The sequence below is a fragment of the Pseudomonas siliginis genome, assembly GCF_019145195.1.
Taxonomy (GTDB): Bacteria; Pseudomonadota; Gammaproteobacteria; order Pseudomonadales; family Pseudomonadaceae; genus Aquipseudomonas; species Aquipseudomonas siliginis.
In genome coordinates, this window is record NZ_JAHSTW010000002.1 from 1 (window position 1) to 57,671 (window position 57,671).

At 59.8% G+C, this 57,671-nt stretch carries 52 protein-coding genes (1 of these 52 running past the window's edge); 27 read left to right on the top strand and 25 right to left on the bottom strand.

Annotation, left to right across the window (positions count from 1 at the left end):
- Positions 1 to 167 precede the first annotated feature (167 nt).
- Positions 168 to 1,367, bottom strand: a complete 1,200-nt coding sequence (gene tyrS / locus KVG87_RS03860) for a tyrosine--tRNA ligase (RefSeq protein WP_217849404.1) — start codon at positions 1,365 to 1,367, stop codon at positions 168 to 170.
- A 212-nt stretch (positions 1,368 to 1,579) separates the two neighbouring features.
- On the opposite strand from tyrS, the gene KVG87_RS03865 reads away from it, so the two are divergent.
- Positions 1,580 to 3,004, top strand: a complete 1,425-nt coding sequence (locus KVG87_RS03865; protein WP_217849406.1) for a peptidoglycan DD-metalloendopeptidase family protein — start codon at positions 1,580 to 1,582, stop codon at positions 3,002 to 3,004.
- Between the two features lie 3 nt (positions 3,005 to 3,007).
- Positions 3,008 to 4,099 (top strand): anhydro-N-acetylmuramic acid kinase, encoded by a 1,092-nt coding sequence (locus KVG87_RS03870; protein WP_217849408.1) that lies wholly within the window; start codon positions 3,008 to 3,010, stop codon positions 4,097 to 4,099.
- Between the two features lie 69 nt (positions 4,100 to 4,168).
- On the opposite strand, the gene erpA is transcribed toward KVG87_RS03870, so the two are convergent.
- Positions 4,169 to 4,519 (bottom strand): iron-sulfur cluster insertion protein ErpA, encoded by a 351-nt coding sequence (gene erpA, locus KVG87_RS03875; RefSeq protein ID WP_007918905.1) that lies wholly within the window; start codon positions 4,517 to 4,519, stop codon positions 4,169 to 4,171.
- Between the two features lie 147 nt (positions 4,520 to 4,666).
- Positions 4,667 to 5,701 carry an N-acetyl-gamma-glutamyl-phosphate reductase gene (gene argC / locus KVG87_RS03880; protein WP_041476674.1) on the bottom strand — a complete coding sequence of 345 codons (1,035 nt, stop codon included), beginning with the start codon at positions 5,699 to 5,701 and terminating at the stop codon, positions 4,667 to 4,669.
- A gap of 134 nt (positions 5,702 to 5,835) precedes the next feature.
- On the opposite strand from argC, the gene hemJ reads away from it, so the two are divergent.
- The 6 genes from hemJ (at position 5,836) to coq7 (ending at position 10,368) form a co-directional block, all read left to right on the top strand.
- A complete protein-coding gene (gene hemJ, locus KVG87_RS03885; RefSeq protein ID WP_217849410.1) occupies positions 5,836 to 6,264 on the top strand; it encodes a protoporphyrinogen oxidase HemJ in 429 nt (142 codons plus the stop codon).
- A gap of 33 nt (positions 6,265 to 6,297) precedes the next feature.
- A complete protein-coding gene (locus KVG87_RS03890; RefSeq protein ID WP_217849412.1) occupies positions 6,298 to 7,227 on the top strand; it encodes an NAD(P)H-dependent flavin oxidoreductase in 930 nt (309 codons plus the stop codon).
- A 105-nt stretch (positions 7,228 to 7,332) separates the two neighbouring features.
- Positions 7,333 to 8,280: a DUF805 domain-containing protein gene (locus KVG87_RS03895; RefSeq protein ID WP_217849414.1), complete on the top strand. Its 948-nt coding sequence runs from the start codon at positions 7,333 to 7,335 to the stop codon at positions 8,278 to 8,280.
- 61 nt (positions 8,281 to 8,341) lie between these two features.
- Entirely contained in the window at positions 8,342 to 9,130 is a 789-nt protein-coding gene (locus KVG87_RS03900) for an SDR family NAD(P)-dependent oxidoreductase (protein ID WP_041476677.1), read from the top strand.
- Between the two features lie 56 nt (positions 9,131 to 9,186).
- Positions 9,187 to 9,525, top strand: a complete 339-nt coding sequence (locus KVG87_RS03905; RefSeq protein ID WP_017128660.1) for a histidine triad nucleotide-binding protein — start codon at positions 9,187 to 9,189, stop codon at positions 9,523 to 9,525.
- Between the two features lie 195 nt (positions 9,526 to 9,720).
- Positions 9,721 to 10,368 carry a 2-polyprenyl-3-methyl-6-methoxy-1,4-benzoquinone monooxygenase gene (gene coq7 / locus KVG87_RS03910; RefSeq protein ID WP_041476678.1) on the top strand — a complete coding sequence of 216 codons (648 nt, stop codon included), beginning with the start codon at positions 9,721 to 9,723 and terminating at the stop codon, positions 10,366 to 10,368.
- Between the two features lie 111 nt (positions 10,369 to 10,479).
- Here coq7 and speD read toward each other — a convergent pair whose 3' ends face one another.
- Together speD and KVG87_RS03920 are read right to left on the bottom strand one after the other, a co-directional pair.
- Positions 10,480 to 11,274 (bottom strand): adenosylmethionine decarboxylase, encoded by a 795-nt coding sequence (speD, locus tag KVG87_RS03915; RefSeq protein ID WP_024014530.1) that lies wholly within the window; start codon positions 11,272 to 11,274, stop codon positions 10,480 to 10,482.
- Between the two features lie 237 nt (positions 11,275 to 11,511).
- Positions 11,512 to 11,934 carry an OsmC family protein gene (locus KVG87_RS03920; protein WP_016772921.1) on the bottom strand — a complete coding sequence of 141 codons (423 nt, stop codon included), beginning with the start codon at positions 11,932 to 11,934 and terminating at the stop codon, positions 11,512 to 11,514.
- Positions 11,935 to 12,169: 235 nt separating this feature from the next.
- Here KVG87_RS03920 and crp point away from each other — a divergent pair, with 235 nt between their 5' ends.
- On the top strand, positions 12,170 to 12,814 hold the full coding sequence (gene crp, locus KVG87_RS03925) for a cAMP-activated global transcriptional regulator CRP (protein ID WP_016772920.1): 645 nt from the start codon (positions 12,170 to 12,172) through the stop codon (positions 12,812 to 12,814).
- Here crp and KVG87_RS03930 read toward each other — a convergent pair.
- The 4 genes from KVG87_RS03930 to KVG87_RS03945 form a co-directional block, all read right to left on the bottom strand.
- Positions 12,811 to 13,509 (bottom strand): lipoate--protein ligase family protein, encoded by a 699-nt coding sequence (locus KVG87_RS03930; RefSeq protein WP_217849416.1) that lies wholly within the window; start codon positions 13,507 to 13,509, stop codon positions 12,811 to 12,813. The two genes, crp and KVG87_RS03930, sit on opposite strands and share 4 nt — an antisense overlap.
- A gap of 127 nt (positions 13,510 to 13,636) precedes the next feature.
- Positions 13,637 to 14,473, bottom strand: a complete 837-nt coding sequence (gene trpC, locus KVG87_RS03935) for an indole-3-glycerol phosphate synthase TrpC (RefSeq protein ID WP_041476681.1) — start codon at positions 14,471 to 14,473, stop codon at positions 13,637 to 13,639.
- On the bottom strand, positions 14,470 to 15,519 hold the full coding sequence (gene trpD, locus KVG87_RS03940; protein ID WP_041476682.1) for an anthranilate phosphoribosyltransferase: 1,050 nt from the start codon (positions 15,517 to 15,519) through the stop codon (positions 14,470 to 14,472). Before trpD ends, trpC begins: the two co-directional genes overlap by 4 nt.
- Before the next feature lie 9 nt (positions 15,520 to 15,528).
- A complete protein-coding gene (locus tag KVG87_RS03945; RefSeq protein WP_041476683.1) occupies positions 15,529 to 16,122 on the bottom strand; it encodes an aminodeoxychorismate/anthranilate synthase component II in 594 nt (197 codons plus the stop codon).
- Between the two features lie 407 nt (positions 16,123 to 16,529).
- Here KVG87_RS03945 and estP point away from each other — a divergent pair, with 407 nt between their 5' ends.
- On the top strand, positions 16,530 to 18,437 hold the full coding sequence (estP, locus tag KVG87_RS03950) for an esterase EstP (protein WP_217849418.1): 1,908 nt from the start codon (positions 16,530 to 16,532) through the stop codon (positions 18,435 to 18,437).
- A gap of 173 nt (positions 18,438 to 18,610) precedes the next feature.
- Here the strand turns inward: estP and trpE are convergent, their stop codons facing one another.
- From trpE to KVG87_RS04000, 10 genes are all read right to left on the bottom strand, one after another.
- Positions 18,611 to 20,092, bottom strand: coding sequence for an anthranilate synthase component I (gene trpE / locus KVG87_RS03955; protein ID WP_150636785.1), 1,482 nt, complete (start codon positions 20,090 to 20,092; stop codon positions 18,611 to 18,613).
- Positions 20,093 to 20,162: 70 nt separating this feature from the next.
- Complete coding sequence (locus KVG87_RS03960; protein ID WP_122612452.1) at positions 20,163 to 20,981, bottom strand: phosphoglycolate phosphatase; 819 nt, start codon at positions 20,979 to 20,981, stop codon at positions 20,163 to 20,165.
- Entirely contained in the window at positions 20,978 to 21,652 is a 675-nt protein-coding gene (gene rpe / locus KVG87_RS03965) for a ribulose-phosphate 3-epimerase (protein ID WP_007918813.1), read from the bottom strand. Before rpe ends, KVG87_RS03960 begins: the two co-directional genes overlap by 4 nt.
- 114 nt (positions 21,653 to 21,766) lie before the next feature.
- Positions 21,767 to 22,915: an iron-containing alcohol dehydrogenase gene (locus KVG87_RS03970; RefSeq protein ID WP_016772910.1), complete on the bottom strand. Its 1,149-nt coding sequence runs from the start codon at positions 22,913 to 22,915 to the stop codon at positions 21,767 to 21,769.
- 216 nt (positions 22,916 to 23,131) lie between these two features.
- Positions 23,132 to 23,956, bottom strand: coding sequence for an ABC transporter permease (locus tag KVG87_RS03975; RefSeq protein ID WP_016772909.1), 825 nt, complete (start codon positions 23,954 to 23,956; stop codon positions 23,132 to 23,134).
- Between the two features lie 12 nt (positions 23,957 to 23,968).
- Positions 23,969 to 25,216, bottom strand: coding sequence for an ABC transporter permease (locus KVG87_RS03980; RefSeq protein ID WP_076564337.1), 1,248 nt, complete (start codon positions 25,214 to 25,216; stop codon positions 23,969 to 23,971).
- A 276-nt stretch (positions 25,217 to 25,492) separates the two neighbouring features.
- Positions 25,493 to 26,536: an ABC transporter substrate-binding protein gene (locus tag KVG87_RS03985; protein WP_217849420.1), complete on the bottom strand. Its 1,044-nt coding sequence runs from the start codon at positions 26,534 to 26,536 to the stop codon at positions 25,493 to 25,495.
- Between the two features lie 48 nt (positions 26,537 to 26,584).
- Complete coding sequence (locus tag KVG87_RS03990; RefSeq protein ID WP_217849423.1) at positions 26,585 to 27,709, bottom strand: ABC transporter ATP-binding protein; 1,125 nt, start codon at positions 27,707 to 27,709, stop codon at positions 26,585 to 26,587.
- A gap of 246 nt (positions 27,710 to 27,955) precedes the next feature.
- Positions 27,956 to 28,585 carry a response regulator gene (locus tag KVG87_RS03995; protein WP_003228820.1) on the bottom strand — a complete coding sequence of 210 codons (630 nt, stop codon included), beginning with the start codon at positions 28,583 to 28,585 and terminating at the stop codon, positions 27,956 to 27,958.
- An 84-nt stretch (positions 28,586 to 28,669) separates the two neighbouring features.
- Positions 28,670 to 31,066, bottom strand: a complete 2,397-nt coding sequence (locus KVG87_RS04000; RefSeq protein ID WP_217849425.1) for a PAS domain-containing sensor histidine kinase — start codon at positions 31,064 to 31,066, stop codon at positions 28,670 to 28,672.
- 74 nt (positions 31,067 to 31,140) lie between these two features.
- On the opposite strand from KVG87_RS04000, the gene KVG87_RS04005 reads away from it, so the two are divergent.
- On the top strand, positions 31,141 to 32,127 hold the full coding sequence (locus tag KVG87_RS04005; protein WP_217849427.1) for an alpha/beta hydrolase family protein: 987 nt from the start codon (positions 31,141 to 31,143) through the stop codon (positions 32,125 to 32,127).
- 122 nt (positions 32,128 to 32,249) lie between these two features.
- On the opposite strand, the gene KVG87_RS04010 is transcribed toward KVG87_RS04005, so the two are convergent.
- From KVG87_RS04010 to KVG87_RS04020, 3 genes are read right to left on the bottom strand one after another with little or no spacing between them, the layout of a single operon-like run.
- Entirely contained in the window at positions 32,250 to 33,017 is a 768-nt protein-coding gene (locus KVG87_RS04010; RefSeq protein WP_217849429.1) for a TerB family tellurite resistance protein, read from the bottom strand.
- A 1-nt stretch (position 33,018) separates the two neighbouring features.
- Entirely contained in the window at positions 33,019 to 33,690 is a 672-nt protein-coding gene (murU, locus tag KVG87_RS04015; protein ID WP_217849432.1) for an N-acetylmuramate alpha-1-phosphate uridylyltransferase MurU, read from the bottom strand.
- Positions 33,687 to 34,706, bottom strand: coding sequence for an aminoglycoside phosphotransferase family protein (locus KVG87_RS04020; protein WP_217849434.1), 1,020 nt, complete (start codon positions 34,704 to 34,706; stop codon positions 33,687 to 33,689). The genes murU and KVG87_RS04020 overlap by 4 nt, the downstream gene beginning before the upstream one ends.
- A 130-nt stretch (positions 34,707 to 34,836) precedes the next feature.
- Here KVG87_RS04020 and KVG87_RS04025 point away from each other — a divergent pair, with 130 nt between their 5' ends.
- The 11 genes from KVG87_RS04025 (at position 34,837) to KVG87_RS04075 (ending at position 48,933) form a co-directional block, all read left to right on the top strand.
- Positions 34,837 to 37,635 (top strand): LPS-assembly protein LptD, encoded by a 2,799-nt coding sequence (locus KVG87_RS04025; RefSeq protein WP_095181412.1) that lies wholly within the window; start codon positions 34,837 to 34,839, stop codon positions 37,633 to 37,635.
- Entirely contained in the window at positions 37,610 to 38,932 is a 1,323-nt protein-coding gene (surA, locus tag KVG87_RS04030; protein ID WP_217849436.1) for a peptidylprolyl isomerase SurA, read from the top strand. Before KVG87_RS04025 ends, surA begins: the two co-directional genes overlap by 26 nt.
- Positions 38,929 to 39,918, top strand: coding sequence for a 4-hydroxythreonine-4-phosphate dehydrogenase PdxA (gene pdxA, locus KVG87_RS04035; RefSeq protein WP_217849438.1), 990 nt, complete (start codon positions 38,929 to 38,931; stop codon positions 39,916 to 39,918). The genes surA and pdxA overlap by 4 nt, the downstream gene beginning before the upstream one ends.
- On the top strand, positions 39,915 to 40,733 hold the full coding sequence (gene rsmA, locus KVG87_RS04040; RefSeq protein WP_130887897.1) for a 16S rRNA (adenine(1518)-N(6)/adenine(1519)-N(6))-dimethyltransferase RsmA: 819 nt from the start codon (positions 39,915 to 39,917) through the stop codon (positions 40,731 to 40,733). Before pdxA ends, rsmA begins: the two co-directional genes overlap by 4 nt.
- Positions 40,734 to 40,846: 113 nt before the next feature.
- Complete coding sequence (apaG, locus tag KVG87_RS04045) at positions 40,847 to 41,227, top strand: Co2+/Mg2+ efflux facilitator ApaG/CorD (protein WP_041476700.1); 381 nt, start codon at positions 40,847 to 40,849, stop codon at positions 41,225 to 41,227.
- Positions 41,227 to 42,108 (top strand): symmetrical bis(5'-nucleosyl)-tetraphosphatase, encoded by an 882-nt coding sequence (locus KVG87_RS04050; protein WP_056786666.1) that lies wholly within the window; start codon positions 41,227 to 41,229, stop codon positions 42,106 to 42,108. The genes apaG and KVG87_RS04050 overlap by 1 nt, the downstream gene beginning before the upstream one ends.
- A gap of 34 nt (positions 42,109 to 42,142) precedes the next feature.
- Positions 42,143 to 42,472: a thiosulfate sulfurtransferase GlpE gene (gene glpE, locus KVG87_RS04055; protein ID WP_076564349.1), complete on the top strand. Its 330-nt coding sequence runs from the start codon at positions 42,143 to 42,145 to the stop codon at positions 42,470 to 42,472.
- Between the two features lie 295 nt (positions 42,473 to 42,767).
- Positions 42,768 to 44,690 carry a PrkA family serine protein kinase gene (locus tag KVG87_RS04060; RefSeq protein ID WP_016772892.1) on the top strand — a complete coding sequence of 641 codons (1,923 nt, stop codon included), beginning with the start codon at positions 42,768 to 42,770 and terminating at the stop codon, positions 44,688 to 44,690.
- Between the two features lie 119 nt (positions 44,691 to 44,809).
- Positions 44,810 to 46,081 (top strand): YeaH/YhbH family protein, encoded by a 1,272-nt coding sequence (locus tag KVG87_RS04065; RefSeq protein ID WP_056786661.1) that lies wholly within the window; start codon positions 44,810 to 44,812, stop codon positions 46,079 to 46,081.
- A complete protein-coding gene (locus tag KVG87_RS04070) occupies positions 46,078 to 47,640 on the top strand; it encodes a SpoVR family protein (protein WP_024014545.1) in 1,563 nt (520 codons plus the stop codon). Before KVG87_RS04065 ends, KVG87_RS04070 begins: the two co-directional genes overlap by 4 nt.
- A 63-nt stretch (positions 47,641 to 47,703) precedes the next feature.
- A complete protein-coding gene (locus tag KVG87_RS04075; RefSeq protein ID WP_217849440.1) occupies positions 47,704 to 48,933 on the top strand; it encodes a multifunctional CCA addition/repair protein in 1,230 nt (409 codons plus the stop codon).
- Positions 48,934 to 49,018: 85 nt separating this feature from the next.
- On the opposite strand, the gene folK is transcribed toward KVG87_RS04075, so the two are convergent.
- Together folK and folB are read right to left on the bottom strand one after the other, a co-directional pair.
- On the bottom strand, positions 49,019 to 49,537 hold the full coding sequence (gene folK / locus KVG87_RS04080) for a 2-amino-4-hydroxy-6-hydroxymethyldihydropteridine diphosphokinase (protein WP_095181407.1): 519 nt from the start codon (positions 49,535 to 49,537) through the stop codon (positions 49,019 to 49,021).
- On the bottom strand, positions 49,528 to 49,884 hold the full coding sequence (gene folB, locus KVG87_RS04085; protein WP_016772885.1) for a dihydroneopterin aldolase: 357 nt from the start codon (positions 49,882 to 49,884) through the stop codon (positions 49,528 to 49,530). The genes folK and folB overlap by 10 nt, the downstream gene beginning before the upstream one ends.
- 74 nt (positions 49,885 to 49,958) lie before the next feature.
- Between folB and plsY the strand changes: the two genes are divergently transcribed.
- Complete coding sequence (gene plsY / locus KVG87_RS04090) at positions 49,959 to 50,528, top strand: glycerol-3-phosphate 1-O-acyltransferase PlsY (protein ID WP_024014548.1); 570 nt, start codon at positions 49,959 to 49,961, stop codon at positions 50,526 to 50,528.
- A 23-nt stretch (positions 50,529 to 50,551) separates the two neighbouring features.
- Here the strand turns inward: plsY and tsaD are convergent, their stop codons facing one another.
- Positions 50,552 to 51,577, bottom strand: coding sequence for a tRNA (adenosine(37)-N6)-threonylcarbamoyltransferase complex transferase subunit TsaD (gene tsaD, locus KVG87_RS04095; RefSeq protein ID WP_217849443.1), 1,026 nt, complete (start codon positions 51,575 to 51,577; stop codon positions 50,552 to 50,554).
- A 199-nt stretch (positions 51,578 to 51,776) separates the two neighbouring features.
- Between tsaD and rpsU the strand changes: the two genes are divergently transcribed.
- The 4 genes from rpsU to KVG87_RS04115 all read left to right on the top strand — a co-directional run.
- Positions 51,777 to 51,992, top strand: a complete 216-nt coding sequence (gene rpsU / locus KVG87_RS04100; protein WP_002551877.1) for a 30S ribosomal protein S21 — start codon at positions 51,777 to 51,779, stop codon at positions 51,990 to 51,992.
- A gap of 486 nt (positions 51,993 to 52,478) precedes the next feature.
- Positions 52,479 to 54,443, top strand: a complete 1,965-nt coding sequence (gene dnaG / locus KVG87_RS04105) for a DNA primase (protein ID WP_110603575.1) — start codon at positions 52,479 to 52,481, stop codon at positions 54,441 to 54,443.
- Positions 54,444 to 54,510: 67 nt separating this feature from the next.
- Positions 54,511 to 56,358, top strand: a complete 1,848-nt coding sequence (gene rpoD / locus KVG87_RS04110) for an RNA polymerase sigma factor RpoD (protein WP_024014550.1) — start codon at positions 54,511 to 54,513, stop codon at positions 56,356 to 56,358.
- A gap of 125 nt (positions 56,359 to 56,483) precedes the next feature.
- Positions 56,484 to 57,671, top strand: the start of a protein-coding gene (locus KVG87_RS04115) for a bifunctional diguanylate cyclase/phosphodiesterase (protein WP_217849445.1). It continues 2,559 nt past the right edge of the window; the window shows 1,188 of its 3,747 coding nt (coding positions 1–1,188); its start codon is at positions 56,484 to 56,486; its stop codon lies off the right edge, out of view.

Consider the following 57,671-nt stretch of genomic DNA (forward strand, 5'->3'; position numbering starts at 1 on the left):
ACACATCACTGCTCTTTCAACTCCTTCCAGGCTTCGATGATCTGAAGCAAGCCGCTGTCGAAAACTGCGTAACTCTTTGAATCTCAAGGAGTTTTCCGTTTCGACTGCGCCGGAAGTGGGCCGAATTATAGACCTCTGGAATTCGCCGTCAACCCCCAATTTCAACTTTATTCAGATTTCAGCGTAATTCGTGCAAAAGCCTTCTTGCCGGCCTGGCAAATGTGAGTCGCGCCCAGTGCATATATAAAGGAGCGATCAACCAATTCACCATCGACCCGGACTCCGCCCGCCGCCAACAGATCACGCGCCGCTGCCGAGTTCTTCACCAAGCCTGCCTTATTAAGGACGGCAGCGATTGGCATATCCTCAACCGAAGACAGTTCGATCTCAGGCAAGTCATCTGGAAGCTCGCCATCCTTCATGCGGTTGCCAGCGCCTCGGTGAGCGTTCGCTGCAGCATCTTCACCATGGAAACGCGCAACGATCTCTTCAGCGAGTTTGATTTTGATGTCACGCGGATTCGCCCCAGCTTCGACGTCAGCCCGGAATGCATTGATTTCATCCATAGAACGGAAGCTGAGCAACTCGAAGTAACGCCACATCAGCGCATCCGGGATGGAAACCAGCTTGCTGTACATGACGCCTGGCGCTTCCTGGATACCGACATAGTTGCCCAACGACTTGGACATCTTCTTCACGCCATCCAGACCTTCCAGCAATGGCATGGTCAGAATGCACTGGGCTTCCTGACCATAACCACGCTGCAACTCGCGCCCCATCAGCAAATTGAATTTCTGATCGGTACCGCCCAGTTCGACATCCGCGCGCAGCGCGACCGAGTCATAACCCTGAACCAGGGGATAGAGGAACTCGTGAATAGCGATTGGCTGATTAGTGGTGTAGCGCTTGTCGAAGTCATCGCGCTCGAGCATGCGAGCGACGGTGTATTGCGAGGTCAGACGAATGAAATCCGCTGGCCCCATCTTGTCCATCCAGGTGGAGTTGAAGGCAACTTCGGTTTTCGCCGGATCAAGGATTTTGAAAACCTGAGTCTTGTAGGTCTCAGCATTTTCTAGAACCTGCTCACGCGTCAGTGGCGGACGCGTGGCGCTCTTGCCACTCGGATCACCGATCATCCCGGTGAAGTCACCTATAAGGAAGATCACCTGGTGCCCCAGTTCCTGGAACTGGCGCAGCTTATTAATAAGCACCGTATGACCAAGATGCAGATCCGGAGCGGTAGGGTCGAAACCAGCTTTGATACGCAGCGGTTGGCCGCGCTTGAGCTTCTCGACCAGCTCGGACTCGACCAACAGTTCTTCCGCACCACGTTTAATCAGCGCTAGCTGCTCTTCAACCGACTTCATAACAGACCCGCAAGGCTCAGATTCAAAGGGAACCAACCATACAAGAACGCGCACCAATTACAAGTTTTGCCCGGCGCACGGACACCAATCCACAGACCCGAGGTCTGTAGACTTGCTTCAGCGATGATTTGGTTATATTTTATACAGTTATTTCATCTTCATCATGTCATTCATCTTTTCCAATTCATCTATTTCAAAGTCAAAAATTACCTATGACCACAGAACCGTCTAAAGCGCCCCCGCTTTACCCGAAGACCCACCTGCTCGCCGCAAGTGGAATCGCCGCCCTTCTCAGCCTGGCGCTGCTGGTATTTCCCTCCAGCGATGTTGAAGCCAAAAAGACGACTCTGAGTCTTGAACTGGAAAGTCCTGCTGAACAACTGACACAAGATCAAGACGCTGCTGATGCGGTTCAAGCCACAAACGAGCCCGCAGCTTCGCCGTTCGCACAAATCGAAAACAGCGACGAAAACACCGCACAAACCGCTGAAACCGCGCCAACACCTGTGGCGCCTGCTGAGAAACCGAAAGAGCCTGGGCACCGTGAAGTCGTGGTTTCCAAAGGCGATACGCTGTCTACCCTGTTTGAAAAAGTCGGTCTGCCTGCAGCCTCCGTGCACGAAGTACTGGCAAGCGACAAGCAAGCCAAACAGTTCAGCCAGCTCAAGCGCGGCCAGAAACTCGAGTTCGAACTGAGTCCGGAAGGCCAGTTGACCAGCCTGCACAGCAAGGTCAGCGACGTTGAAACCATCACCCTGACCAAGAATGACAAGGGTTATTCGTTCAACCGAGTGACTGCCAAGCCAACTGTTCGCACTGCTTACGTCCACGGTGTCATCAACAGCTCACTGTCGCAGTCCGCAGCCCGCGCCGGCCTTTCTCACAGCATGACCATGGACATGGCCAGTGTCTTTGGCTACGACATCGATTTCGCGCAGGACATTCGTCAGGGTGATGAATTCGATGTGATTTACGAGCAGAAAGTCATCAACGGCAAGGCTGTCGGCACCGGCCCGATCCTGTCGGCGCGCTTCACCAACCGCGGGAAGACTTACACCGCTGTTCGCTACACCAACAAACAAGGCAACAGCAGCTATTACACAGCCGATGGCAACAGCATGCGCAAGGCCTTCATCCGTACGCCGGTTGACTTCGCCCGCATCAGCTCGAAGTTCTCCATGGGCCGCAAGCACCCGATCCTCAACAAGATCCGCGCCCACAAAGGTGTCGACTACGCAGCGCCGCGAGGCACGCCGATCAAGGCTGCCGGTGACGGCAAAGTCCTGCTGGCCGGCCGTCGCGGTGGCTACGGCAACACTGTGATCATTCAGCATGGCAACACTTACCGTACGCTCTATGGCCATATGCAGGGCTTTGCCAAAGGCGTGAAAACCGGTGGCAGCGTCAAGCAAGGTCAAGTCATTGGCTATATCGGTACAACTGGCCTTTCCACCGGCCCGCATTTGCACTATGAATTCCAGGTCAACGGCGTTCACGTCGATCCGCTCGGCCAGAAGCTGCCAATGGCCGATCCGATCGCCAAGTCCGAACGCGCGCGCTTCCTCGCGCAGAGCCAGCCGTTGATGGCGCGCATGGATCAAGAGAAGGCCACCATGCTGGCTTCGAGCAAGCGCTAAGCCATGGCCCTGTATATCGGTGTGATGTCCGGAACCAGTCTCGACGGGCTGGACATCGCCCTGATCGAGCAGACCTCGGCGATCAAACTGATCGCCACCCACTACCTGCCAATGCCTGACTCACTGCGCGCCGAGCTGCTTGGCTTGTGCGCCAGCGGCCCCGACGAGATCGCCCGCTCGGCGATTGCCCAGCAACACTGGGTCGAACTTGCCGCGTCGGGCATTCACACCCTCCTCGCGCAGCAACAACTCAAGCCCGATGCAATCCGCGCTATCGGCAGCCACGGTCAGACCATTCGCCATGAGCCGGCGCGCGGGTTTACCGTGCAGATCGGTAATCCAGCCCTGCTGACTGAGTTGACCGGTATTACCGTCGTCAGTGATTTCCGCAGCCGCGATGTCGCAGCGGGTGGCCAAGGTGCGCCTCTGGTACCAGCCTTTCACGAAGCTTTGTTTGAAGAGCGTACTGGTAACCAGGCAGTCTTGAATGTCGGCGGATTCAGCAATCTCAGCCTGATTGAGCCGAACAAACCTGTAGCCGGTTTCGACTGCGGCCCGGGGAATGTTCTGATGGACGCCTGGATTCACCGGCAACGTGGCGAAAACTATGACCGGGACGGCAAATGGGCTGCGACCGGCAAGGTTGAACCAGCCCTGCTCAAGGCACTGCTCAGCGACCCGTTCTTCGTGACCAAAGGCCCGAAAAGTACCGGCCGGGAAGTCTTCAATCTGCCATGGCTGGAACAGCATCTATCGCGTCTGCCGACTTTCGCTGCCGAAGACGTTCAGGCCACGCTGCTCGAACTTACGGCGCTGACCATCGTCGAGTCGCTACAAAGCGCTCAATCGGACACTCGGGAACTGCTGGTTTGTGGCGGCGGCGCGCACAACGCCACGCTGATGAAGCGTCTGGCGGATCTGCTGCCAAATACCCAAGTGGCCAGCACCGCAACTCACGGGGTTGATCCGGATTGGGTGGAAGCCATGGCCTTCGCCTGGCTCGCCCATTGCTGCCTGGAAGGCATCGCCGCCAATCGGCCAAGCGTCACCGGCGCTCGCGGCCTGCGCGTACTCGGCGCCATCTACCCGGCATAACCTTCAGAAACAAAAACGCCGCAGAACCGAAAGGCTCTGCGGCGTTTTGTTGTGTGCTGTAAAGCGCGATCAGATCGAGAACGACGACCCGCAACCACAAGTCGTTGTCGCGTTCGGGTTCTTGATCACGAAGCGCGAACCTTCCAGACCTTCCTGGTAGTCCACCTCCGCACCGGCCAGGTACTGGAAACTCATCGGATCAACCACCAGACTTACGCCTTCGCGCTCGACAATGGTGTCGTCATCGGCAACATCTTCATCGAAGGTGAAACCGTATTGAAACCCTGAACAACCGCCGCCCGTAACAAATACGCGCAGCTTCAAGCGATCATTCCCCTCTTCATCGACCAGGCTCTTCACCTTGTGCGCAGCACCTTGGGTGAATTGCAAAGCCGTGGGGGTGAAGGATTCGACGCTCATGCTGACTATCTCCCGGCGTTACGCCGCCATAATGCGTGATGACGCGCATTATCCGCTTGTCCTAGAAAATTGGTCAACTATTAGAAAGGCAGCTGCAAGCTTCAAGCGGTGAGCTTCAAGCTTGCGGCGCCTGACCTGTGACGGCCGTTAAGGAAGCATACCGGCGTGGGATAGACCGAAGCGCTCATCCAGTCCGAACAGAATGTTCATGTTCTGCACCGCCTGGCCCGAGGCGCCCTTGACCAGGTTGTCGATCACCGAGAGTACGACCACCAGATCGCCATCCTGTGGACGATGCACGGCGATGCGGCAGACGTTGGCGCCGCGCACGCTACGGGTTTCCGGGTGGCTGCCCGCAGGCATCACATCGACGAACGGTTCGTTGGCATAGCGCTTTTCGAACAGTGCCTGCAGATCCACCGAGCGATCGACCACAGTCGCGTAGAGCGTCGAATGGATACCGCGAATCATCGGCGTCAGGTGCGGGACGAAGGTCAGGCCGACATCCTTGCCCGCCGCGCGACGCAGGCCCTGGCGAATTTCCGGCAGGTGGCGATGACCTTTTACCGCGTAGGCCTTCATGCTTTCCGACGTCTCGGAGTACAAAGAACCTACAGCCGCGCCGCGCCCGGCACCGCTGACACCGGATTTGCAGTCGGCGATCAAACGCGATGCGTCGGCCAGACCTGCTTCCAGCAATGGCAGGAAACCCAATTGCGTCGCGGTCGGATAGCAACCCGGCACCGCGATCAGGCGCGCTTTCTTGATCTGCTCGCGATTGACTTCCGGCAACCCGTATACAGCTTCGTCCAGCAGATCTGGCGCGCCGTGCGGCTGGCCGTACCACTTGGCCCATTCATCAGCGTCTTGCAGACGGAAGTCGGCGGACAGGTCGATGACCTTGGTGCCCGCCGCCAGCAGCTCGCCTGCCAAGGCGTGAGCCACACCGTGCGGCGTGGCGAAAAACACCACATCGCAGGCGCCAAGGGTTTTCACGTCCGGCACGCTGAACGCCAGCCCGTCATAGTGACCGCGCAGGTTCGGGTACATGTCAGCCACGGCCAGGCCGGCCTCGGATCGGGAAGTGATAACCACCACTTCTGCCTGCGGATGCTGTGCCAACAGACGCAGCAGTTCGACACCGGTGTAACCCGTGCCGCCGACGATACCGACCTTGACCATAAACCTGCCCTCAACGAACCCACTGGAAAGCCGTCGATAATAGGGGCCGCGCGCGCCTGCGACAACCGCCAAGGTGACGCGCGGACGCTCAAGCCTCTACTATCTGGCTACCGTGAATGAGGGAATAACCAAAAATGCTCTATCTATGGCTCAAAGCGTTTCACATTGTCAGCGTCGTCTGCTGGTTTGCCGGGCTGTTTTACTTGCCGCGCCTGTTCGTTTACCACGCGCAAAGCACCGACACGATCAGCCAGGAACGCTTCAGCATCATGGAGCGCAAGCTGTATCGCGGCATCATGGGCCCGGCGATGATCGCCACGCTGATCTTCGGTGGCTGGCTGATCTACCTTAATCCATCGATCTTCAGCCAGGGCGGCTGGATTCACGCAAAACTGACTCTGGTCGTATTGCTGATCGGCTACCACCACATGTGCGGCGCGCAGGTAAAACGCTTTGCCCGTGGCGAAAACACCCGCAGCCATGTCTTTTATCGCTGGTTCAATGAAGTGCCGGTTCTGATATTGCTGGCTATCGTAATTCTGGTCGTGGTCAAGCCGTTCTAACTTCAACCAATACAGATCCTCGGGGTGTTCTCAATGTCGCTGCCCGCTCTGCTCGAACAACATCTGCGTCTGCCCGTAGTAGCAGCGCCGATGTTCCTGATCTCCAATCCGGAACTGGTGCTCGCCTGCTGCCGCAACGGCGTGGTCGGCAGCTTTCCGGCGCTGAACCAACGCGAAAGCAGTGGGTTCAAGGCTTGGCTGGAACAGATCGAAGCGGGCCTGGCGGCGCTGGATAATCCGGCCCCTTATGCGGTGAACCTGATTGTTCACCACAGCAACCCGCGCCTTCAGGCGGATCTGGACATCTGCGTGGAGCATAAGGTGCCGATCGTTATCACCAGCCTCGGCGCGGTGAAGGAACTGGTCGACGCGGTGCACAGCTATGGCGGTCTGGTGTTTCACGACGTGACCACGCGACGCCATGCCGAGAAAGCCGCTGAAGCCGGCGTCGACGGGCTCATTGCCGTTGCGGCCGGTGCTGGCGGGCATGCCGGCACCTGGAGCCCGTTTGCGCTGATTGCCGAGATCCGTGAGTTCTTCGACAAGACACTCTTGCTTGCAGGATGTCTGAACCACGGCCATGAGATTCTCGCCGCACAGTTGCTCGGTGCGGATTTGGCCTACTTCGGTACGCGATTTATCGGCACCACAGAAAGTCACGCGCCTGACGCCTACAAAGACATGCTGCTGACAGCCAAGGCTGCCGACATCATTCATACTCCAGCAGTGTCGGGAGTGCCGGCCAGTTTCATGCGCCAGAGCCTGGAGGCGGCCGGTTTCGACATGGCGGCACTGCAAGGCAAGGGCGAGGTGAACTTCGGCGACAAGCTCAAGCCGATCAACGATGAAGCCAAAGCCTGGAAGACCGTGTGGTCGGCGGGCCAGGGTGTTGGCCAGATTGGTGACCTGCCAAGCGTGGATCAGTTGATCGCGCGGCTCGACGCTGAATATCGTCAAGCCTAAACGCGCGCCGCACAGCTGCCGGAACGCTGGCCGCGCTGAAAAACATATCTGGCCAGTCCTGATCAGACTGGCTGCCAAATGAATCGCGACAAGGATGCCTCGGCCATGAGCGACACCCGTTACAAGATCGTCTTCGACGGCGCGCTGCAGCCCGGCGTCGACCTCACCACCGCCAAACTGAATCTGGCGGATCTGTTCAAAAGCGATGTGGCCGCCATCGAGCGCCTGTTCAATGGCCGCACCGTCGCTCTCAAACGTGATTTGTCTCACAGCGATGCGCAGACGTATCTGCAGGCGTTGAACAAAACCGGGATCGATGCGCAGATCGAAGCGGAAACCGCCATCGAGCTGAATCTCGCGGACGTCCACGATAACCCTGCTGCGGTGATGGAACCGGACTCGCCTTACGCCCCTCCGCGCGCCAATGTCGGTGAAGCTCTGCCGCCATTCGCCACGCTCAAGCCATTCAGCGTCGAAGGCCGGATCGGTCGCCTGCGCTTTCTCGCCTGGACCATGGTCTTGAGCCTGGTGACCCTGCCCATCGTCGGCGTGTTTGCTTTAATTGCGTTGGGACTGGTCAGCGGCGACTCGACCACCGGGCTGATCCTCGGCGGCATTCTGGCGGTCTTCCTGTTCCTCGGCTTCATGATCGTCAGCATTCTGTTCAGCGTTCAGCGCCTGCACGATATCGGCTGGTCGGGCTGGCTGTGGTTGTTGAATCTGGTGCCGTTCGTGGGCAGTTTTTTCCCGCTGGTGATGATGGTCGTACCCGGCAATACCGGCGCCAACCGCTATGGGCCGCCGCCGCCACCGAACAGCACGGCGGTCAAAGTGCTGTGCTCGTTGTGGATCGTATTCTTCGCACTGATTTTTGCCGGCGGCCTGCTTGGCGGCTTCTCGGCTGTGCAGGAAGAATATGAAAGCAATCTGGAGAGCAGCTATGACAGCGGCTCGGTGACCACCGACGAAGTTGAGGTCGTTGAACCGCCAGCGATTTCCGCCGACGAGGCAGCCGAACCGGCGCAGGCCCCTGTAGACTCTGCGCAAGAATGAACAGCGCTCCCTGCCGCGACAACCGCGTCGCCGGCGCGGAGCTGTTGCGATGGAGAACTGCATGACCCGTTACGCTCTGATCACCGGCGCTTCCAGCGGCATCGGCCTGGCCATGGCCGAAGCACTGGCCCGGCGCGGCCGCAGCCTGATTCTGGTGGCACGACAGCGTGATCAGCTGGAGAGTATCGCCATCGAGCTGACCCAGCGTTTCGATGTCGAAGTATTGTTTCGCGCCTGCGACCTCGGCGAACCGTTGCGCCTGTCAGGCTTTTTGCTGGAGCTGGAAGAAGGCGACCGGCAGATCGATCTGCTGGTCAATTGCGCAGGCATCGGCACCTGCGGGCCATTCCTCGCGCAGGACTGGATGACTGAGCAGGACCTCATCGAGGTCAACATTCTCGCCCTCACCCGCCTCTGCCATGCGGTGGGTAACAGCATGGCGCTGCTGGGTGGCGGGCAGATCCTCAATGTCGCCTCGGTGGCTGCGTACAGCCCCGGCCCATGGATGAGCACGTACTACGCCAGCAAAGCCTATGTGCTGCATTTTTCCGAAGCCCTGCGCGTGGAGCTCAAACAAAGCGGCGTGAAAGTCTCGGTGCTGTGCCCCGGCCCGACGCGCACACCGTTCTTCCGAACCGCACAGATGAGTAGCGAAAAGATCGAAAGCAGCCACTCGCTGATGAGTCCGGAAGAAGTGGCACTGCATGCCGTACGTGCACTGGATAAAAACCGCGCCATTATCATTCCGGGACGACGCAATCGCTGGCTGGCGTTCCTGCCGCGGCTGGGTTCGCGCTGGCTCAATCGCACCATCGTCGGCATGATCAACAAAGCTTACTGCCCCCGCTAGGAAGACGACTTCGAAGCGGTACACTCGATTCAGCCCAACTCAACGGAGAAACAGCAGTGGATACTCTGTTCACCAAAATCATCAACCGGGAAATCCCGGCGAAGATCATTTACGAGGACGACCAGGTTCTGGCCTTCCATGACATCGCCCCACAAGCTCCGGTGCACTTTCTGGTAATCCCGAAAAAACCGGTGCGCACGCTCAACGACCTGACCGAAGACGACAAGGCGCTGGCCGGGCACATCCTGTTCACCGCGCAGCGTCTGGCGCTGGAACTGGGTTGCGAAGAGGGCTTCCGCGTGGTGATGAACTGCAATGAACTTGGTGGGCAGACTGTCTATCACATTCATATGCACGTGCTGGGTCAGCGCCAGATGAACTGGCCGCCGGGCTGATTGGCGACAACCAACTGTGGGAGCGAGCCTGCCCGCGAAGGCGCCGATACATTCAACACTTCAGTATCCGATAATCCGCTTTCGCGAGCAGGCTCGCTCCCACAAAAAGCCTGACCGCGCAGCAAGTGACCCAGCGCAAACCCTCGCCGGCCGATTCGGTTAAACTGGCCGCCGAGATTCTTCCCGGAGGTCAGCATGACTACCCAACGTCACTACTCGCCCATAGACCGTCTGCTGCTGCAAGCCGATGCCGCGATGCGCACTCTGTTGCCCTTCAGTGGCCAGCCCTACCGCCCGTCGCCAGCGATTCTGCAGCCGGATACGCAAATGAGCGATGAAGACACCCGCCATGTCGCCGGTCTGATGCGCATCAACCATACCGGCGAAGTCTGCGCCCAGGCGCTGTATCAGGGACAGGCGCTGACCGCCAAGTTGCCGCAGGTACGCGCAGCCATGGAGCACGCGGCTGAAGAAGAGATCGATCATCTGGTCTGGTGCGAGCAGCGCATCCATCAGTTGGGCAGCCACACCAGCGTGCTGAATCCACTGTTTTACGGCATGTCGTTCGGTATCGGCGCGGTGGCCGGCCTGATCAGCGACAAGGTCAGCCTTGGTTTCGTTGCGGCGACCGAGCATCAGGTCTGCAAGCACTTGAACGAACATCTGGAGCAATTGCCGGCCGAGGACGAAAAGTCCCGGGCGATTCTTGAGCAGATGCGCATCGATGAAGAACACCATGCGGAAAGTGCCCTGGATGCGGGCGGGTTTCGTTTTCCGGCGCCGGTGAAGTTCGGCATGAGTTTGTTGGCGAAGGTGATGACCAAGAGTACGTATCGGATCTGAGATCTGTGTCGGTGCTGATGACCTCTTCGCGAGCAGGCTCGCTCCCACAGGGGTTTTATGTGAGGCATGAAAAAGGCGACCAGGAGGTCGCCTTTTTTGTTTCCGGGAATCTTAGGTCGGCATATTGCGCGCGTAGAAGATTTCCAGCATTTCGTGCTTCACACGGTCGGTCACCTGGGCACGCTGCTCGGGCGAGAGGTTGCTGGTGGCATCGCCGAACAGGTAGTTATCCAGTTCGAAGTTCTTCAGCAGCATTTTGGTGTGGAACAGGTTTTCCTGGTACACGTTCACGTCGGTCATCTGGTACGCGTCGCGAGTGTCTTCGGAGAGGTAGTTCTGGATCGAGTTGATCTCGTGGTCGATGAAGTGCTTGTTGCCTTCAACGTCACGGGTGAAGCCGCGCACACGGTAATCCACGGTCACGATGTCCGAATCGAACTGGTGAATGAGGAAGTTGAGCGCTTTGAGCGGTGAAATGACACCACAGGTCGACACGTCGATATCCACACGGAAGGTCGCAATACCATCGTCCGGATGGATTTCCGGATAGGTGTGCACCGTGATGTGGCTCTTGTCGAGGTGGGCCAGAATAATTTCGGGCAAAGGGCCCGGCGATTCTTCGATCTGGCTGTCAGTCGGGGTTACCGGCTCTTCCGAAATCAGAATCGTGACGCTGGCGCCCTGGGGTTCATAGTCCTGACTGGCGATGTTCAGGATGTTGGCACCAATGATCTCGACAACTTCTGTGAGAATCTGCGTCAGGCGTTTCGCGTTGTACTCTTGATTGATGTACTCAACGTAAGCCTGCTGGTCTTGCGGGGTTTCCGCGTAGCAGATGTCATAGATGTTGAAGCTCAAGGTCTTTGTCAGGTTATTGAACCCGTGGAGCTTGAGTTTGCTTTTCACCGTTAAAAACTCTCTATGTATGCGGCGCGGCCGCGTGATCAAGCATGCCCGTCAAGTGCGAACAACGCACCTGCGTAGGACGGTTAACACCTCTTCGCGATGGCGATTTTGGTTATCTGTTCAGGCGGATGACCTGTCGGCTGACCGATCACTGCCCTGAAAAAAGTGGCGCATTATGCAGACGTCAGCGGGGGATCGCCAGAGTCTGCACTGCTTTTATGATAGTTGAATGTCGGTTCAGCCGAGTTCAACGATTTCATAGTCGTGGGTAATCGCCACGCCAGCCGCGCCGAGCATGATCGACGCCGAGCAATACTTCTCGGCCGACAGTTCGATGGCGCGCTTGACCTGAGCTTCTTTCAGGCCCCGGCCCTTGACCACGAAGTGCATGTGGATCTTGGTAAACACCTTCGGATCTTCAGTCGCACGCTCGGCGTCGAGGAAGGCTTCACAGCTTTCAACGGCCTGGCGCGACTTCTTCAGGATGCTGACCACGTCGAAGTTGCTGCAACCGCCGACACCCAGCAAGAGCATTTCCATCGGGCGAACCCCGAGGTTACGGCCACCGGCATCTGGCGGGCCGTCCATTACCACGACATGACCGCTGCCGGATTCGCCGAGGAACATGGCTTCGCCAGCCCATTGGATGCGTGCCTTCATCGCCCAGACTCCACTGTAAAAAAAGGGTCGCCAGCTTAGCACAGCACTTTGTCCCGACAGGAACGACGTCCTAGGACGGATGCTTTCTGGCTGTAGGTAATTTCTCGAATTTACGACGAAGTGTCTGGTAAGCTGGCGCCAATTCGCTGGCGCCAATTCGTCAGCTCTGTAGCGACCGCCTTCAGCGCCTCATAACAACTCAAACATCACCGTGCAGTCTTTTCGGGATACAACCATGGTTGCTATTACCCCCACACCCAAAATCAAGAACATCGACAAGCTGTTGATGCATTGCCAGCGCCGGCGTCATGCGGCCAAGAGCAACATCATCTGCGCCGGCGATCGCTCGGACACGCTGTACTTCATCATCAAGGGTTCGGTCACCATCCTCATCGAAGATGACGATGGCCGCGAGATGATCATCGCCTACCTCAACGCCGGGGATTTCTTCGGCGAATTGGGTCTGTTCGAGCAGGCAGGTCAGGAGCAGGAACGCAGCGCCTGGGTGCGGGCCAAGGTCGAATGCGAAACTGCGGAAATCAGTTACGCCAAGTTCCGCGAGTTATCGCAGCAGGATCCAGACATTCTTTACGCCCTCAGCGGACAAATCGCACAACGCCTGCGCAACACCACGCGCAAAGTCGGCGACCTGGCATTTTTTGACGTCACCGGCCGCGTCGCCCGCTGCCTGCTGGAGCTGTGCAAACAGCCGGACGCCATGACCCACCCGGACGGCATGCAGATCAAAGTCACCCGTCAGGAAATCGGTCGGATTGTCGGTTGTTCGCGAGAAATGGTCGGCCGCGTGCTCAAGGATCTGGAAGAACGCAATCTGGTCGACGTGAAGGGCAAGACCATGGTGGTCTTCGGCACGCGCTAGACGTAAATCTGCGCCAGCATCAAACGAAACAATTCATCGAGACGCGCCAACGCCTGTGGCGCGTTGAATTTCTCATGCAGGGCGATGTGGCTTTGCGCCCTCACCCGCTGCTCCAGGCCGCAGGCTTCATTGAAGCGATTGACCGCAGCAACCATCGCTTCGCGCTCGTCATCCATCAGCATCGCACCGTGCACCAGGCCCACCGGACGCTGGCCGCCCTGACTCTGGCGCCAGCGCTGGGCCGTGCCGACCATCTTGCGACCGTCGAGATTGACGTTGAAACGTCCATCACAGAATGCGCCGTCGATTTCCCCGACCGACGAGGTGCCACCCAATTCATCCAGCAACTGACAGATCGGATCGCACAGGCGGCGGTAGCCGGTTTCGATGCGGTTCAGATCGCCTTCGCTGCGAGGCGGGGCATACACCAAGGCAATGTTGATGGTCGCAGCGGATTGCGGGACGGGCTCACCACCGGTTTCACGCAACAGCACCGGCCAGCCAGCAGCAGCGGAAACTTCGCAGGCGTGGTCGAAATGCGGGAGACGGTTGAGGCGGCGCGGCATGACCAGCGCGCGATCGGTGGGTTGCCAGAACAGCAGGCCAAATTCGGCGTCGCCAGAGCAGACCGAGGCCAGCAAGTCCTGTTCGGCTTGCAGGCCGGATTCGATGGTCAGGGGGGTTGGCAGCGACATAACAGGCTCCGGCAACATGGAAATCTTTTGCGGTTTCGATGGCCCCTTCGCGAGCAGGCTCGCTCCCACAGGGGGAAATGCATTCCAAATGTGGGAGCGAGCCTGCTCGCGAATGAGGTCGACTCGGTCAGTCGAGGGTCGAACCGCTGATCGGCACACCACGCTCCGGAAAGAACAGGCGCTGCAATTCAATGCCCGGATTTTCCGCGCGCATGAACGCTTCGCCGACCAGGAACGAGTACACATCGCTGATTTCCATCAGCTCGACGTCGGCACGATTGAGGATGCCGCTTTCGGTGATCACCAGGCGATCGCGCGGGATACGCGGCAACAGATCGAGGGTGGTTTCCAGGCTGACATCAAAAGTATGCAGGTTGCGGTTGTTGACCCCGACCAGCGGCGTGTCCAGGGTTTTCAACGCGCGCTCAAGTTCGTCACCGTCGTGCACTTCCACCAAGACGTCGAGACCGACGCCTTTGGCCACGGCGGCCAGCTCGGCCATTTTCACGTCGTCCAGGGCGGAGACGATCAACAACACGCAATCGGCGCCAAGCGCGCGGGCTTCAACGATCTGGTACGGATCGATCATGAAGTCTTTGCGGATCACCGGCAGCTTGCAGGCGGCGCGCGCCTGTTGCAGGTAGGCATCGGCGCCCTGGAAGTAGTCGATATCGGTCAGCACCGACAGACAGGTGGCCCCACCCTTTTCGTAGCTCTTGGCAATGTCTGCCGGGACGAAGTCTTCGCGGATCACGCCTTTGCTCGGCGAAGCCTTCTTGATTTCGGCGATCACGGCCGGTTGCTTCTTCTTCGCTTGCGCCAGCAAAGCCTGGGCAAAACCACGGGGTGCATCGGCCGCCTTGGCCAGACTTTCCAGCTCGCTCAGGCTGACCCGAGCGCTGCGCTCGGCGACTTCCTCAACCTTGCGCGCCAGAATGTTTTCCAGAACCGTCGGTACACTCATCCTTCATTCTCCACTTTGAATACCGCGGTAAAGGCACCCAGCTCCTCGAGCTTTTCCCGAGCGAGGCCGGTGTGCAGCGCGTCGTGCGCCAGCTCCACACCTTGTTTCAGACTGCTTGCGAGGTCGGCGGCGTACAGCGCCGCACCGGCATTGAGCACAATCATCTCGGCAGCTTTCTGGCCGTTTTCGGTTTTGCGCTTGCCGAGGGCGTCACGGATCAGCGCCAGAGACGCTTCCGGGCCTTCAACCGACAGACCGTGCAGGCTCTGGCTCTTCATGCCGAGGTCTTCCGGTTCGACCCAATACTCAGTGATTTCGTTGTTTTTCAATTCAGCGACAAAGGTCGGCGCGGCGAGGCTGAATTCATCCAGACCGTCCTTCGAATGGACGACCAGCACGTGTTTGCTGCCCAGTCGCTGCAAGACTTCGGCCAATGGCCGGCACAGCGCCTGAGTGAACACGCCGACCACCTGATGCTTCACACCGGCCGGATTCGTAAGCGGGCCGAGCATGTTGAACAGCGTGCGCAGGCCGAGTTCGCGGCGCGGGCCGGCGGCGTACTTCATCGCTTTGTGATGGGTCTGGGCGAACATGAAACCGATGCCGACGTTGTCGATGCAGCGCGCGACCTGTACCGGGGTCAGGTTCAGATAAATGCCGGCAGCTTCCAGCAGATCGGCACTGCCGCTCTTGCCGGACACCGCGCGGTTGCCGTGCTTGGCGACGGTGCAACCGGCCGCTGCGACCACAAAGGAAGACGCGGTCGATACGTTGAAGATGTTCGCACCGTCACCGCCTGTACCGACCACATCGACCACGCCGTCGAGGGTTTTCAGCTCGACCTGATCGGCCAGCTCGCGCATCACCGACACGGCGCCGACGATTTCGTCGATGCTCTCGCTTTTCATGCGCATGGCCATCATGAACGCGCCGATCTGCGCTTCGGTGCACTGGCCGGTCATGATCTCGCGCATCACATCGCGCATTTCATCGGTGCTGAGGTCGAGGTGTTCGACGATACGGCTGAGGGCTGTCTTGATATTCATGGGAAGTCCTTAGCGCGTGCCGCCGGTTTGTTTGAGGAAATTGGCAAACAGTTCATGACCCTGCTCGGTGAGGATCGATTCGGGGTGGAACTGCACACCCTCGATGTTCAGGGTCTTGTGACGCAGGCCCATGATCTCGTCGACCGAGCCGTCATCGTGCTGGGTCCATGCGGTCAGCTCGAGGCAATCGGGCAGGCTGTCGTGCTTGACGATCAGCGAGTGATAACGGGTAACGGTGAGCGGATGATTGAGGCCGGCAAACACGCCCTTGTCCTCGTGGAACACCGGGCTAGTCTTACCGTGCATGACCTGGCGGGCTCGCACCACATCACCGCCGAAGGCCTGGCCAATGGACTGGTGGCCGAGGCAGACGCCGAGAATCGGCAGCTTGCCGGCGAAGTGCTTGATCGCATCGATGGAAACGCCCGCCTCGGTGGGCGTGCACGGCCCCGGGGAAACCACAATGCGCTCGGGATTCAGCGCTTCGATTTCGGCGATGGTCAGTTCGTCGTTGCGCACCACTTTGACCTCGGCACCCAGCTCGCCGAGGTATTGCACAACGTTGTAGGTAAAGGAGTCGTAGTTGTCGATCATCAGCAACATGGCGTTTCGAACCTCTTGAATTCTGACTTGATGACAGCCTTCAGATGACTTGCCCGCAGGGCGCTGCGCGATGTCGGACGCGCACAGGGCGCCAGCACAGCGGCATTTCAAACAGACAAGGAAGGCAAAGCGATACAGATCCGGCGGAGCCGGCAGAGAAGATTCAGGCGCGCCAACGCCAGCGGGCGTGTGCCTTGATGACTTGATCCAGAAGTTTGCTGGTGATCAACACGGGGAAGGTCTCGTTCATACGTTCCGGCACAGTAACTTAGCTGGGCGGAGCGTGCAATATGGCGGGGCCTGCGGGTTATAAAACGGCAGAGGGATTCGCGACCGATGGCAAAATGCCGAACGTTTTTGGTACTGTCGTTTCGTTCACCTACAACAATAAATAAACGGACTTGCTCATGATCAGACAGACGTTGTTTGTACCGCTGGCCAGCTGCTTGCTCGCACTCGCCTGCGCCCAGGCCAATGCAGCGCCCAATCCTTATTCCAGTTTCATCGTCTTCGGTGACAGCCTCAACGATGCTGGCACCTTCGCCGACACGGGCGGCCCGGCGGGCTCCACCGAGCGTTACACCAACCGTACCGGGCCGGCGTATCAGGATGGCAGCGGCGAAGTTTTTTCATTGAATTCCACCCAGCTGCTTGGCGGCCGCCTGGGCTTTTCGCCCGACCAGACAGCCTCTTCCAGCTCCGCAGTGCGCGCGGAAAACGGCCAGCCCGACGGCAACAACTGGGCAGTCGGTGGCTATCGCACCGACCAGATTCTCGATTCGATCACTACACAATCGGCCACCGGTGAACGCACCCGCGCCGGGTACCTGCCGTCGAACGGCTTCCGCGCCGACCCGAATGCGCTGTATTACATTTCCGGTGGCGGCAACGACTTCCTCCAGGGCCGCATTCTCAGCCTGCCCCAGGCCAACGCCGCAGCCGATCGACTGGCCGACAGCGTGCAGACCCTGCAGACCGCTGGCGCCAAATACGTGATGGTCTGGCTCCTGCCCGACGTGGGCCTGACACCCGCTCTGAACGGCACGCCGCTGCAAGCGTTCAGCAGCACCCTTGCCAATCAATTCAACAGTCAGCTGGTGACGCGCCTGCAAGGCATCAACGCCGAAGTCATTCCGCTGAACATTCCGGTGCTGCTCTCGGAAGTCTTCGCCGACCCGGGGCGCTTTGGTCTGGCTACCGATCAGAACCTCACCGCGACCTGCTTCAGTGGCAATAGCTGCACGGAAAACGCCCGCTACGGGATCAACAGCGCCACGCCGGATCCGACCAAACTGATCTACAACGATGGCGTACACCCGACCGAATCCGGGCAAAAACTGATCGCCGATTACGCCTATTCGCTGTTGGCTGCACCGTGGGAATTGAGCCTGCTACCTGAAATGGCACACGGCACCGTGCGTGCGCATCAGGATGAATTACGCAACCAATGGCAGGCAGACTGGGAGAACTGGCAAGCGGTCGGTCAATGGCGCGCGATTGTCTCGGCCGGCGGACAGCATCTGGATGTCGACAGCCAAAGCAGCGGCGCCAGTGCCGATGGCAGCGGTTACAACCTCAACGTCGGCGGCAGCTATCGCTTGAACGAGGCTTGGCGCGTGGGCGTGGCGGCCGGTTTGTACCGGCAGAATCTCGAGGCCGGGCACAACGACTCCGATTACAAACTCAACAGCTACATGGCCACCGCGTTCGCCCAGTTCCAGCAGAATCGCTGGTGGGCCGACGCGGCGCTGACCGGTGGCAAACTCGACTACGACAACCTCAAGCGCAAGTTCGACCTCGGCGCCAGCGAGGGCGCGGAGAAAGGCGATACCGACGGCAGCCTGTGGGCGTTCAGCACGCGCTTGGGCTATGACATTGCGCAACCGGGCAGCCAATGGCATCTGTCGCCGTTTGTCAGCGCTGATTACGCCAGTGTCGATGTCGACGGTTACTCGGAAAAGAGCAACCGCGCCACCGCGCTGACCTTCGATGACCAGAGCCGCGATTCGAAACGCCTGGGCCTGGGCATCCAGGGCAAGTACAACTTCACCGCGCAAACCCAGGTGTATGGCGAGTACGCCCACGAGCGTGAGTACGAAGATGACGTGCAGAAGGTCAACATCGCGCTTAACACCCTGCCGGCCAATGACTTCACCCTTGAAGGCTACACACCGGCAAGTCACCTGAACCGCTTGAGCCTGGGTGTCAGTCACAAGCTGACGGCGGATCTGGCGCTGCGTGGCGGTTATACCTTCCGCAAGGATGATGACTTCAAGCAGCAGGGAGTGAATGTCGGGGTTGTGCTGGATTTCTGAGTCGTAGATGCAAAAAAGCGGCGCCTGATAGGGCGCCGCTTTTTTTATGCCTCAACACAAAACCCAATGTGGGAGCGAGCCTGCTCGCGAAGGCGCTGGGTCAGTCAACATCAACGGTGACTGATACACCCTCTTCGCGAGCAGGCTCGCTCCCACACGGGAAATTGCGTGGCTCAGGCGTCCGGGGTTTGCTCAGCCAGGGCAACGGCGCGGAACATCGCGCGGCGTTTGTTCAGGGTTTCTTCCCATTCCAGCGCCGGCACCGAGTCGGCGACGATGCCGCCGCCGGCCTGCACGTGCAGCTCGCCGTTCTTGATCACCGCCGTGCGAATGGCGATGGCGGTGTCCATGTTGCCGTTCCAGGCGAAGTAACCGACCGCACCGCCGTACACGCCACGCTTGACCGGCTCCAGCTCGTCGATGATTTCCATCGCGCGAATCTTCGGCGCGCCCGACAACGTACCCGCCGGCAAAATCGCTCGTAGTGCGTCCATCGCGGTCAGGCCCGACTTCAACTGGCCGGTGACGTTGGAGACGATGTGCATCACATTGGAATAACGCTCGATGACCATTTTCTCGGTGAGCTTCACCGAGCCGATTTCCGAGACTCGCCCGGTATCGTTGCGACCCAGATCGATCAGCATCAAGTGCTCGGCGATCTCCTTGTCATCCGAGAGCAGATCCTGCTCCAGCGCCACATCGGCTTCTTCGGTGGCACCGCGTGGGCGCGTGCCGGCGATCGGGCGCACGGTGATCAGGTTGTCTTCGACGCGCACCAGCACTTCCGGCGAGCTGCCGACGACGTGGAAATCGCCGAAGTTGAAGAAGTACATATACGGCGTCGGGTTGAAGCAACGCAGCGCGCGATACAGATCGATCGGCGCAGCCTTGAAGTCGATCGACATGCGCTGCGACGGCACCACCTGCATGCAGTCGCCGGCAAGGATGTATTCCTTGATGGTGTCGACGGCTTTTTCGTAATCGTCCTGGGTGAAACTGGAACGAAACACCGGATCGGCCGATTGCTGTTTGCTGAAATCCAGGCCACGACGCGGGGTGATCGGCTGACGCAGTTGCTCGAGCAGTTCCTGCAAACGCGCCTGACCTTGCTCGAAGGCATCGGCCTGGGCCGGGTCGGCGAGGACAATCGCGTGCATCTTGCCGGCCAGGTTGTCGAACACCACCACGGCGTCGGAAACCATCAGCAGAATGTCCGGCACGCCCAGCGGATCCGGGTTCGGGCACTTGCCCAGACGCTTCTCGACATAGCGCACGCAGTCATAACCGAAGTAACCGACCAGGCCCCCGTTGAAGCGCGGCAGGCCGGAAATGGTCGGCACGTTGTAACGGGCCTTGAACGTTTCAACGAAGGCCAGCGGGTCTTCGACGTCATGGCTTTCGGTCTCGACGCCATCGACGGTGATGCTGACGTGATGGTCATGAACCCGCAGCACGGTGCGGCACGGCAAGCCGATGATCGAATAACGGCCCCATTTCTCGCCGCCCTGCACCGACTCGAGCAGGTAGGAGTTGGGCTGGTCGGCCAGTTTCAGGTAGATCGACAGCGGCGTGTCGAAGTCGGCCAGGGTTTCGCAGGCCAACGGGATGCGGTTATAGCCATCAGCGGCCAGACGCAGGAATTCTTCGCGATTCATAAGGTGCCTCGTGGTGTGAGGTGCAATCAGTCAGGTATGCAAACGCGCCGGCAGGGCCGGCCAGAATCAGTCAGGCGCGCCAACGCCAGCGGGCCAGGGCCTTGATGACTTTCATCCAGAGTTTGCGGGTGACCACCACGATGGCGTTTCCAGAAGGGGGTTGAACAGCGTCGGGCAACGTTATCCCACCGGCCAGATCCAGGCAACCGGGAATTAGTTTGCGCAAATCGTCGATCACCAGTGCCGGGGATTCCTCGGCAATCGGCCGGCCATGGTTGTAGCCGTAACTCAGCGCCACACACTTGACCCCCGCTGCTTTCGCCGCCTGCACATCGCTGCGCGAGTCGCCGACGAACAACGATTGCGAGGCCGGAATGTTGGCCATTTTCATCACGAAAAACAGCGCCGCCGGGTCAGGCTTCTTCTGCGGCAGGGTATCGCCGCCGATGATCCACTTGAAGTAGCGGCCGATCTTCATCTGATCGAGCAGAGGCGCGACGAAGCGCTCGGGCTTGTTGGTGATCAGCGCCATGGCCACGCCTTGCTTGTGCAGCCACTTGAGCGTGTCGCGCACACCGGGATAGACCACGGTCAGCTCATGGCTGGCGCCGTAAGCCTCCATGAAAATCTCCAGTGCGCGCTCGGCTTCAGCGTCGTCCACTGCCGAGTCATCGATACCACCCGCCAAGGCCCGACGCACCAGCACCGGCGCGCCATTGCCGACCCATTCGCGCACCGCTTCGATACCTGCCGGCGGACGGCCGAGGGAGAGCAGCATGGTGTCCACCGCCGCTGCCAGGTCGGGAACCGAATCGATCAGCGTGCCATCCAGATCGAACATCACCAACCGTGGCAGCTGCCCCGGGAACAACTGCTCAAAACCGCTCATGGGCGTGCCAGTGCCAGTTCGGAACGCATCTTGTCGATGACTTCCTGATAGTTCGGCGCGTTGAAAATGGCCGAGCCGGCGACGAAGGTGTCAGCACCAGCAGCGGCAATTTCGCGGATATTGTTGACGTTGACGCCGCCGTCGATTTCCAGGCGGATGTCGCGGCCCGAGGCGTCGATGATCGCCCGCGCTTCACGCAGTTTGTCGAGGGTGCCGGGAATGAACTTCTGCCCGCCGAAGCCCGGGTTGACGCTCATCAGCAGGACCATGTCGACCTTGTCGATCACGTACTTGAGCACGTCCAGCGGAGTCGCCGGATTGAACACCAGACCGGACTTGCACCCGCCTTCGCGGATCAGTTGCAGCGAGCGATCGACGTGCAGCGTGGCTTCCGGGTGGAAGGTAATGTAGGTCGCGCCGGCTTCGATGAAGTCGCCGACGATGCGGTCCACCGGGCTGACCATCAGGTGCGCGTCGATCGGCGCGGTGACGCCATACTTGCGCAGTGCCGCGCAGACCATCGGGCCGATCGTCAGGTTCGGTACGTAGTGGTTGTCCATGACATCGAAGTGGACGAAGTCGGCGCCGGCGGCGAGAACGTTGTCCACTTCCTCGCCGAGGCGGGCGAAGTCGGCGGAGAGGATCGACGGAGCAATTACGAAGGGCTGCATGACGCACCTGTGCTGAGCTAAATCACGATGGCGCGCATTGTATACCTCAAGTTTCCACACGCGCACCGGGACCGCGATGATTGGGTTGTGCCATGAGCCCTCAGCGACCGCGCCTCAGTAAGCCGCGCGGTAGATCTTCTCGATATCGCCGGCGCTGAGTTTGCGCGGATTGTTGCGCATCAGCCGCTCGATGCCGGCGGCTTCCACGGCCATCGCCGGGATCGCTTCCTCCGGCACGCCGAAACTGCGCAGCCCGGCAGGGATTTCCACCGCCGCGCACAGGTCGGTCATGGCCTGCACGGCTTTGTCCGCAGCTTCGCTGGCGCTCAGATGCGCGGTCTTCACGCCCATGGCTTCGGCAATATCCTGCATGCGTTCAACACAGGCCATTTTGTTCCAGGTCATCACATAGGGCAGCAGCAAGGCATTGCTGACACCGTGGGCAATGTTGAAGCGACCGCCCAGCGGATACGCCAGCGCATGCACCGCACCGACCCCGGCGTTACCGAACGCCATGCCGGCCATGAGGCTGGCGGTGGCCATGTCTTCGCGCGCTTGCAGGTTGGCGCCGTTGGCGTAGGCCTTGGGCAGAGCGCTGGCGATCAGCTTGATTGCGCCGATGGCGAGGGAGTCGGTGATCGGCGAGGCGTTCACCGACAGATAGGATTCGATAGCGTGCACCAGTGCATCGACACCACTGGCGGCGGTAACGCTGCGCGGACAGGTCAGGGTCATTTGCGGACTGACCAGCGCCACATCGGGCAACAGATAGTCGCTGACGATGCCTTTCTTCAACTGCGCGACCTTGTCCGAGAGGATCGCCACATTGGTGACTTCAGAGCCGGTGCCGGCGGTGGTCGGAATGGCTATCAGCGGCGGGCCCTTGCGCGGCACCTGATCGACGCCGAACAGATCTTCCAGCGCGCCGTGATATCCGGCGTAGGCGGCGACACTTTTGGCAATATCGATGGCGCTGCCGCCCCCGAGGCCGATCAAACCGTCATGCCCGCCCTCACGGTAGGCACGCATGCAGTCTTCGACGATGGCGATTTCCGGATCGGGCAGTACACGGTCGAAAATCTCGTATTCGCGTCCGCCGAGTTGCACCAGCGCCAGCTCGACAGTACCGGACTTGACCAGCGCGGCGTCGGTGACGATCAACGGGTTGTCGATGTCGAGGCGGGTGAGTTCGGCAGCCAGTTGCTCGATGGCTGCGGCGCCGGTGATCAGTTTGTGAGCGATTTTGAACTGGGACAGACTCATGGTGCGCAGCCTCTTATAGATGTGGGAGCTGGGCACAAGATTAGCTGGGGATTTGGGGTTGTCTGCTATTCACCCTATGAATGACCAGATCGAGAAGACCACGATCAACTGTGGGAGCGAGCCTGCTCGCGAATACGGTAGCCCTTTCAACTGAAATGAGCAGACACACCGCCTTCGCGAGCAGGCTCGCTTCCACATTTTTGACCGCTTTCGAAGTCAGACTTGCGCAGTACGCAGTTTCTCGCTGCGTCCGCGCAGCCATTCCAGCGTCAGCAGCAAGATCACCGAGAAAGCAATCAGTAACGTCGCCGCAGCGGCAATCGTCGGGCTGAGGTTTTCGCGAATCCCGCTGAACATCTGCCGAGGCAATGTCGCCTGCTCAGGCCCGGCGAGAAACAGCGTCACCACCACTTCATCGAAAGAAGTCGCAAAGGCAAACAGCGCCCCGGAAATCACTCCCGGCGCAATCAGCGGCAAGGTCACCCGGCGGAACGCCGTCAGGGGTGAAGCACCGAGACTCGCAGCCGCACGCACCAGGTTGTGATTAAAACCCTGCAACGTCGCCGACACGGTGATGATCACAAACGGCACACCCAATACCGCATGCACGACGATCAGCGAGAAGAAGCTGTTACCCAGCCCCAGCGGCGCGAAGAACAGATAACTCGCCACGCCAATGATCACCACCGGCACCACCATCGGCGAAATCACCAGCGCCATCACCAGCGACTTGCCGGGGAAGTCGCCACGGGTCAGACCGATCGCCGCCAGGGTGCCGAAGATCATCGCCAGCACCGTCGCCGCCGGGGCGACGATGATGCTGTTCTTCAGCGCGCGCATCCATTCCGCCGAGGCGAAGAAGTCGTGGTACCACTGCAGCGAGAAACCCTGCAGTGGATAGACCAGAAAACTCCCCGAGTTGAACGACAGCGGAATGATCACCAGCACCGGCAGGATCAGAAACAATAGAATCAGGCCGCAGAGGATCCGCAGGCTGTAGAACCACACCCGTTCGATGGGCGACATGTAAGGACTCAGCATCGCAAATTCCCCTTAGCTCAGGCGCAGGCGACTGGCGCCGACCAGCCAGCTGTAGATCAGATAAAGCACCACGGTCGCCAGCAACAGCAAGCCGCCGAGCGCGGTGGCCATGCCCCAGTTGATGCTGGTGTTGGTGTAGAAGGCGACGAAGTAGCTGACCATTTGGTCGTTCGGGCTGCCGAGCAGCGCCGGGGTGATGTAGTAGCCGATGGCGAGGATGAACACCAACAGGCAGCCGGCGCCGACACCCGCGTAGGTCTGCGGGAAGTACACCCGCCAGAAACTGGCGAACGGATGACAGCCGAGGGAAATCGCCGCGCGCATGTAGGTCGGCGAGATGCCTTTCATCACGCTGTAGATCGGCAGAATCATGAACGGCAGCAGAATGTGCACCATCGAGATGTACACGCCGGTGCGGTTAAACACCAGTTCCAGCGGTTTATCAATGATGCCCATGGCCAGCAGCGCACTATTGATCAGGCCGCCGGATTGCAGCAGCACGATCCACGCTGCGACCCGCACCAGAATCGAAGTCCAGAACGGCAGCAGCACCAGAATCATCAGCAGGTTGCTCTGCCGCGAAGGCAGATTCGCCAGCAGATAAGCCAATGGATAAGCGAGCAACAGGCAGATCACGGTGATGACCAGGCCCATCCAGAACGTGCGGGCGAAGATGTCGAGGTAGATCGCCTGATCCGGGGTGGCCGGGGCCAGTTCGCCGAGGTCATCGATACGGTGATCGACCGCCGCCAGCAGGTAATACGGAGTGATGCTGCTGGTGTTGCGTTTCACCGCTTGCCAGTAGGCCGGGTCGCCCCAGCGTTCGTCGAGCGCTTCCAGCGCTTCTTTATAAGAAGCCGGTTCGCTGGCGAACGGCAGCGCCCGAGCGGTTTTGGTCAGCAGGCTGCGGTAGCCGGCCAACTCCATGTTCAAGCGCTTGGACAGATCGCCCAGCGTCTGGTTTTTGCGGGCTTCGGCGAGGTCTTCGCTGGCCGCCTTGTACACCGGTTCGGCGGGCAGACCACGGCCGTCCCAACTGGCGATGGCAGTGACAGTGCGCGGCATGCCGCCAACCACTTCCGGGTTGCCGACGCTTTTATAGAGCAGCGCCACGATCGGCACCAGAAACACCAGCAGCAGAAACAGCACCAGCGGCGCAATCAGTGCCTGGGCCTTCCAGCGGTTGACCCGCTCGGCGTGCTTGAGCTTCTGCTTCAAGGTGGGGCTGTTGCCTTCGTTCAGGGGAACGGCGATGGCCATGACGTACTCCGCAAATCTTTGATCGTTACAGAGGTGGCGAACCACCTCTGTTGCGTTGAAACACTGCTACCTGTGGGAGCGAGCCCTCCTGTGGCAGCGAACCTTTGTGGCGAGGGGATTTATCCCCGTTCGGCTGCGCAGCAGTCGTAAAACCTGAGAATGCGGTTTACCTGACCCACCGAGCGGGTATGGCTTCGGGGCTGCTTCGCAACCCAACGGGGATAAATCCCCTCGCCACAAAGCGCCCTTGCCATCTCCATACAGGTAAAACAGTGGTTATTTCGCCGCCCAGGAATTGAAGCGCTGTTCCAGTTGCTCGCCGTTGTCAGCCCAGAAGCTGACGTCGATCTGCACCTGGTTGGCGATGTTTTCCGGGGTGGTCGGCATGTCTTTCAGGACATCCTTGGCCAGCAGCGGCACGGCCTGGGTGTTGGCCGGGCCGTAGGCGATGTTTTCCGAGTAGGTCTTCTGCTGCTGCGGCTGTACCGAGAAAGCGATGAATTTTTTCGCCGCTTCCGCGCGCTTGGCATCCAGACCTTTCGGGATGGCCCAGGCGTCGAAGTCGTAGATGCCGCCGTTCCATACCACTTTCAGGTTGGATTCTTTCTGCACCGCCGCGATGCGACCGTTGTAGGCCGAGCTCATCACCACATCACCGGAAGCGAGGTATTGCGGCGGTTGTGCGCCGGCTTCCCACCACTGAATGCTTGGCTTGAGCTCATCGAGTTTCTTGAACGCGCGATCCTGGCCGCCCTTGCTCGCCAGCTCTTTGTAGACGTCTTTCGGAGCTACACCGTCGGCCATCAGCGCGAATTCGAGGGTGTATTTGGCGCCTTTGCGCAGACCGCGCTTGCCCGGGAATTTCTTGGTGTCCCAGAAATCCGCCCAACTGGTCGGCGGGGTTTTCAGCTTGTCAGCGTTGTAAGCCAGTACGGTCGACCAGACGAAGAAACCTACGCCGCACGGCTGAATGGCGCCCTTGACGTAGTCTTCGGTCTTGCCGAACAGTGCCGGGTCGAGTTGCTCGAACATGTCTTCGTCGCAACCCCGGGACAGCTCTGGCGATTCAACTTCGACCAGATCCCACGACACGCTCTTGGTGTCGACCATGGCTTTGACCTTGGCCATCTCGCCGTTGTATTCGCCGGCAACGATCTTGCCGTTACCCGCCGCTTCCCACGGTGCATAGAAGGCTTTGACTTGCGCCGCCTTGTTCGCCCCGCCAAACGACACCACGGTCAAGTCCGGGCCGGCAGCCATCGCGCCGGTCGCACCCATCAGGCCCAGAGTCAGGGCGGTGAACTTCAGGGATCTCAACATTTATTGTTCTCTCCACGTGCAGGGTTGGTGTTGGTATTGCCGGGGCGCTTAGTGCGCCTCTAAAAGCGGATCGAGCGCGCGAACGTGCTCGACCTGCCAGCCAAGCGGTACCACGTCGCCGACAGCGAGCGCAGGATCGAGCTCGGCAATCGGTTGTTTCACGAAGAAGTCGGTCTTGCCGCAGACTTCCAGGCGCACCCGGACGTGGTCGCCCAGATAGATGAATTCCGCCACCCTCCCTGAGAAGCGGTTGACGCATTGATCGCTCGAGCCGTTGAGGCTGACGCGCTCCGGACGGATCGACAGGGTTACCGGTTCGCCGGTCTGGCCAACGTTGACGGCCAGCGCCTCGACCTTCTCTCCACGCCCCAACTCGACCACGCAGCGCTCGCCGCTCTGGCTGAGCAGGTGGCCGTTGAGGCGGTTGTTCTCGCCAATGAAGTTGGCGACGAAGGTGTTTTTCGGTTCTTCGTATAGGGTGCGCGGCGGGGCGATCTGCTGGATTTCGCCTTGATGGAACACCGCGACGCGGTCGGACATGGTCAATGCTTCACCCTGATCGTGGGTCACGTAGACCACGGTCACGCCGAGGCGCTGGTGCAGGTGCTTGATCTCCATCTGCATGTGTTCACGCAGTTGCTTGTCGAGGGCGCCCAGCGGCTCGTCCATCAGCACCAGCTGCGGTTCGAACACCAGCGCGCGGGCCAGTGCCACACGTTGCTGCTGACCACCGGACAACTGCGCCGGGTAACGCGAGGCGAAGGCATCGAGCTGAACCATGCTGAGGACTTTCTTCACCCGCTCGCTGACGTCGCTTTTGTTCAAGCCGCGCACGGTCAACGGGAAAGCAAGATTCTCCGCGACAGTCATGTGCGGGAACAGCGCGTAGTTCTGGAACACCATGCCGATATCGCGCTTGTGCGGCGGCACGTTGTTGATCGAACGCCCGGACAGGAGGATTTCACCGGCGGTCGGCGTTTCGAACCCGGCGAGCATCATCAGGCTGGTGGTCTTGCCGGAACCGGACGGCCCGAGCAGGGTAAGAAATTCGCCCTTGCGAATGTCCAGGTTGAGGTCTTTGACGATCAGGTTCTCGCCGTCGTAGCTCTTCTGCACACCACGAAAGCTGACCAGCACATCACTGGTCCCTGCGCTTGTATCGACCTGGCTCATACCCACACCTTTGTTGTTGATGACTGCTAGTTCATCAAGCCTAGTGGCTGGCGGCGGCCACGCAAATCGGGGCGCAGGAGAGAATCGCTTAAGCGCAATGGAAGGTTGGGGGTAGGGATTGCCCTACAAGGATGGCGCGTTTGGGCAAACGCAGCGGCAAGGGGCAAGCTGCAAGCCGCTAGTAAAGGCAAAAGCGTCTGTCGCTAATGGATATGCCAACTCGCTCCCACATGAGGGCGGTGACGGTCAGAGGAGTTTGTGCTCCATCGCGTATTTCACCAGTTCGGCCAGGGAGGTGATGTTGAGCTTCTGCATCAGCCGCGCCTTGTGCGTGCTGATGGTCTTGCTGCTCAAGGCCAGTTGCTGGGCGATGTCGTTGACGTTGGCGCCCTGGGCCAGGCGTTCGAACACCGAGAATTCGCGTTCTGACAACAGCGAATGCAGTGGCCGGGTATCGGTCAGGCCGACTTCGAAGACCATGCGGTCGGCCAGTTCCGGGTCAATGTAGCGCCCGCCCGCCGCGACCTTGCGGATCGCCGTGAGCAGCAGCGCCGGATCGCTGTCCTTGGTCGCATACCCGGCCGCGCCGACCTTCAATGCGCGCGCAGCCATTTGCGCTTCGTCGTGCATCGACAGCACCAGAATCGCCGGCGGATTGTTCAGCGCACGGATGCGCGGGATCGCTTCCAGGCCGTTGACGCCGGGCATGGAGATGTCCAGCAGCACCACCTCGCACGGCACGCTGCGCAGGGTTTCGAGCAGTTGCTCACCATTGCTCGCCTCCCCCACTACTTGCAGATCTTTGGCCAGGCCGATCAATTGCTTGATGCCTTCGCGGACGATGGTGTGGTCTTCGGCTACCAGTACACGGATCACGTTCTTCTCCAGATTTCAGGTACACACCAATCCCTGTGGGAGCGAGCCTGCTCGCGAAGGCGTCAGCGCTCACGACACAAATCCTCAGACTTCACTCACCGGCACTCGCACCACCAGACTGGTGCCCTCCCCCGGCTCACTCACCAGCTCCAGCCGCCCGCCCATGATCAGCACCCGCTCACGCATGCCGACCAGGCCAAACGACGTCGGCCTACCCTCGGCCGCGACAAATCCTACGCCATCATCGCTGACGGTCAGACACAATTCATCGCCCGCAAGCTCCAGCGTCAGCTCCACCGTGTGCGCCTGAGCATGGCGCATCACATTGGTCAGCGCCTCCTGCAAAATCCGGAACAGCCCCACCGCTTTGGCATCGCTGAGTGCCGGCAGGTTGTCCGGCACCTGCACCAGACACGGTATCTGTGTGCGCGCCTCGAAACGCCGAGCCTGCCACTCGATGGCCGAGGCAATCCCAGCATCAAGGATCGGCGGGCGCAACGCCGTCGCTACATCACGTACCAGCTGAAACAACTGCGCGATCAGGCGTTTCATGCTGTTGAGCCGCTCGTTGAGTCCCGGATCGAGTTGCGCGTAGGCCAATTCGCACATCGATGTCTCCAGTTTCAGCACGGTGAGCATCTGCCCCAACTCATCATGAACTTCCCGGGCGATGCGCGCCTTCTCTTCTTCGCGCACGCTCTCCAGGTGCGCCGACAGTTCACGCAGTTGCTCGCGCGAGGCCGCCAGTTCCAGCTCTATGCGTTTGCTTTCGCTAATGTCCCAGACGATGCCGTCCCACACATAGGCGCCGTCCTCCAGCTGGCGGGTGATCGCCTTGATCTCGGCCCAGCGCTGCTCGCCCCGGCGCGTGACGATGCGGCCCTGCCACGACCAGTCGCTGTCAGTGTCCAGCGCCTGATCCTGAGTACGGTGATAACTGGCCCTGTCGTCGGGGTGCACCAGGCTGCGCAGGCCCATGTCGCGATGGGCGATGGCTGCCGGTGCATAACCGACCAGACTTTCGCTGCCCTCGCTGATGTAGGCAAAGTCGATCTGCCCGGTGACCGGTGCCCGCTCCAGCCTGAACACCAGACCCGGAACGTTGGCGGCGATGCCTTGCAGGCGCGCCTCGCTTTCCTGCAAAGCGGCGAGCGCGCGGCGGCGGTCGGTGACATCGGTGAGGTAGACCACCAGATATTCACTGTCGCGAAAACGCAGAAAACTCAGGGAAACGTCCGCCGGCAGCACACTGCCATCTGCGCGCAGGCAGCTGGTTTCGAAGCTCAGCGGCCCTTCTTCACTGGCCCGTGCACGCTTCCACAGATTGAGCCAGCGATCCATGTGCAGGCCGGGCTCGAAATCGATAAGCGGCCGTTCGATCAGCCCGCCCGAGGGATAGCCGAGCATGTTTTCCGCCGCGCGGTTGGCGTAGCGCACATGGCTGTCCCAATTGACCCAGAGAATGCCGACGGTGCTTTGGTCTATGGAAAACTGGGTCAGCCGCAGCGCCTCTTCACTGGCCGCGCGCAGTGCAATGTCTTCGCGGGCGCTGAGCAAACGTTGTTCGAGACTGTGCTGTTGGCGTCGTTGCCAGACCACGATCGCCGCGCAACTGAGCAGCATCACCGCGAACAACAGACTGAGGTTCTGCCAGAATCCAGGAGACTCGGTCAGCCGGGGGTATTTCGGCTGCAGCCATTGGTTGTGCAATTGCTCCAGATCCTTGGCCGGGATCGCGCGCAAGGCGCTCTGGACGATGCCGGCCAGTTGCGGCCAATCGCGCCGCGAGGCCACACGCAGCAGTTGCGGCAGGCCGATATCGCCAACCACCACCAGTTCGGCAAACTCCGGCTCCACCGACAGCCGCCCCAACTGCGCTTCGTCGACCACCGCGTAGGAGGCTTGCTGACTCAACAGCAGCTGCAACGCCTGACGCTCCAGCGGTACGCCTTGCAGATTCAAGTGCGGATAGTTGCTGCGCAGGTAATCGGCGGTGCTGCTTGGCATGCGCACGGCGACGCGGGTCGCGCTGTCGAGCTTTTCCAGATCGACCGCGCCGCTGCTCTTCTGGTCGCTGACCACCAGTTGCGGCACGCGCATGTAGGGGTCGGAAAACTGCCAGAGGCGCAGCGCGCTCGGGGTCTGGCTGAGGCCCGGAGCGATGTCGATCTCGCCCTCGCGCAAAGCGTTTTCCAATGCCCCCAGATCCTGAAAGTTGCGCCAGCTCAGTTCCACGCCGAGGGTTTTGGCCAGCAGCTTCATCAACTCGACATTGGCCCCGGACAATCGCTGCAGGCGCCGATCGTAGGTCGCGTAGGGCGCCTGCAAGACCAGGCCGACGCGCAATTCGTTGTGCTGCGCCAGCCATTGCTGCTGCTCTGGCGACAATTGCGCGGCATGAGCCGGTGGCGCAGGCGCCGCCCAGCCCATCAAGGGAAGCCACAAACAGCCGATAACCCACAGGCAGCAAAATCGCTTCATTGAAGTCTCATACACTGACAAATTCCGACCAACCCATTAGGCTGCCGGGATACTTTTCTGGCCTGGAATAACCAATGCCCTCTGTCTACCGCCTGGCACTGCCAGCATTGTGCCTGTCGCTGATCCTGCCTTGTGCGTTTTCCGTCGAAGCCGCCGACCCGGCGCCTGCCGCCACGGATAAACCCGCCGAGGAAAAACCGGCCGAGCGCCAGCCACTGCTTGAGCGTAGTCAGGAAGAGGCCGCCGCACTGCAACGTAAACTGCCGGCGCAAGAGCAGCAACAACTGCAGGCTGGCAGCGACACTTTCCTCGCCCTGTGGAAACCGGCCAACAGCGCCGAACCCAAAGGCGCGGTGATCATCGTTCCCGGTGCCGGCGAAACCGCTGACTGGCCGCAGGCAATCGGCCCGTTGCGACGCAAATTGCCGGATGCGGAGTGGAGCAGCCTGAGTATCACCCTGCCGGATCTGCAAGGCGACGCCATTGCTCCGCGCGTAATCGAACCGACCGCCGCGCCGAAAGCCCCGGAAACCGCAAGCAAAGACGCCACCACCGCACAACCGATCGAACAAGCCGCTGGCGGGGAAGCGGAAGTTGCCGAACAGGTAGTGGCCGAAACCAGCGAAGAACAGGCCAAAGCCGATGCCGAGCGCATCTTCGGGCGCATCGACGCAGCGATTGCCTACGCCGAACAGCAGAGCGCGCGCAGCATCGTCGTGCTCGGGCATGGCACCGGCGCCTACTGGGCGGCGCGTTTTCTCAGCGAGCGACAAACGCCGCAGGTGGAAAAACTGGTCATGGTTGACGCGCAAGCACCAGCCAAAGCCCTGCCGCCACTCGCCGAACTGACGCCGACACTGAAGCTGCCGACGGTGGATATTTTCTACATGGACAGAGCGCTGGATCGCAACGCAGCGCTGGAGCGCATGCAGGCGAGCAAGCGCCTGAAGACCTCGGCGTTCAGCCAGGTGGCGCTGAAGGTGTTGCCGGACAAGAAGGCTGAGCAGGAACAATTGTTTCGGCGGGTGCGGGGCTGGTTGAACCCTCAGGCTGTTGACTGACAGTCAGACCGAGTCGCCCCTCTTCGCGAGCAGGCTCGCTCCCACATTGGATCTATGCACAATTCAATGTGGGAGCGAGCCTGCTCGCGAAGAGGCCCGCACAAACAACACCCCTCTAACGCCTAGCGAAAATCCCGCCGCTCCCGAATCAGCGTATAGGCGCTATGCAATTCCCGCGTACGCTCGGTCGCGTCACGCACCTGCGCCGGGGTCGCGCCACTGCCGGCGATCTTGTCCGGGTGATGGCGACTGAGCAATCGCCGGTAAGCGCGCTTGATCTGTGCCGGCTCGCTGCTCGCCGACACCCCAAGCAACTTCATTGCCTCCTGGTAACTCACTGCCGCACTGACGATCGGCCGCTTGCCCGGCTCGTAATCGCTGGCCAATGCCTGCACCTGCTGCGCCGTCCAGCCGAGCCACTTGCCCCACTGCGCCAGCAACTCGCGTTCGCTGACCCCGGCGCGACCATCAGCCCAGACCATTCGCCAACAGGCACGCAACACGCCTTCAGCCGCATGCGGTTGCGAACTCAAACGACGCAGATAACCGCGCAGATTGTCGCTGCCGGACTTGCCGCGATTGAATGCAGCAATCGCCCGTCGAGTCGCCGGTTCGCTCATTTCCAATGCGCGCATTTCATTGCGCGCCTGCTGGATATGCCCGTCAGTGACGCGCCCGTCGCTCTTGGCCAGACGCCCGAGCAACACGAACAGCAGTTCATCGTTGCGCAGCATCGGCCGGCCGCCGAGCTTTTCGCGTAAATGTCCCCAGCTCTGCAAGTGCAAGCGCCGATCCAGCGCCTGCCCCAACAACGCCCCAAGCATGGCCCCCGGAATGCTGGCAATCGCGTACCCCACTCCGGCTCCAATCAGAGTCCCTGGCCACAGCATCTCAACGACTCGCTTCTATCAAGGCTTCGGCTTCGGCCAGACGCTCGTAGGTACCAACATCTACCCAATGCCCCTTCAACCGCTCGCCCGTCACTTCACCTTTGGCCATGGCGTTGCGTAGCAGCGGCGCGAGCTTGAACGCGCCATCGCTGCAACCATCGAACAACTGCGGATGCAGCACGGCGATACCGCTGTAAGTCAGCGTCTGCGCATCAGGCTCGCCATCCTGCACTTTGCCGTCGATGAGAGTGAAGTCGCCTTTCGGGTGATGCGCCGGATTGTCCGCCAGCACCAGATGCGCCAGGCCATTGATCGGCTGGTGCAGCACGCTGAAGTCGTAATCGGTCCAGATGTCGCCGTTGACCACCAGAAACGCATCGTCACCAAGTAACGACAGCGCACGGAAAATCCCGCCACCGGTTTCCAGCGGCTCGCCTTCCGGCGAGTACTGGATGCTCAGGCCGAAACGCGAACCGTCGCCCAGATGATCCTCGATCTGCTGACCGAGCCAGGCGTGGTTGATGACGACTTCGTTGAAACCTGCGGCCGCGAGGGCACGCAGGTGATACTCGATCAGCGGCACGCCAGCGGCACGCACCAGCGGTTTCGGCGTGGTCAGGGTCAGCGGGCGCATGCGCTCGCCTTTGCCCGCCGCCAGAATCATTGCCTTCATGCCGTCGCTCCAGCACGCAAGCTGCTGAACAGCGCTTGCAGTTCCGCCAGTTCAGGGCGGCGCGCGATCACTGCTTCTATATAAGCGAAGAAGCGCGGCACGTCCGCCAGATAACGCGGCTTGCCGTCGCGATGGCAGATACGCGCGAAGATGCCGATGACTTTCAGGTGACGCTGCACGCCCATCAAGTCGCTGGCGCGCAGGAAGTCTTCGAAGTCCGCCTGCACCGGAATATCCAGCGCCGAGGCTTGCTGCCAATAACTTTCCAGCCAGCCGCGCACACGCTCTTCAGGCCAGCTGAGGAAGGCATCTTTGAATAGGCAGGTGACGTCGTAGGTCACCGGGCCGTACACCGCGTCCTGGAAATCCAGCACGCCGGGATTGGGCTCGCTGAGCATCAGGTTGCGCGGCATGTAGTCGCGGTGCACCAGCACTTTCGGCTGCGCCAGCGCGCTGTCGATCAGCAGCTCGCTGATGTGCTGCCACTGTTGCTGCTGGGCTGCATCGAACTCGACGCCCAGCTCATGCTTGACGTACCACTCGGGGAACAACTCCAGCTCACGGCGCAACAAGGCGACGTCGTAACTGGGCAACGGCGCCACCATCGGCAACTGTTGAAAAGCCAACAGCGCTTGCAGGGCATCGTGGAATAACGCGTCGGCATTTTCGCCATCGATGACGTCGAGATAGGTCTTGTTGCCCAGGTCATTGAGCAAAAGAAAACCGCGCTCGAGGTCTTCGGCGTAAATTTTCGGCACATTAATTCCGGATTTCGCCAGCAAAAAAGCGATATCCACGAACGGTTTGCAGTTTTCCTGGGGTGGCGGCGCGTCCATCACCACGAAGCTGCGACCATCGCCCTCCCAGCGGAAGTAGCGGCGGAAACTCGCGTCGCTGCTGGCCGCGGTCAACGTGGCCGGGGGCACGGTGCCCCAGCCCTGCTCGGCAAACAACTTTGCCAACTGCTCATCGAGCCAAACTTTCAGGTGTTGCAAGCGTACATCTTGGTCAGGCATTGCAAGGGTCTCCGACGGCGCTAGCCGTCAAGCGGGTCATGCTTTATTATCCAGCATCTTTTTCAGACCATCGAGAGGCGTGCGGCCCACACCGCGGGCAGATGGCACGCAGGAAGCCCGGACTAATAAGATGGCATTGAAATCCCCCGCGTTTCGTAAAAAATTTCCGTTGTTGGTAACCGGCAGTCTGCTGGCTATGCAACCTCTGGCCAGTCAATTCGTTGTTGCCGCCGAGCAGTATGACTGCTCCGTCTCGGCTACGGGTGGCTGGGACTGTGCGCCCAAGTCGCCCGCCGCGGCATTGCCGCCGCGTCCGGTGCATGACGGCAGTGCCGTCAGCGCTGCCGGCGAGCCTGCGGCCGACAAGGGTTCCGACGCCGACACTGGCGCGAAAACCGCACTGGTCACCGAGTCCAAGGGCCGCGGCCTGAAATCCCGTAGCGAAGACTACAGTCACCTCGACTGGGTTCCGCGCGAGAAGCTCACCGCTGCGCAATTGGCCGAGACTGGTCCTTACTGCTCTGGTTCCTATATCGAACCGATTCGTCCTGGCATGAATGACAAGACGAATAAAAGTGACGCGCCGACCTTCATCGGTGCCAAAGCGTCGCGTTATGAGCAGGACACACAAGTCGCCAGCCTCGCCGGTGACGTGATCATGCGTCAGGGCAGCATGCAGGTCGAAGCCGACGAGGCCAATCTGTATCAGGCCGAGAGCCGTGGCGAACTGGCCGGCAACGTGCGCATCCGCGACAACGGCGCGCTGATCGTCGGCGACCACGCCGATGTGCAGCTCGACACCGGTGAAGCCAAGGTCGACAACGCCGAATACGTGATGCACAAATCGCGCATCCGCGGTAATGCGCTTTATGCCAAGCGCGCCGAAAATGCGATCATCCGCTTGAAGGACGGCACGTACACCACGTGCGAACCTAACAGCAACGCCTGGCAGCTCAAGGGCAACAACATCACCCTGAACCCGGCCACCGGTTTCGGTACCGCGACCAACGTGACGTTGCGCGTCAAAGACATCCCGATCCTGTACACGCCGTACATCTACTTCCCGATCGACGACCGTCGCCAGTCCGGCTTCCTCCCGCCGACCATCGGCTCGGGCAGCGACACCGGCTTCATGCTGGTCACCCCGTACTACTTCAACTTGGCGCCGAACTATGACGCCACGTTGTACCCGCGTTACATGAGCAAGCGCGGCATGCTGGTGGAGGGTGAGTTCCGCTACCTGACCAAGTCGAGTGAAGGGCAGTTCGGTGCGGCGTATCTCAACGATGAGAACGACGATCGCAAGCTTCAGTCCGACTACAAGGACACTCGCTATATGTACAACTGGCAGCACAAGGGCGGTCTCGATTCCCGTGTGCTCACAGAAGTTGACTACACCAAGATCAGCGATCCGTATTACTTCCAGGATCTGCAGACCGATCAGATTGGTGTGAAGAGCGATGATTTCGTCAATCAGCAGGGTGCGGTCAGCTACCGTGGCGACAACTACACCGCACGCCTGAATGCTCAGCAATATCAGCTGGCTACCGTTTCCAACATCACACCGTATGGTCGTCTGCCGCAGATCACCTTCAATGGTCAGCTGCCGTACCATCCGGAAGGTCTGAATTTCGATTACGAGACCGAGCTGGTTCGTTTCGATCGCGATCTACGTGATGGTGACTTCATCAATGAAGATGGCATTGCCGAGCGTCGTCTCGACACAAACATCAGCGGTCTGGCTCGCGCTAACGGTGATCGCCTGAATCTGAAGCCGGGCGTCAGCCTGCCGATGAACTGGACGTATGGTTTCCTCAAACCATCGTTGAAGTATCAGTACACGCAGTATCAGCTTGATCTGGATAACACCGGCAAATCCCAGATTGATGCGCTGTCCCCGGAAAACCAGAAGCTTTATGGCAAGTTCGACAGCAACCAGAGCCGTGGCGTCCCGATTGCCAGCATCGACAGCGGCCTGTATTTCGATCGCGATACTTCCTACTTCGGCAAGAATTACCGCCAAACTCTGGAACCGCGCCTGTTCTACCTCTATGTTCCAGAAACAGATCAGGAAGACATTCCGGTCTTCGACACCAGCGAATATACCTTCAATTACTCTTCGCTGTTCCGCGACAACCGCTTCTCCGGCGCCGACCGTGTAGGCGACGAGAACAAACTATCGCTGGGCGTTACCAGTCGCTGGATCGAAGAAAACGGATTTGAACGTCAGCGCATCAGCGTAGGCCAGGCGTACTACTTCAAGAATCGCGAAGTGCAATTGCCTGGTATCGATGCGAAAACTCGTGAAGACTCCAAATCCAGTGTTTCGCCGTACGCGCTGGAATATGAATACCGCTGGAACCGTGACTGGCGCGCCACTGCCGATTATAACTGGGACCCGGACAGCCGCAGCCCACGCTCCGGCAGTGCGATGTTCCATTACCAGCCTGCGGACAACCCGAACAAGGTCATCAACGCCGGTTACCGCTATCGCAACGACCAGGTTCGATACGATCAGAATACTGGTCAATGGTCGGTGGGCGGCGGCGACTACGGCACCCCGGGCCAGCCTGGCTACGTGAAGGACTACTACAAGATCCAGCAGCATGACTTCTCGGTCATCTGGCCGATCGTTCCGCAGTGGAACGCCATCAGCCGCTGGCAGTACGACTACAACCGCAATCGCACGCTGGAAGCCTTCGGTGGTTTCGAATACGACAACTGCTGCTGGAAACTGCGCCTGATCAATCGTTACTGGGTCGCCTATGACGAAAACAGTCAGAACGCCCCGGAAAACGAAAAAGGCGACCATGGCATCTTCCTCCAAATTGTTCTGAAGGGACTCGGCGGCCTGACTGGCGCCAAGGTAGAGAGCTTCCTCGACAAAGGCATTCAAGGTTATCGTGAACGTGAAGACCAAGCTTTCTGATTGTCTGCGCCCGGTGCTGCTGGGCGCGCTGTTCCTGGGTACGGCGGCCAACGCCGCCGTACAGTCCATCGACAAAGTGGTGGCGATCGTCGACAACGACGTGGTCATGCAGAGCCAACTGGACCAGCGGGTTCATGAAGTTCAGCAGACCATCGCCAAGCGCGGTGGCGGCCTGCCGCCGCCGGGCGTGCTCGATCAGCAGGTGCTCGAGCGCCTGATCGTCGAAAACCTGCAACTGCAGATCGGCGAACGCTCCGGCATCCGCATCACTGACGAAGAGTTGAACCAGGCTGTCGGCACCATCGCCCAGCGCAACAACATGACGGTTGATCAGTTTCGTGCTGCGCTGGCTCGTGACGGCCTGAACTATGACGACGCCCGTGATCAGATCAAGCGCGAAATGATCATCAGCCGTGTGCGTCAGCGTCGTGTGGCCGAGCGCATCCAGGTCTCCGAGCAGGAAGTGAAGAACTTCCTCGCCTCCGACCTCGGTAAGATGCAGCTGTCCGAAGAGCTGCACCTGGCCAACATCCTGATTCCGACCCCGGAAAGCGCCAACTCCGAAGCGATTCAGAGCGCTTATCGTCAGGCCATGGAGGTTTACCAGCAGCTCAAGCAAGGCGCTGACTTCGGTCAGATGGCCGTGGCCAAATCCGGTAGCGACAACGCGCTGGAAGGCGGCGAGATGGGCTGGCGTAAAGCCGCGCAACTGCCACCGCCGTTCGATCGTGAATTGAGCAGCATGGCCGTCGGCGACATCACTCAGCCTGCGCGTACACCGGGCGGCTTCATCATCCTGAAGCTACTGGGCAAACGTGGCGGCGAAGCGCAGATGCGCGACGAAGTGCATGTGCGTCACATCCTGGTCAAGCCGAGCCCGATCCGCGACGAAGCCAAGACCAAGGCACTGGTGCAATCGTTGTATGACCGCATCACCGCCGGCGAAGACTTTGCCGAACTGGCGAAAAACTATTCGGAAGATCCGGGTTCCGCCCTTAACGGCGGCGATCTGAACTGGATCGACCCGAACGTGCTGGTCCCGGAATTCCGCGAAGTGATGGCTTCGACCCCACAAGGTCAACTTTCCAAGCCATTCCAGACCCAATACGGCTGGCACGTGCTGGAAGTCCTTGGCCGTCGCGCCACTGATGGCACCGAACAGGCCCGTGAGCAGCAAGCCATGACCGTACTGCGTAACCGCAAATACGACGAAGAGCTGCAGACCTGGCTGCGTCAGATCCGTGACGAAGCGTACGTAGAGATCAAACTTCCTGGTGCAGACCAGGCAGCGCAGTGAAACCCAAGCGTTTCGCGCTGACACCCGGCGAACCAGCCGGCATCGGTCCCGACCTGTGCCTGCTGCTCGCCTCGCAAGCCCAGCCACATCCCCTGATTGCCATCACCAGCCGCGACCTGCTCCTTGAGCGGGCCGCGCTGCTGGGGCTGGCCGTCAGTCTGCTGGATGTCGCGCCGGGGGAGTGGCCAGATGTTCCAGCACCGGCCAACAGCCTGTACGTCTGGGACACGCCGCTCAGCGCACCGGTAATCGCCGGGCAACTGGACAAGGCCAACGCTGCATTCGTCCTCGAAACCCTGACCCGCGCCGGCAACGGCTGCCTGAACGGCGATTTCGCAGGGATGATCACCGCGCCGGTGCACAAAGGTGTGATCAACGAGTCGGGCATCGCGTTCTCTGGACACACCGAATTTCTCGCCGACCTGACGCACACCGCGCAAGTAGTGATGATGCTGGCCACTCGCGGTTTGCGCGTGGCGCTGGTCACCACGCATCTGCCTCTGCGCGAGATTGCCGACGCGATCACCCCGGAACGGCTGGAAAGAGTCACGCGAATCCTGCACGCCGACCTGCAAGACAAATTCGGCATCGCCCGGCCACGCATCCTGGTCTGCGGTCTCAACCCGCATGCCGGTGAAGGCGGCCACCTGGGCCATGAAGAAATCGACATCATCGAACCGACATTAGAGCGCCTGCGCGGCGAGGGCATGGACCTTCGTGGCCCGCTGCCTGCCGACACTCTGTTTACCCCCAAATATCTGGAGCACTGCGACGCAGTGCTGGCGATGTACCACGACCAGGGCTTGCCCGTGCTCAAGTACAAAGGCTTCGGCGCTGCCGTCAACGTGACGCTGGGCCTGCCGATCATCCGCACCTCGGTCGACCATGGCACCGCCCTGGATCTGGCCGGCAGCGGCAGGATCGACACCGGCAGCCTGCAAGTCGCCCTGGAAACCGCCTACCAGATGGCCGAGACCCGTTTATGAACGAGCAATACCAACACAAGGCGCGCAAACGCTTTGGTCAGAACTTCCTCCACGATGCCGGCGTTATCGACCGCATTCTGCGCTCCATCCACGCCAAGGCTGACGATCGCCTGCTGGAAATCGGCCCCGGTCAGGGCGCCCTGACCCAGGGCCTGCTCGGCTCCGGCGCGCAACTCGACGTAGTGGAGCTGGACAAGGATCTGATCCCGATCCTCAACCAGCAGTTTGCCGGCATGAGTAATTTCAACCTGCATCAGGGCGATGCGCTGAAGTTCGACTTCAATACGCTGAACGCCGCGCCGAACAGCCTGCGGGTGGTTGGCAACCTGCCGTACAACATCTCCACGCCGCTGATTTTTCACCTGCTGAACAACGCCGGCATCATTCGCGACATGCACTTCATGTTGCAGAAAGAAGTGGTCGAGCGCCTGGCCGCAGGCCCGGGTGGCGGTGATTGGGGTCGTCTGTCGATCATGGTTCAGTATCACTGCCGTGTAGAACATCTGTTCAACGTCGGCCCGGGCGCATTCAATCCACCGCCGAAAGTCGACTCGGCAATCGTTCGTCTGGTGCCCCACGCGGTTCTGCCGCACCCGGCCAAGGATCACAAGTTGCTGGAGCGCGTGGTACGCGAAGCCTTCAATCAGCGTCGCAAAACCCTGCGCAATACCCTCAAGCAATTGCTCAGCAATGCCGAAATCGAAGCCGCCGGCGTCGATGGCAGCCTGCGTCCCGAGCAGCTGGATCTGGCTGCATTCGTGCGCCTGGCCGACCAGCTCGCGATACAGGTCCCGGCCACTCCTGCCGCCGACTGACTCGCGATGAACGCTATCGGGCAGCACACCACTCTGGTTTACTGCCCGATACTTGCCTAGACTGATTCCCCATCAGCTACGCCCCGCGTTCCGCTTCGTTAAGGCCTTCTTGCATGTCCGATTCCCGTTATCAGGTCGATGTCAGCGTCGTCACCCGCTATCTGCCAGACCAATCGCAACCCGAACACGACCGTTTCGCCTTCGCCTACACCATCACCGTACAGAACAACGGCGAGGTTGCGGCCAAGCTTCTGTCCCGGCACTGGGTGATCACCGATGGTGACGGCCATGTCGAACACGTGCGCGGTGAAGGCGTCGTCGGACAGCAACCGTCGATCGATGTAGGCAAGAGCCATGTCTACACCAGCGGCACAGTGATGACCACCAAGGTCGGCACCATGCAGGGCACTTATCAAATGCTCGCCGACGACGGCAAACATTTCGATGCAATCATTGAACCGTTTCGCCTCGCCGTGCCCGGAGCCCTGCACTGATGACGACGTATGCCGTCGGTGACCTGCAAGGCTGCCTCGAACCGCTCAAGTGCCTGCTCAAGCAAGTTGCCTTCGACCCGGCGCTTGACCGGCTGTGGCTGGTCGGCGATCTGGTCAACCGTGGCCCGCAGTCGCTGGAAACTCTGCGCTTTCTCTTTGGCATGCGCGAGTCGCTGGTCTGCGTGCTCGGCAATCACGACCTGCACCTGCTGGCCGCCGCGAAGAAGATCGAGCGTTTGAAGAAAAGCGACACACTGCGCGAAATCATCGAGGCCCCCGATGGGCCGCAACTGATGGAATGGCTGCGCCAGCAGAAGCTGATGCATTACGACGAAACACGCGATGTTGCGATGGTCCATGCTGGCATCCCGCCGCAATGGTCGCTGCGCCGTGCGTTGAAGTGCGCCGCCGAAGTCGAGACCGCCCTGCGTGACGACAACGTATTCCCCGCTTACCTTGACGGTATGTACGGCAATGAACCGGCGAAATGGGACAACGACCTCAAAGGCATTGATCGTCTGCGGGTGATCACCAATTACTTCACGCGCATGCGCTTTTGCACCGCTGAGGGCAAGCTCGACCTCAAAAGCAAGGAAGGCCTCGACAGCGCGCCGCCCGGCTACAAGCCGTGGTTTCAGCACAAGGAGCGCAAGACCAAAGGCCTGCGCATCATCTTCGGTCACTGGGCCGCGCTTGAGGGCAATATCCACGAGCCGGGCATTTCCGCGCTGGACACCGGATGCGTATGGGGCGGCAGCCTGACCCTGATGAACGTCGACAGCGGCGAACGCCTGTCATGCAAATGCGACGAGCACGGCGGACTTGCGCCATCAGTCGCCCCACTCACCCCCAACGATTCGCCCGTCAACGCCTCGCGTTAGACTACGCCTTCAGTAGAGCAACAGGTACTTTGTCATGACCGAATTCAAACGAATCCCCCCGGAACAGGCGCAGGCCCTGCGTGAACAGGGCGCAGTCGTAGTCGACGTACGCGATCCGGCGACCTTTGCCGCGCTGCACATCAGCGGCTCCAAACATCTCGACAACCATTCCCTGCACGCTTTCATTCAAGGCGCCGACCTCGATGCACCGACCGTCGTGGTCTGCTACCACGGCAATTCCAGCCAGGGCGCAGCCGCCTATCTGGTCGGCCAGGGCTTCTCCGAGGTCTACAGCATGGATGGCGGTTTCGAGCTATGGCGTACGACCTATCCTTCGGAAACCGCGCAAGGCACCGCCGAATAATTTTTTGTGCAGCGCAGGCCCCGGCTGCCGTGGGCCTGCGCGCGGCAGACGAACGGTCTGCCACAACTAATTACGTATCTCGCCTTTACCTCTCGAATTCCCAACTATCCTTAAGCGCAGGCCATCCAAAACAGGGGAGAGCCGGTACACCGGCGCGCGGGTCATCGGGAGTAGCTTTCGCGGTTTGTCGACCGTGGGAGAATTCTGGGGGGTAAACAGCAGCCGCCACAGCGACTGCTGCCAGCATCGACTGAGTGATCCGGCGTCGGCTCCACGTATCGAGCGAGGTGACGTCATGAGTATCTTTAGCCACTTCCAACAACGCTTCGAATCCACACGCCAGGAAGAACTCTCTCTGCAGGAGTACCTGGAGCTGTGCAAAAACGATCGCAGCGCCTACGTTTCCGCCGCCGAGCGTCTGTTGATGGCGATCGGCGAACCGGAACTGCTCGACACTTCGACCAATTCGAGGCTGTCGCGCATCTTCTCCAACAAGGTGATCCGCCGCTATCCGGCCTTTGAAGACTTCCACGGGATGGAAGAATGCATCGACCAGATCGTCTCGTATTTCCGCCACGCTGCCCAAGGCCTGGAAGAGAAGAAACAGATTCTTTATCTGCTCGGCCCCGTCGGTGGCGGTAAATCGTCCCTGGCCGAGAAGCTGAAACAACTGATGGAGAAAGTGCCCTTTTATGCCATCAAGGGCTCGCCGGTCTTCGAATCGCCTCTGGGTCTGTTCAACGCCACCGAAGATGGCGCGATCCTCGAGGAAGATTTCGGCATTCCACGGCGCTACCTGAACACCATCATGTCGCCCTGGGCGACCAAGCGCCTGGCCGAATTCGGCGGCGACATCAGCCAGTTCCGCGTGGTCAAGCTGTACCCATCGATCCTCAATCAGATTGCCGTGGCCAAGACCGAACCCGGTGACGAGAACAACCAGGACATCTCGGCGCTCGTCGGCAAGGTCGATATCCGCAAACTCGAAGAATTTCCACAGAACGACGCCGATGCCTACAGCTACTCCGGCGCGTTGTGCCGGGCCAACCAGGGCTTGATGGAATTCGTCGAAATGTTCAAGGCGCCGATCAAGGTGCTGCACCCATTGCTGACTGCTACCCAGGAGGGCAACTACAACAGTACCGAAGGCCTCGGCGCGATTCCGTTTACCGGCATCCTGCTGGCTCACTCCAACGAATCGGAGTGGCACACCTTCCGCAACAACAAGAACAACGAGGCGTTCATCGACCGGATCTACATCGTCAAAGTGCCGTACTGCCTGCGCGTCAGCGACGAAGTGAAGATCTACGACAAACTGCTTTTCAACAGTTCCCTGTCCAAGGCGCACTGCGCACCGGACACCCTGAAAATGCTCGCGCAGTTCACCGTGTTGTCGCGCCTCAAGGAGCCGGAAAACTCCAACATCTATTCGAAGATGCGCGTCTACGACGGCGAAAACCTCAAGGACACCGATCCGAAGGCCAAGTCAATTCAGGAGTACCGCGATTCGGCCGGCGTCGACGAAGGCATGAACGGCCTGTCGACCCGCTTCGCCTTCAAGATCCTCTCCAAGGTGTTCAACTTCGACCCGCATGAAATCGCCGCCAACCCGGTGCACCTGCTCTATGTGCTGGAGCAACAGATCGAACAGGAACAGTTCCAGGCGGAAACCCGCGAACGCTACCTGCGCTATCTGAAGGAGTACCTGGCGCCGCGCTACATCGAGTTCATCGGCAAGGAAATCCAGACCGCTTATCTGGAGTCTTACAGCGAATACGGTCAGAACATCTTCGATCGCTACGTGCTGTACGCGGATTTCTGGATTCAGGATCAGGAGTATCGCGACCCGGAAACCGGCGAGATCCTCAACCGCGTGGCCCTGAACGAAGAGCTGGAAAAAATCGAGAAACCGGCCGGCATCAGCAATCCGAAGGATTTCCGCAACGAAATCGTCAACTTCGTCCTGCGCGCCCGAGCCAACAATAACGGCAAGAACCCGACCTGGCTCAGCTACGAAAAACTGCGGGTGGTCATCGAGAAGAAAATGTTCTCCAACACCGAAGACCTGCTGCCCGTCATCAGCTTCAACGCCAAGGCCAGCAAGGAGGATCAGCAGAAACACAACGACTTCGTTACGCGAATGGTTGAACGTGGCTACACCGATAAACAGGTACGCCTGCTGTCCGAATGGTACCTGCGGGTCCGCAAGTCGCAGTGAGGCAGCTGCAAGCTATAAGCCACAAGCTGCAAGAACAAAGCGTGTGAACCCTGAAACACGGGCATTCGCTTCCACTTGCAGCTTGCAGCTCAAAACTTGAAGCTCCCCGGAGGGGCCTTATGAGCTATGTGATCGACCGACGCCTCAATGGCAAGAACAAGAGCACGGTAAACCGTCAGCGTTTTCTGCGGCGTTACCGTGACCACATCAAGAAGGCTGTCGAAGAGGCAGTCAGTCGCCGTTCCATCACCGATATGGAGCACGGTGAACAGATCAGCATTCCCGGTCGCGACATCGACGAACCGGTGCTTCATCACGGACGCGGCGGCAAACAGACCGTGGTGCATCCCGGCAACAAAGAGTTCACGGCCGGTGAACATATCGCTCGCCCACCAGGAGGCGGCGGTGGACGCGGTCCGGGCAAGGCGGGCAATTCCGGCGAAGGCATGGACGAGTTCGTCTTCCAGATCACGCAGGAAGAGTTTCTCGAATTCATGTTCGAAGACCTTGAATTGCCGAATCTGGTCAAACGCAACCTGACCGGCACCGACACGTTCAAAACCGTACGCGCCGGGATCAGCAACGAAGGTAACCCTTCACGCATCAATATCATCCGCACCCTGCGCTCAGCACATGCACGTCGTATTGCTCTGTCCGGCAGCAGCCGCGCAAAGCTTCGTGAAGCCAAGGAAGAGCTGGCACGGCTCAAGCGCGAAGAACCGGACAACTTCGGCGATATCCAGGATCTCGAAGCTGAAATCGAGAAACTCAGCGCACGCATCCATCGCGTGCCGTTCCTCGACACCTTCGACTTGAAATACAACCTGTTGGTCAAGCAACCCAACCCCAGCTCCAAAGCAGTGATGTTCTGCCTGATGGACGTGTCCGGTTCCATGACGCAGGCCACCAAGGACATCGCCAAGCGCTTTTTCATCCTGCTGTACCTTTTTCTCAAGCGTAACTACGACAAGATCGACGTGGTGTTCATCCGTCACCACACCAGCGCCCGGGAAGTGGACGAAGAGGAGTTTTTCTATTCTCGTGAGACCGGCGGCACCATTGTTTCCAGCGCCCTGAAGCTGATGCAGGAAATCATGGCCGAGCGCTATCCGAGCAACGAGTGGAACATCTACGCCGCTCAGGCCTCCGACGGCGACAACTGGAACGACGATTCGCCGATCTGCCGCGACATCCTGATCAATCAGATCATGCCGTTTGTGCAGTACTACACTTACGTAGAGATCACCCCGCGCGAACATCAGGCCCTGTGGTACGAGTACGAACGCATCGCCGAAGCCTTCTCTGACACGTTTGCCCAGCAGCAACTGGTCTCGGCCGGAGATATCTATCCGGTCTTCCGTGAACTCTTCCAGCGCAGGTTAGTGACATGACCGCCAAAGAGCAGAAACGCCAACCCATTTCCACCGGCTCCGAATGGACATTCGAGCTGATCCAGACCTACGACCGCGAAATCGCCCGGATCGCGGCCCGTTATGCTCTGGACACATACCCCAACCAGATCGAAGTGATCACCGCCGAGCAGATGATGGACGCCTATGCCTCAGTGGGCATGCCGCTGGGCTATCACCACTGGTCCTATGGCAAGCACTTCCTCAGTACCGAGAAATCATACAGTCGCGGACAGATGGGCCTGGCCTACGAGATCGTGATCAACTCCGATCCGTGCATCGCCTATCTGATGGAAGAAAACACCATCTGCATGCAGGCGCTGGTGGTGGCCCATGCCTGCTACGGCCACAACAGCTTCTTCAAGGGCAACTACCTGTTCCGTACCTGGACCGATGCCAGTTCGATCATCGATTACCTGGTGTTCGCCAAGCAGTACATCATGCAGTGCGAAGAGCGCCACGGCATCGATGCCGTGGAAGATCTGCTCGACTCCTGCCATGCCCTGATGAATTACGGTGTCGACCGCTACAAGCGCCCGTATCCGATTTCCGCCGAGGAAGAGCGCCGGCGGCAAAAGGATCGCGAAGAGCACATGCAGAAGCAGATCAATGATTTGTGGCGCACCATTCCCAAAGGCGCGGACAAATACAGCGACAAGGACAACGCCCGCTTCCCGGCCGAGCCGCAGGAAAACATCCTCTATTTCATCGAGAAGCATGCGCCGCTGCTGGAGCCGTGGCAGCGCGAGATCGTACGCATCGTGCGCAAGATCGCCCAGTATTTCTATCCACAGCGCCAGACCCAGGTGATGAACGAAGGCTGGGCAACATTCTGGCATTACACGCTGATGAATGATTTGTACGACGAAGGCCTGGTGACCGACGGTTTCATGATGGAATTCCTCACCTCGCACACCAGCGTGGTATTCCAGCCGGGTTTCGACAGTCCGTACTACAGCGGCATCAACCCCTATGCATTGGGTTTCGCCATGTACCGCGACATTCGGCGCATGTGCGAAGAGCCTACCGAAGAAGATCGCCGCTGGTTCCCGGACATCGCCGGTTCCGACTGGCTGTCGACCATCAAGTTCGCCATGAGCAGTTTCAAGGATGAGAGCTTCATCCTGCAGTACCTGTCGCCGAAGGTGATCCGCGATCTGAAGCTGTTCAGCATTCTCGATGACGACCAGAAAGACGACCTGCTGGTGCCGGCCATTCATGATGAGGGCGGCTACCGGATCATCCGGGAAACCCTGGCAGCGCAATACAACCTCGGCAATCGTGAGCCGAACGTGCAGATCTACAGCATCGACCGGCGCGGTGATCGCTCGTTGACCCTGCGCCATCAGCAGCACGACCGTAAACCCTTGGGCGACTCCACCGAAGAAGTCCTCAAGCACCTGCACCGGCTCTGGGGCTTCGACATTCATCTGGAAACCCTGCAAGGCGACCAGATCATGAAAACCCATCACGTGCCGCCACGCAGTGAACACAGCGAGGGCGATTACGGCCGGCTCGATCTGGCCGTGATTCATCTTTGATCTGGTTCCGGCCTCCGAAAGTCTGACGCAAGGGTTATCCTGTCGGACTGACGGAGGTTTTTTATGCAGGTTTACAAGGTTGGCGGCGCTGTACGTGATCGCCTGTTGGGGTTGCCGGTCACTGATGTCGACCGGGTCGTGGTCGGTGCGACCACTGAAGAAATGCTCGCCAAGGAATTCCGCCCGGTCGGCGCAGATTTCCCGGTGTTTCTGCACCCGAAAACCGGTGAGGAATATGCCCTCGCCCGCACGGAGCGCAAAAGCGGTCGCGGTTACGGCGGTTTCACTTTCTACGCAAGTCCGGAAGTCACGCTCGAAGAAGACCTGATTCGACGCGACCTGACGATCAATGCCATGGCCGAGGACGATCAGCTCAACCTGACCGATCCGTATCATGGTCAACGCGACCTCGAAGCACGAATCCTTCGCCATGTTTCTCCGGCGTTCGCCGAAGATCCGCTGCGAGTGCTGCGCGTTGCCCGTTTTGCTGCGCGCTACGCAGGATTGGGCTTTACGGTCGCCGACGAGACTATGGAATTGATGCGTCAGCTCAGTGAGTCCGGCGAATTGCAGGCGCTGACCGCTGAGCGCAGCTGGAAGGAGATTTCCCGCGCACTGATGGAAGACCATCCACAGGTGTTCATCCAGGTCTTGCGCGACTGTGGCGCACTCAAAGAGCTAATGCCGGAAGTCGACGCCTTGTTCGGCGTTCCGCAGCCGGAGACCCATCACCCAGAAATCGACACAGGCCTGCACACCCTGAGCGTGTTGGAGCAATCAGCGCTGCTCAAGCAACCACTGACAGTGCGCTGGGCCTGCCTCCTGCACGATTTGGGCAAAGGCCTGACGCCGGAAGAAGAATGGCCCAGGCATATCGCCCATGAGCACACCGGGCTGAAGCTGATCAAAGCGGTCAACGAGCGCTTCAAGGTTCCCAAGGACTGTCAGGAACTGGCGCTGCTGGTCGGGCAATACCACACCCATGGGCACCGGGCGCTGGAGCTGAAAGCCTCGACGCTGCTGGAGTTGCTGCAGAGTTTCGATATCTATCGCCGGCCGCAGCGATTCGAAGAGTTTATCGCCGCGTGCGAGATGGACGCCCGTGGCCGCAAGGGCTTGGAGCAGCGCAGTTATCCACAGGCGGATTATTTGCGCGGAGCGGCGAAAGCTGCGCGAGCGGTGGCGGTGCAGCCTTTGCTGGACCAGGGATTCAAGGGGCCGGAACTGGGCGAAGCGCTGAAGCGGGAACGACTGAAGGCGTTGAAAGCCTACAAAGAGGCGGCGACAGCCTGATAAAAAACTTCGCGAGCAGGCTCGCTCCCACAGGAGACCTCGATCCAATGTGGGAGCGAGCCTGCTCGCGAAAGCGAATTTGATATCACCGCAAATCCGAAGGCGTGAGCTGCTCCCCCCGCCATTCGAACGCAACCGGCGCCAACACCTGATCAATTTGCGCCTCAGCCCACAACATCGCAAAGCTCTTGCCCACTCCCGGATGCACCCGATCCGGCGCAATCAACGACAGCGGCCACAGCACAAAGGCATTTTTCAGGATTTCCGCACGCGGCAGCATCAATCCATCGAAATTACCCACCAGATCGCCATACAGCAGCACGTCGATATCCAGCGGCAGACCTTTGCGATCCGGGGCATAACGACCGTTGTCCGCCTCGATGAATTTCAAGCGGCGGTCGAGCTCCATCAACGGCAGATCGGTGTAGGCCGAGACCACGAAATTGAAGAACGGCCCGCTCTTGATGCCCACCGGCTGGCTCTCGAACACCGCCGAACAACGGATATCCACCAGGAACGTGGCCAGCGCATCGAGACCGGCGCGCAAATGGGTTTCGCGCTCGATATTGCTACCGAGCCCGAGGTAGACCTGAGTCAGCGACATCCGCGCTCGATCTCCACACCCACACCACCCTTGGCCGCTGGAACGGCGCCCGGCTTGGTCAGTTTCAGTCGCACCCAGGTGATCTTGAATTCGGCCATCAGCACTTCAACCAGACGCTCAGCGAAGGTTTCGACCAGCTGGAACTGCGCCTGCTCGGCGAAGGCCTGAATGCGCGTGGAAACACTGGCGTAATCGAGCGCCAGGGTCAGGTCGTCACCGGCGGCGGCCGGGCGATTGTCCCAGGCGAAGCTCAGATCAAGACGCAGGCACTGACGGATGCCGCGCTCCCAGTCGTAGGCACCGATCACGGTGTCGACTTCCAGGCCCTCGATAAACACTCTGTCCAAGCACTTCTCTCCGCTGCACGACAAGGGCGCGATGCGCCGTTAGAATCAGGGCGTCCTCGCCCGGAATAGTTAGCATGTTTTGGTTACTGGCGATTCTCGCCTACCTGCTCGGCTCGCTGTCCTTTGCCATTTTGCTCAGCCGCCTGACCGGAAATCCGGATCCGCGAATGAGTGGCTCGGGTAATGCCGGCGCCACCAACATGCTGCGCCTGGCCGGTCGCAAACTGGCGATCCTGACCCTGCTCGGTGATCTGTGCAAAGGCCTGCTGCCGGTGCTGATAGCCTCGAGCGCGGGCCTTTCACTGCAGGATCAGGCCTGGATTGGCGTGTGCGCCGTGATCGGTCACCTGTTCCCTTTGTACTTTCGCTTTCGCGGCGGCAAAGGCGTTGCCACTGCCGCCGGCATGCTGCTCGGCCTGTATCCACCCGCCGCGCTGCTGGCCGTATGTGCCTGGCTACTGACGTTCTACCTGACCCGCACCAGCTCGCTGGCGGCGCTGATTGCCACGCCACTGACCCTGCCATTGCTGGCCTGGCAGGAGCCGGAAGCCTTACTGCCAATGAGCGCGCTGACCTTGCTGATTGTCTGGCGCCATCGCGGCAATCTACGCGACCTGTTCGCCGGGCGCGAACGGCATTTCTGACTGCCGTCCATGAGCGTCGCTCATTACAGCGCCGACAACTGCTCCATCGGCCAGCGTGCCTGCACGGTGATTGCCAGACTTTCCTGCTGGCCGGCCTTCAGGCGCTGGCAACCGGCAAATGCGATCATCGCGCCATTGTCGGTGCAGAACTCCGGGCGCGCATAGAACACATCACCCTTCATATCGCCGAGCATCTTTTCCAGCGAAACCCGCAACGCCTTGTTGGCGCTGACGCCGCCGGCAATCACCAACCGCTGCATGCCTGCCTGTTTGAGGGCGCGCTTGCACTTGATGGTCAAAGTCTCCACCACGGCCTGCTGGAATGCCAGCGCGATGTCGCAACGGGCTTGCTCGCCGTCGTCCCCGGCGCTGACGCATTGCTGCCAGGTATTGAGGGCGAAGGTTTTCAGGCCGCTGAAGCTGAAGTCCAGACCCGGGCGATCGCACATCGGACGCGGAAAGGTGAAGCGTCCTGCGACGCCCTTCTCGGCCAGTTTGGCGATTTCCGGCCCGCCGGGGTAATTGAGGCCCATCATTTTTGCGGTTTTGTCGAAGGCTTCACCGGCCGCATCGTCGAGCGTCTCGCCGAGCAGACTGTATTGGCCAATGCCGTCGACCTGAACCAACTGCGTATGGCCACCGGAAACCAACAAAGCGACGAACGGAAATTCCGGCGGTTTCGGCTCCAGCATCGGCGCCAGCAAGTGGCCTTCCATGTGGTGCACGCCAAGCGCCGGAATGCCCCAGGCAAACGCCAGCGCCTGTGCGCAGGAAGCACCGACCAGCAGCGCGCCGACCAGGCCAGGACCTGCGGTGTAGGCGATTGCGTCGATCTCGGTCGGCACACAGTCGGCCTCGGCCAACACCTGACGGATCAAGGGCAGCATGCGTTTGACGTGGTCACGCGAGGCCAGCTCCGGCACCACACCGCCATAGACGCGGTGCAGGTCGATCTGACTGAACAGCGCATCGGCCAGCAGACCGCGTTCACTGTCATACAATGCGACGCCGGTTTCGTCGCAGGAGGTTTCTAATCCCAGTACTAGCATGGGTTTGCGCCTTGTTTAGGCTGAATTCGAAGGCGCGCATAATAGTCGCCACGTGATGCCCCGACCAGCGGTTTTCGATCAGAGGCTTTGCATTCCGAGCGATGAGGGGTTAACATCCGCAACCCTTAAAAACCGACGTCTTCAAGTGCTCTTTTGCCGCGAGGATGTTGACCCCGGTAATGAATGAAGGTAGCTCTGGATGCCAGCCGTCAAAGTAAAAGAGAACGAACCCTTCGACGTAGCTCTGCGTCGTTTCAAGCGCTCCTGCGAAAAAGCCGGTGTACTGGCTGAAGTTCGTAGCCGCGAATTTTACGAGAAGCCAACTTCTGAGCGTAAGCGCAAGGCAGCAGCCGCTGTTAAGCGTCACGCCAAGAAAGTTCAGCGCGAACAGCGCCGCGCCGTTCGTCTGTACTAATCCACAGACGTTCGTAGCAAGCTTCTTGCCTAAGCCCGGCCCTCAGCCGGGCTAATGGCATTTGCGTAAAACGCTTGATGCTTCACCGTCGACGCCGCCGATGCGACCGAGACAAATCTGCTTCACCGCGTCAGGCCTGGCTCTTTTGCCAGCGGTGCACGTCTTTTCTGACGAGCCTTTCAAGGCTACTGACGAGCACACCCACTGATTCCTCTTACGACGATCAGCCCAAGGCACCTGCATGCGTGCCCGCTTTATTGAGCTATCCGAGGTCGACAACCGGCCGTCAGCGGATTCAGCGCAACACTTTCACATAGTCGAAGACTGATAGGTACTAACGTCAGTGGATTTTCGGCAGATACACTTCCCGACAGCGATCACGCAGACGACACCGGTCGAGCCGCACTTTTTGTGCGTTTCCAGCAATGGCCCGCGTCCGACGGCCTGTCGCAACGGATTTATTGCAGCGCAGACGACGAGAACGCCATGGCCGGGCTGATTCCCCAGAGCTTCATTGACGACCTGCTGAACCGCACCGACATCGTCGACGTGGTCAGCTCGCGCGTGCAATTGAAGAAGGCCGGCAAGAACTACACCGCCTGTTGCCCGTTCCACAAAGAGAAAACCCCGTCGTTCAGTGTCAGCCCCGACAAGCAGTTCTATTACTGTTTCGGCTGCGGCGCTGGCGGCAACGCCCTCGGCTTTCTCATGGATCACGACAATCTGGATTTCCCCCAGGCCGTCGAAGATCTGGCCAAAGCCGCCGGCATGGAAATCCCCCGCGAAGAAAGCGGCCGCGAGCGCAAGCCGCGTCAGCCGACCGATTCGCCGCTGTACCCGCTGCTCACCGCCGCCGCTGATTTTTACCGGCACGCACTCAAGAGTCATCCGTCGCGCAAGGCTGCGGTGGATTACCTCAAGGGGCGGGGTCTGACGGGCGAGATCGCCCGGGATTTCGGCCTCGGTTTTGCGCCGCCGGGCTGGGACAACCTGCTCAAGCATCTGAGCAGCGACACCCTGCAACAGAAAGCCATGATCGAAGCCGGCCTGCTGATCGAGAACGCCGAAACCGGCAAGCGCTATGATCGCTTCCGTGATCGCGTGATGTTCCCGATCCGCGACACCCGCGGACGAATCATCGCCTTCGGCGGCCGCGTACTGGGCGACGACAAGCCCAAGTACCTGAACTCACCGGAAACACCGGTATTCCATAAAGGCCAGGAACTCTACGGCCTTTATGAAGCACGCAAGAACAATCGCAACCTCGATGAAATCATCGTTGTCGAGGGTTACATGGACGTCATCGCACTCGCCCAGCAAGGCTTGCGCAATGCCGTCGCCACGCTGGGTACCGCGACCAGCGAAGAACACCTCAAGCGCTTGTTCCGCGTCGTGCCGAACGTATTGTTCTGCTTCGACGGCGACCAGGCCGGCCGCAACGCAGCCTGGCGCGCACTGGAAGCGACCCTGCCGTGCCTGCAGGACGGTCGTCGCGCGCGGTTCCTGTTTTTGCCCGAAGGCGAAGACCCGGACACCCTGGTTCGCGCCGAAGGCACCGATGCTTTCAAGGCGCGCATCAATCAGCACGCGCAGCCGCTGGCCGATTATTTTTTCCAGCAACTGACCGAAGAAGCCGACCCGCGCTCTCTTGAGGGCAAGGCGCACATGGCCACCCTCGCCGCACCATTGATCGACAAGGTGCCGGGCGCGAACCTGCGTATCCTCATGCGTCAGCGCCTGACCGAAATCACCGGCCTGAGCAGCGAGACCGTCAGCCAACTGGTTCAGAGTGCGCCGCAGGAAGCACCGCCCGCCTACGATCCGGGCTTCGATTACGACGCCATGCCGGACTACAGCGACTACCATCAGCCGCAGGCACAGGACATGTACGCGCCGCAGCAGGAATGGACGCCGAAGAAACCCGGCGCCGGCGGCAAGAAGTGGGACAAGAAACCATGGGACAAGAACGGCAAGCGTGGTGGCGATCGCGAACAGCAGCGCCCGCGTACGCCGATTGGCGTTGAATCGCCAACCCTGACGGCACTGCGAACATTGCTCCATCATCCGCAACTGGCCAAGCGCGTCGAAGACGCCGGGCACATTGCCGATGAAAATCAGACCAACGCCCAGCTGCTTGTGGCGCTGCTCGAAGCCGTACAGAAGAATCCCAAGCTAAACTCATTTCAGTTGATCGCGCGATGGCACGGTACTGAACAGGGCCGCTTGCTAAAGGCACTGGCAGAAAAGGAATGGCTGATTGACGGAGATAACCTTGAACAACAGTTTTTCGACACCATTACTAGCTTGTCCGCCCGCCAACGCGAGCGAAATCTCGAACAGTTACTCAGGAAAGCGCGGCAAAGCGAACTGAGCGTCGAAGAGAAAAATCAACTGCGCGACCTTTTAAGTCGCAATGTTTCCGCATCAAACCCGACCTCAACTGGCGCGTGAGGTCATAGCTCAGGTATAATCCTCGGCTTGTTTTTTGCCCGCCAAGACCTTCAGTGGATAGGGTGTTATGTCCGGAAAAGCGCAACAGCAGTCTCGTATTATTGAGTTGATCAAACTGGGTCGTGAGCAGAAGTATCTGACTTACGCCGAGGTCAACGACCACCTGCCCGAGGATATTTCAGATCCGGAGCAGGTGGAAGACATCATCCGCATGATTAACGACATGGGGATCCCCGTACACGAGAGTGCTCCGGATGCGGACGCCCTTATGTTGGCCGACGCCGATACCGACGAGGCCGCTGCGGAAGAAGCAGCCGCTGCGTTGGCGGCGGTGGAGACCGATATCGGTCGTACCACTGACCCGGTGCGCATGTACATGCGTGAAATGGGTACGGTCGAGCTTCTGACCCGTGAAGGCGAAATCGAAATCGCCAAGCGGATCGAAGAAGGCATTCGTGAAGTGATGAGCGCAATTGCGCACTTCCCTGGCACGGTTGACCACATTCTCTCCGAGTACACCCGCGTCACCACCGAAGGTGGTCGCCTGTCCGACGTCCTGAGCGGTTATATCGACCCGGACGATGGCATTGCGCCGCCTGCGGCAGAAGTGCCGCCGCCGGTTGACCCGAAAGCCGTCAAGGCCGACGACGATACCGATGACGATGATGCCGAATCTTCCGATGACGAAGAAGAAGCCGAAAGCGGTCCGGACCCGGTCATCGCTGCACAGCGCTTCGGCGCCGTGGCGGACCAGATGGAGATCACCCGCAAGGCCCTGAAAAAGCACGGTCGTCACAACAAGGCAGCGGTTGCCGAGTTGCTGGCCCTGGCCGAGCTGTTCATGCCGATCAAACTGGTGCCGAAGCAATTCGAAGCCCTGGTCGAGCGTGTTCGCAGTGCTCTGGATCGTCTGCGTCAGCAAGAGCGCGCGATCATGCAGCTGTGCGTACGTGATGCACGTATGCCACGCGCCGATTTCCTGCGTCAGTTCCCGGGCAACGAAGTCGACGAAAGCTGGTCCGACGCCCTGGCCAAAGGCAAGAGCAAGTACGCCGAAGCCATCGGTCGCGTGCAGCCGGACATCATCCGTTGCCAGCAGAAGCTGATTGCGCTGGAAACCGAGACCGGCCTGACCATCGCCGAAATCAAGGACATCAACCGTCGCATGTCGATCGGTGAGGCCAAGGCCCGCCGCGCGAAGAAAGAGATGGTTGAAGCCAACCTGCGTCTGGTGATCTCGATCGCCAAGAAGTACACCAACCGCGGTCTGCAATTCCTCGATCTGATCCAGGAAGGCAACATCGGTCTGATGAAGGCGGTGGACAAGTTCGAATACCGTCGCGGTTACAAGTTCTCGACTTATGCCACCTGGTGGATCCGTCAGGCGATCACTCGCTCGATCGCCGACCAGGCGCGCACCATCCGTATTCCGGTGCACATGATCGAGACGATCAACAAGCTCAACCGTATTTCCCGGCAGATGTTGCAGGAAATGGGTCGCGAACCGACTCCGGAAGAGCTGGGCGAACGCATGGAAATGCCTGAGGACAAGATCCGCAAGGTACTGAAGATCGCCAAAGAGCCGATCTCCATGGAAACCCCGATCGGTGATGACGAAGACTCCCATCTGGGCGACTTCATCGAAGACTCGACCATGCAGTCGCCAATCGATGTCGCCACGGTGGAAAGCCTGAAGGAAGCGACTCGCGAAGTGCTGTCCGGCCTCACTGCCCGTGAAGCCAAGGTACTGCGCATGCGTTTCGGTATCGACATGAACACCGACCACACGCTCGAAGAGGTGGGCAAACAGTTTGACGTAACGCGTGAGCGGATCCGTCAGATCGAAGCCAAGGCGCTGCGCAAGCTGCGCCACCCGACGCGAAGCGAGCATCTGCGCTCCTTCCTCGACGAGTGATACCAGAACCCCCGGCCCAGGCCGGGGGTTTTGTTTTATGGCAGATTAAATTCCCCGCTCCGCCCTCCCCGTCGCGTACCCCGTCTACACTCGAAACAATCATCCCGAGCCCTGACGAGAGCGTTATGCCCAGACTGGCGCCCGTGCTTTTTCTGCTGTCATTGATGATCTGCACCGCCACGGCTGACGCGCTGACTCTCACCGATGAAGAACGCAGCTGGCTGGCGGCTCACCCTGACTTGCGCCTGGGTGTTGATGCATCGTGGCCGCCCTTCGAGTTCCGTGACGATCAGAACCGCTATCAGGGCCTGGCTGCCGACTATATCGAGGTGATCCGTGAACGTCTGGCAATCAAGCTGACGCCCATCGAGCCCGCAAGCTGGACAGTGGTGCTGGAGCAGGTCAAAAAAGGCAAAATCGATTTGCTGCCGGGAATCATGTCCACGCCGGAGCGCCAGAACTATCTGTCGTTTACCCGGCCGTACCTGGACTTCCCGATCGTCATCCTCGCCCATGTCGGCGGCGCCCAGCCGCGCAAACTTGACGACCTGTACGGTCTGAAAATCGCCGTAGTGGAAAACTATGCCCCCCACGAACTGCTGCGCACTCACCACCCCGATCTGAATCTGGTCGCCATGCCCAATGTCAGCTCGGCGCTGCAAGCTCTGGCGACCGATGAAGTGGACGCGGTAGTTGGCGATCTCGCTTCCAGCGTGTGGAGCCTGCGCCAGCTCAAACTCGACGGCCTCTACGTCAGCGGCGAAACCCCGTATCGTTATCAACTGGCAATGGCCGTGCCTCGCGATAACAAGATGTTGGTGGGCATCCTCGATAAAGTCCTGGCCGACATGACACCGGCGGAAATCAGCAGCATTCAGGAACATTGGGTCGGTAATGTGCTCGACCACCGCACGTTCTGGTCAGATCTGCTGATGTATGGCCTGCCCGGTCTGTTGTTGTTGATGACGGTGCTGGCCGTGGTGATTCGCATCAACCGCCGACTGAGTTCGGAAATCAGCCGGCGCATCGACCTCGAACAAGAACTGCGCAGCAGCGAATATCACTACCGTGGCCTGGTGGAGAGCTTGTCGGCCATCGCCTGGGAAGCGCGGATGAGCGACTTCACCTACAGCTATGTTTCGCCCCATGCTGAAGACCTGCTCGGGTATCCACAATCTCACTGGCTGATTCCGGGCTTCTGGCACAACATCATTCATCCCGCCGACCTGACCCGCACGCAGAACTATTGCAGGGAAGCGCTGCGCCAGGGCCGCGACCACATCGTCGATTATCGCGTGATCACCGCCGACGGC

Excerpts from the sequence above, each read along its gene's own strand:
- tyrS (WP_217849404.1), bottom strand. The coding sequence starts at position 1,367 with ATGAAGTCGGTTGAAGAGCAGCTAGCGCTGATTAAACGTGGTGCGGAA.
- KVG87_RS03865 (WP_217849406.1), top strand. The coding sequence starts at position 1,580 with ATGACCACAGAACCGTCTAAAGCGCCCCCGCTTTACCCGAAGACCCAC.
- KVG87_RS03870 (WP_217849408.1), top strand. The coding sequence starts at position 3,008 with ATGGCCCTGTATATCGGTGTGATGTCCGGAACCAGTCTCGACGGGCTG.
- erpA (WP_007918905.1), bottom strand. The coding sequence starts at position 4,519 with ATGAGCGTCGAATCCTTCACCCCCACGGCTTTGCAATTCACCCAAGGT.
- argC (WP_041476674.1), bottom strand. The coding sequence starts at position 5,701 with ATGGTCAAGGTCGGTATCGTCGGCGGCACGGGTTACACCGGTGTCGAA.
- hemJ (WP_217849410.1), top strand. The coding sequence starts at position 5,836 with ATGCTCTATCTATGGCTCAAAGCGTTTCACATTGTCAGCGTCGTCTGC.
- KVG87_RS03890 (WP_217849412.1), top strand. The coding sequence starts at position 6,298 with ATGTCGCTGCCCGCTCTGCTCGAACAACATCTGCGTCTGCCCGTAGTA.
- KVG87_RS03895 (WP_217849414.1), top strand. The coding sequence starts at position 7,333 with ATGAGCGACACCCGTTACAAGATCGTCTTCGACGGCGCGCTGCAGCCC.
- KVG87_RS03900 (WP_041476677.1), top strand. The coding sequence starts at position 8,342 with ATGACCCGTTACGCTCTGATCACCGGCGCTTCCAGCGGCATCGGCCTG.
- coq7 (WP_041476678.1), top strand. The coding sequence starts at position 9,721 with ATGACTACCCAACGTCACTACTCGCCCATAGACCGTCTGCTGCTGCAA.
- KVG87_RS03920 (WP_016772921.1), bottom strand. The coding sequence starts at position 11,934 with ATGAAGGCACGCATCCAATGGGCTGGCGAAGCCATGTTCCTCGGCGAA.
- crp (WP_016772920.1), top strand. The coding sequence starts at position 12,170 with ATGGTTGCTATTACCCCCACACCCAAAATCAAGAACATCGACAAGCTG.
- KVG87_RS03930 (WP_217849416.1), bottom strand. The coding sequence starts at position 13,509 with ATGTCGCTGCCAACCCCCCTGACCATCGAATCCGGCCTGCAAGCCGAA.
- trpC (WP_041476681.1), bottom strand. The coding sequence starts at position 14,473 with ATGAGTGTACCGACGGTTCTGGAAAACATTCTGGCGCGCAAGGTTGAG.
- trpD (WP_041476682.1), bottom strand. The coding sequence starts at position 15,519 with ATGAATATCAAGACAGCCCTCAGCCGTATCGTCGAACACCTCGACCTC.
- KVG87_RS03945 (WP_041476683.1), bottom strand. The coding sequence starts at position 16,122 with ATGTTGCTGATGATCGACAACTACGACTCCTTTACCTACAACGTTGTG.
- estP (WP_217849418.1), top strand. The coding sequence starts at position 16,530 with ATGATCAGACAGACGTTGTTTGTACCGCTGGCCAGCTGCTTGCTCGCA.
- trpE (WP_150636785.1), bottom strand. The coding sequence starts at position 20,092 with ATGAATCGCGAAGAATTCCTGCGTCTGGCCGCTGATGGCTATAACCGC.
- KVG87_RS03960 (WP_122612452.1), bottom strand. The coding sequence starts at position 20,981 with ATGAGCGGTTTTGAGCAGTTGTTCCCGGGGCAGCTGCCACGGTTGGTG.
- rpe (WP_007918813.1), bottom strand. The coding sequence starts at position 21,652 with ATGCAGCCCTTCGTAATTGCTCCGTCGATCCTCTCCGCCGACTTCGCC.
- KVG87_RS03970 (WP_016772910.1), bottom strand. The coding sequence starts at position 22,915 with ATGAGTCTGTCCCAGTTCAAAATCGCTCACAAACTGATCACCGGCGCC.
- KVG87_RS03975 (WP_016772909.1), bottom strand. The coding sequence starts at position 23,956 with ATGCTGAGTCCTTACATGTCGCCCATCGAACGGGTGTGGTTCTACAGC.
- KVG87_RS03980 (WP_076564337.1), bottom strand. The coding sequence starts at position 25,216 with ATGGCCATCGCCGTTCCCCTGAACGAAGGCAACAGCCCCACCTTGAAG.
- KVG87_RS03985 (WP_217849420.1), bottom strand. The coding sequence starts at position 26,536 with ATGTTGAGATCCCTGAAGTTCACCGCCCTGACTCTGGGCCTGATGGGT.
- KVG87_RS03990 (WP_217849423.1), bottom strand. The coding sequence starts at position 27,709 with ATGAGCCAGGTCGATACAAGCGCAGGGACCAGTGATGTGCTGGTCAGC.
- KVG87_RS04000 (WP_217849425.1), bottom strand. The coding sequence starts at position 31,066 with ATGAAGCGATTTTGCTGCCTGTGGGTTATCGGCTGTTTGTGGCTTCCC.
- KVG87_RS04005 (WP_217849427.1), top strand. The coding sequence starts at position 31,141 with ATGCCCTCTGTCTACCGCCTGGCACTGCCAGCATTGTGCCTGTCGCTG.
- KVG87_RS04010 (WP_217849429.1), bottom strand. The coding sequence starts at position 33,017 with ATGCTGTGGCCAGGGACTCTGATTGGAGCCGGAGTGGGGTACGCGATT.
- murU (WP_217849432.1), bottom strand. The coding sequence starts at position 33,690 with ATGAAGGCAATGATTCTGGCGGCGGGCAAAGGCGAGCGCATGCGCCCG.
- KVG87_RS04020 (WP_217849434.1), bottom strand. The coding sequence starts at position 34,706 with ATGCCTGACCAAGATGTACGCTTGCAACACCTGAAAGTTTGGCTCGAT.
- KVG87_RS04025 (WP_095181412.1), top strand. The coding sequence starts at position 34,837 with ATGGCATTGAAATCCCCCGCGTTTCGTAAAAAATTTCCGTTGTTGGTA.
- rsmA (WP_130887897.1), top strand. The coding sequence starts at position 39,915 with ATGAACGAGCAATACCAACACAAGGCGCGCAAACGCTTTGGTCAGAAC.
- apaG (WP_041476700.1), top strand. The coding sequence starts at position 40,847 with ATGTCCGATTCCCGTTATCAGGTCGATGTCAGCGTCGTCACCCGCTAT.
- KVG87_RS04050 (WP_056786666.1), top strand. The coding sequence starts at position 41,227 with ATGACGACGTATGCCGTCGGTGACCTGCAAGGCTGCCTCGAACCGCTC.
- glpE (WP_076564349.1), top strand. The coding sequence starts at position 42,143 with ATGACCGAATTCAAACGAATCCCCCCGGAACAGGCGCAGGCCCTGCGT.
- KVG87_RS04060 (WP_016772892.1), top strand. The coding sequence starts at position 42,768 with ATGAGTATCTTTAGCCACTTCCAACAACGCTTCGAATCCACACGCCAG.
- KVG87_RS04065 (WP_056786661.1), top strand. The coding sequence starts at position 44,810 with ATGAGCTATGTGATCGACCGACGCCTCAATGGCAAGAACAAGAGCACG.
- KVG87_RS04070 (WP_024014545.1), top strand. The coding sequence starts at position 46,078 with ATGACCGCCAAAGAGCAGAAACGCCAACCCATTTCCACCGGCTCCGAA.
- KVG87_RS04075 (WP_217849440.1), top strand. The coding sequence starts at position 47,704 with ATGCAGGTTTACAAGGTTGGCGGCGCTGTACGTGATCGCCTGTTGGGG.
- folK (WP_095181407.1), bottom strand. The coding sequence starts at position 49,537 with ATGTCGCTGACTCAGGTCTACCTCGGGCTCGGTAGCAATATCGAGCGC.
- plsY (WP_024014548.1), top strand. The coding sequence starts at position 49,959 with ATGTTTTGGTTACTGGCGATTCTCGCCTACCTGCTCGGCTCGCTGTCC.
- tsaD (WP_217849443.1), bottom strand. The coding sequence starts at position 51,577 with ATGCTAGTACTGGGATTAGAAACCTCCTGCGACGAAACCGGCGTCGCA.
- rpsU (WP_002551877.1), top strand. The coding sequence starts at position 51,777 with ATGCCAGCCGTCAAAGTAAAAGAGAACGAACCCTTCGACGTAGCTCTG.
- dnaG (WP_110603575.1), top strand. The coding sequence starts at position 52,479 with ATGGCCGGGCTGATTCCCCAGAGCTTCATTGACGACCTGCTGAACCGC.
- rpoD (WP_024014550.1), top strand. The coding sequence starts at position 54,511 with ATGTCCGGAAAAGCGCAACAGCAGTCTCGTATTATTGAGTTGATCAAA.